The 53,451-nt window shown below is 67.4% G+C and carries 61 protein-coding genes and 1 pseudogene (2 of these 62 only partly in view); 20 read left to right on the top strand and 42 right to left on the bottom strand.

What is annotated here, in order from left to right:
• From BLR24_RS06340 to BLR24_RS30615, 24 genes are all read right to left on the bottom strand, one after another.
• A protein-coding gene (locus BLR24_RS06340) for a PAS domain-containing sensor histidine kinase (RefSeq protein ID WP_093014273.1) crosses the window boundary here: on the bottom strand, nt 1-586 show its 5' portion. Its footprint begins 755 nt before the window's first position; only the first 586 of its 1,341 coding nucleotides appear in the window; the start codon lies at nt 584-586; its stop codon lies off the left edge, out of view.
• Entirely contained in the window at nt 586-2,043 is a 1,458-nt protein-coding gene (locus BLR24_RS06335; RefSeq protein WP_093014270.1) for a nickel-dependent hydrogenase large subunit, read from the bottom strand. Before BLR24_RS06335 ends, BLR24_RS06340 begins: the two co-directional genes overlap by 1 nt.
• A 9-nt stretch (nt 2,044-2,052) precedes the next feature.
• Nucleotides 2,053-3,057 (bottom strand): NADH-quinone oxidoreductase subunit B family protein, encoded by a 1,005-nt coding sequence (locus BLR24_RS06330; RefSeq protein ID WP_093014781.1) that lies wholly within the window; start codon nt 3,055-3,057, stop codon nt 2,053-2,055.
• 16 nt (nt 3,058-3,073) lie between these two features.
• Nucleotides 3,074-4,522 (bottom strand): sigma-54-dependent transcriptional regulator, encoded by a 1,449-nt coding sequence (locus tag BLR24_RS06325; RefSeq protein WP_093014267.1) that lies wholly within the window; start codon nt 4,520-4,522, stop codon nt 3,074-3,076.
• Entirely contained in the window at nt 4,519-6,279 is a 1,761-nt protein-coding gene (locus tag BLR24_RS06320) for an enoyl-CoA hydratase-related protein (protein ID WP_093014264.1), read from the bottom strand. Before BLR24_RS06320 ends, BLR24_RS06325 begins: the two co-directional genes overlap by 4 nt.
• A gap of 1 nt (nt 6,280) precedes the next feature.
• Nucleotides 6,281-6,760 (bottom strand): hypothetical protein, encoded by a 480-nt coding sequence (locus BLR24_RS06315; protein WP_093014261.1) that lies wholly within the window; start codon nt 6,758-6,760, stop codon nt 6,281-6,283.
• 25 nt (nt 6,761-6,785) lie between these two features.
• Nucleotides 6,786-7,829 carry a hydrogenase expression/formation protein HypE gene (gene hypE / locus BLR24_RS06310; RefSeq protein WP_175543194.1) on the bottom strand — a complete coding sequence of 348 codons (1,044 nt, stop codon included), beginning with the start codon at nt 7,827-7,829 and terminating at the stop codon, nt 6,786-6,788.
• Nucleotides 7,826-8,974, bottom strand: coding sequence for a hydrogenase formation protein HypD (gene hypD / locus BLR24_RS06305; protein WP_093014255.1), 1,149 nt, complete (start codon nt 8,972-8,974; stop codon nt 7,826-7,828). The genes hypE and hypD overlap by 4 nt, the downstream gene beginning before the upstream one ends.
• The gene (locus BLR24_RS06300) at nt 8,971-9,216 is read right to left on the bottom strand and encodes a HypC/HybG/HupF family hydrogenase formation chaperone (RefSeq protein ID WP_093014252.1); all 246 of its coding nucleotides are present in this window, start codon (nt 9,214-9,216) and stop codon (nt 8,971-8,973) included. The genes hypD and BLR24_RS06300 overlap by 4 nt, the downstream gene beginning before the upstream one ends.
• Nucleotides 9,207-10,355 carry a Kae1-like domain-containing protein gene (locus BLR24_RS06295; protein ID WP_093014249.1) on the bottom strand — a complete coding sequence of 383 codons (1,149 nt, stop codon included), beginning with the start codon at nt 10,353-10,355 and terminating at the stop codon, nt 9,207-9,209. The genes BLR24_RS06300 and BLR24_RS06295 overlap by 10 nt, the downstream gene beginning before the upstream one ends.
• Before the next feature lie 5 nt (nt 10,356-10,360).
• On the bottom strand, nt 10,361-11,230 hold the full coding sequence (gene hypB, locus BLR24_RS06290) for a hydrogenase nickel incorporation protein HypB (protein ID WP_093014246.1): 870 nt from the start codon (nt 11,228-11,230) through the stop codon (nt 10,361-10,363).
• Between the two features lie 12 nt (nt 11,231-11,242).
• Nucleotides 11,243-11,590: a hydrogenase maturation nickel metallochaperone HypA gene (hypA, locus tag BLR24_RS06285; RefSeq protein WP_093014243.1), complete on the bottom strand. Its 348-nt coding sequence runs from the start codon at nt 11,588-11,590 to the stop codon at nt 11,243-11,245.
• On the bottom strand, nt 11,583-12,716 hold the full coding sequence (locus BLR24_RS06280) for a hypothetical protein (RefSeq protein ID WP_093014240.1): 1,134 nt from the start codon (nt 12,714-12,716) through the stop codon (nt 11,583-11,585). The genes hypA and BLR24_RS06280 overlap by 8 nt, the downstream gene beginning before the upstream one ends.
• Complete coding sequence (hybE, locus tag BLR24_RS06275) at nt 12,713-13,252, bottom strand: [NiFe]-hydrogenase assembly chaperone HybE (protein WP_093014237.1); 540 nt, start codon at nt 13,250-13,252, stop codon at nt 12,713-12,715. Before hybE ends, BLR24_RS06280 begins: the two co-directional genes overlap by 4 nt.
• Nucleotides 13,249-13,491 carry a rubredoxin gene (locus BLR24_RS06270; RefSeq protein ID WP_093014234.1) on the bottom strand — a complete coding sequence of 81 codons (243 nt, stop codon included), beginning with the start codon at nt 13,489-13,491 and terminating at the stop codon, nt 13,249-13,251. Before BLR24_RS06270 ends, hybE begins: the two co-directional genes overlap by 4 nt.
• The gene (locus tag BLR24_RS06265; protein ID WP_093014231.1) at nt 13,488-14,354 is read right to left on the bottom strand and encodes a hydrogenase expression/formation protein; all 867 of its coding nucleotides are present in this window, start codon (nt 14,352-14,354) and stop codon (nt 13,488-13,490) included. The genes BLR24_RS06270 and BLR24_RS06265 overlap by 4 nt, the downstream gene beginning before the upstream one ends.
• A 10-nt stretch (nt 14,355-14,364) precedes the next feature.
• Nucleotides 14,365-14,868, bottom strand: coding sequence for a thioredoxin domain-containing protein (locus tag BLR24_RS06260; RefSeq protein ID WP_093014228.1), 504 nt, complete (start codon nt 14,866-14,868; stop codon nt 14,365-14,367).
• Nucleotides 14,865-15,209 (bottom strand): HypC/HybG/HupF family hydrogenase formation chaperone, encoded by a 345-nt coding sequence (locus tag BLR24_RS06255; RefSeq protein WP_093014225.1) that lies wholly within the window; start codon nt 15,207-15,209, stop codon nt 14,865-14,867. The genes BLR24_RS06260 and BLR24_RS06255 overlap by 4 nt, the downstream gene beginning before the upstream one ends.
• Nucleotides 15,210-15,216: 7 nt before the next feature.
• Entirely contained in the window at nt 15,217-15,852 is a 636-nt protein-coding gene (locus tag BLR24_RS06250; protein ID WP_093014222.1) for a HyaD/HybD family hydrogenase maturation endopeptidase, read from the bottom strand.
• Between the two features lie 4 nt (nt 15,853-15,856).
• Nucleotides 15,857-16,585 (bottom strand): Ni/Fe-hydrogenase, b-type cytochrome subunit, encoded by a 729-nt coding sequence (gene cybH, locus BLR24_RS06245; protein WP_093014219.1) that lies wholly within the window; start codon nt 16,583-16,585, stop codon nt 15,857-15,859.
• A gap of 30 nt (nt 16,586-16,615) precedes the next feature.
• Nucleotides 16,616-17,236 (bottom strand): HupE/UreJ family protein, encoded by a 621-nt coding sequence (locus BLR24_RS06240; RefSeq protein ID WP_093014216.1) that lies wholly within the window; start codon nt 17,234-17,236, stop codon nt 16,616-16,618.
• Between the two features lie 32 nt (nt 17,237-17,268).
• Nucleotides 17,269-19,125: a nickel-dependent hydrogenase large subunit gene (locus BLR24_RS06235; protein ID WP_093014213.1), complete on the bottom strand. Its 1,857-nt coding sequence runs from the start codon at nt 19,123-19,125 to the stop codon at nt 17,269-17,271.
• A gap of 33 nt (nt 19,126-19,158) precedes the next feature.
• A complete protein-coding gene (locus BLR24_RS06230; protein WP_018904263.1) occupies nt 19,159-20,250 on the bottom strand; it encodes a hydrogenase small subunit in 1,092 nt (363 codons plus the stop codon).
• Nucleotides 20,251-20,560: 310 nt separating this feature from the next.
• A complete protein-coding gene (locus BLR24_RS30615) occupies nt 20,561-20,737 on the bottom strand; it encodes a hypothetical protein (protein ID WP_175543193.1) in 177 nt (58 codons plus the stop codon).
• A gap of 156 nt (nt 20,738-20,893) precedes the next feature.
• Between BLR24_RS30615 and BLR24_RS06220 the strand changes: the two genes are divergently transcribed.
• A complete protein-coding gene (locus BLR24_RS06220; protein ID WP_093014208.1) occupies nt 20,894-21,598 on the top strand; it encodes an HAD family hydrolase in 705 nt (234 codons plus the stop codon).
• Nucleotides 21,599-22,401: 803 nt separating this feature from the next.
• Here BLR24_RS06220 and BLR24_RS06215 read toward each other — a convergent pair.
• From BLR24_RS06215 to hmpA, 7 genes are all read right to left on the bottom strand, one after another.
• Nucleotides 22,402-22,695 carry a type II toxin-antitoxin system RelE/ParE family toxin gene (locus tag BLR24_RS06215; RefSeq protein WP_093014205.1) on the bottom strand — a complete coding sequence of 98 codons (294 nt, stop codon included), beginning with the start codon at nt 22,693-22,695 and terminating at the stop codon, nt 22,402-22,404.
• Nucleotides 22,696-22,702: 7 nt separating this feature from the next.
• Nucleotides 22,703-23,107, bottom strand: coding sequence for a ribbon-helix-helix protein, CopG family (locus BLR24_RS06210; RefSeq protein WP_254787184.1), 405 nt, complete (start codon nt 23,105-23,107; stop codon nt 22,703-22,705).
• Between the two features lie 839 nt (nt 23,108-23,946).
• Nucleotides 23,947-24,276, bottom strand: a complete 330-nt coding sequence (locus BLR24_RS06205) for a CcdB family protein (RefSeq protein WP_093014201.1) — start codon at nt 24,274-24,276, stop codon at nt 23,947-23,949.
• A gap of 3 nt (nt 24,277-24,279) precedes the next feature.
• Nucleotides 24,280-24,549, bottom strand: coding sequence for a type II toxin-antitoxin system Phd/YefM family antitoxin (locus BLR24_RS06200; RefSeq protein WP_093014198.1), 270 nt, complete (start codon nt 24,547-24,549; stop codon nt 24,280-24,282).
• 421 nt (nt 24,550-24,970) lie between these two features.
• The gene (locus tag BLR24_RS06195; RefSeq protein ID WP_093014195.1) at nt 24,971-25,234 is read right to left on the bottom strand and encodes a hypothetical protein; all 264 of its coding nucleotides are present in this window, start codon (nt 25,232-25,234) and stop codon (nt 24,971-24,973) included.
• Between the two features lie 85 nt (nt 25,235-25,319).
• Entirely contained in the window at nt 25,320-25,730 is a 411-nt protein-coding gene (locus BLR24_RS06190) for a hypothetical protein (protein WP_093014775.1), read from the bottom strand.
• Nucleotides 25,731-26,127: 397 nt separating this feature from the next.
• Nucleotides 26,128-27,312: an NO-inducible flavohemoprotein gene (hmpA, locus tag BLR24_RS06185; RefSeq protein ID WP_093014192.1), complete on the bottom strand. Its 1,185-nt coding sequence runs from the start codon at nt 27,310-27,312 to the stop codon at nt 26,128-26,130.
• A gap of 138 nt (nt 27,313-27,450) precedes the next feature.
• On the opposite strand from hmpA, the gene norR reads away from it, so the two are divergent.
• A complete protein-coding gene (gene norR / locus BLR24_RS06180) occupies nt 27,451-29,058 on the top strand; it encodes a nitric oxide reductase transcriptional regulator NorR (protein ID WP_093014189.1) in 1,608 nt (535 codons plus the stop codon).
• Here the strand turns inward: norR and BLR24_RS06175 are convergent.
• Nucleotides 29,047-30,171, bottom strand: a complete 1,125-nt coding sequence (locus BLR24_RS06175; protein WP_093014186.1) for a substrate-binding domain-containing protein — start codon at nt 30,169-30,171, stop codon at nt 29,047-29,049. The two genes, norR and BLR24_RS06175, sit on opposite strands and share 12 nt — an antisense overlap.
• Before the next feature lie 121 nt (nt 30,172-30,292).
• Between BLR24_RS06175 and BLR24_RS06170 the strand changes: the two genes are divergently transcribed.
• Genes BLR24_RS06170 through BLR24_RS06130 form a run of 9 tightly spaced genes read left to right on the top strand, consistent with a single transcriptional unit; the run spans nt 30,293 to nt 39,711 of the window.
• A complete protein-coding gene (locus tag BLR24_RS06170) occupies nt 30,293-30,757 on the top strand; it encodes a formate dehydrogenase subunit gamma (protein ID WP_093014183.1) in 465 nt (154 codons plus the stop codon).
• Nucleotides 30,754-32,310 (top strand): formate dehydrogenase beta subunit, encoded by a 1,557-nt coding sequence (locus BLR24_RS06165; RefSeq protein WP_093014180.1) that lies wholly within the window; start codon nt 30,754-30,756, stop codon nt 32,308-32,310. Before BLR24_RS06170 ends, BLR24_RS06165 begins: the two co-directional genes overlap by 4 nt.
• Nucleotides 32,311-32,338: 28 nt before the next feature.
• Entirely contained in the window at nt 32,339-35,221 is a 2,883-nt protein-coding gene (gene fdhF / locus BLR24_RS06160; protein ID WP_093014177.1) for a formate dehydrogenase subunit alpha, read from the top strand.
• Entirely contained in the window at nt 35,218-36,054 is an 837-nt protein-coding gene (fdhD, locus tag BLR24_RS06155) for a formate dehydrogenase accessory sulfurtransferase FdhD (protein WP_093014174.1), read from the top strand. Before fdhF ends, fdhD begins: the two co-directional genes overlap by 4 nt.
• Nucleotides 36,055-36,066: 12 nt before the next feature.
• The gene (locus BLR24_RS06150) at nt 36,067-36,291 is read left to right on the top strand and encodes a formate dehydrogenase subunit delta (RefSeq protein ID WP_093014171.1); all 225 of its coding nucleotides are present in this window, start codon (nt 36,067-36,069) and stop codon (nt 36,289-36,291) included.
• 45 nt (nt 36,292-36,336) lie between these two features.
• A complete protein-coding gene (locus BLR24_RS06145; RefSeq protein WP_093014168.1) occupies nt 36,337-37,557 on the top strand; it encodes a helix-turn-helix domain-containing protein in 1,221 nt (406 codons plus the stop codon).
• A 51-nt stretch (nt 37,558-37,608) separates the two neighbouring features.
• Complete coding sequence (locus BLR24_RS06140) at nt 37,609-38,292, top strand: Vgb family protein (protein WP_093014165.1); 684 nt, start codon at nt 37,609-37,611, stop codon at nt 38,290-38,292.
• Between the two features lie 18 nt (nt 38,293-38,310).
• Nucleotides 38,311-39,093, top strand: a complete 783-nt coding sequence (locus BLR24_RS06135) for a DUF899 domain-containing protein (protein ID WP_093014162.1) — start codon at nt 38,311-38,313, stop codon at nt 39,091-39,093.
• 21 nt (nt 39,094-39,114) lie between these two features.
• Nucleotides 39,115-39,711 carry a hypothetical protein gene (locus BLR24_RS06130; protein WP_093014160.1) on the top strand — a complete coding sequence of 199 codons (597 nt, stop codon included), beginning with the start codon at nt 39,115-39,117 and terminating at the stop codon, nt 39,709-39,711.
• 24 nt (nt 39,712-39,735) lie between these two features.
• Here the strand turns inward: BLR24_RS06130 and BLR24_RS06125 are convergent, their stop codons facing one another.
• The 4 genes and pseudogenes from BLR24_RS06125 to BLR24_RS06110 form a co-directional block, all read right to left on the bottom strand.
• Nucleotides 39,736-40,002, bottom strand: a complete 267-nt coding sequence (locus BLR24_RS06125) for a hypothetical protein (protein ID WP_093014157.1) — start codon at nt 40,000-40,002, stop codon at nt 39,736-39,738.
• Between the two features lie 35 nt (nt 40,003-40,037).
• A pseudogene (locus BLR24_RS06120) lies at nt 40,038-40,532 on the bottom strand (SDR family NAD(P)-dependent oxidoreductase); the annotation flags it as partial.
• Nucleotides 40,533-40,615: 83 nt separating this feature from the next.
• Nucleotides 40,616-41,215: a TetR/AcrR family transcriptional regulator gene (locus BLR24_RS06115; RefSeq protein ID WP_093014155.1), complete on the bottom strand. Its 600-nt coding sequence runs from the start codon at nt 41,213-41,215 to the stop codon at nt 40,616-40,618.
• An 88-nt stretch (nt 41,216-41,303) separates the two neighbouring features.
• Nucleotides 41,304-42,368, bottom strand: a complete 1,065-nt coding sequence (locus BLR24_RS06110; protein WP_217636291.1) for an AraC family transcriptional regulator — start codon at nt 42,366-42,368, stop codon at nt 41,304-41,306.
• A gap of 153 nt (nt 42,369-42,521) precedes the next feature.
• Here BLR24_RS06110 and BLR24_RS06105 point away from each other — a divergent pair, with 153 nt between their 5' ends.
• The 3 genes from BLR24_RS06105 to BLR24_RS06095 all read left to right on the top strand — a co-directional run bounded on the left by BLR24_RS06105 (nt 42,522) and on the right by BLR24_RS06095 (nt 45,179).
• Entirely contained in the window at nt 42,522-43,403 is an 882-nt protein-coding gene (locus BLR24_RS06105) for a TauD/TfdA dioxygenase family protein (protein ID WP_093014149.1), read from the top strand.
• 191 nt (nt 43,404-43,594) lie between these two features.
• The gene (locus BLR24_RS06100; protein ID WP_093014146.1) at nt 43,595-43,837 is read left to right on the top strand and encodes a helix-turn-helix domain-containing protein; all 243 of its coding nucleotides are present in this window, start codon (nt 43,595-43,597) and stop codon (nt 43,835-43,837) included.
• A gap of 1 nt (nt 43,838) precedes the next feature.
• The gene (locus BLR24_RS06095; RefSeq protein ID WP_093014143.1) at nt 43,839-45,179 is read left to right on the top strand and encodes a type II toxin-antitoxin system HipA family toxin; all 1,341 of its coding nucleotides are present in this window, start codon (nt 43,839-43,841) and stop codon (nt 45,177-45,179) included.
• A 22-nt stretch (nt 45,180-45,201) separates the two neighbouring features.
• Here BLR24_RS06095 and BLR24_RS06090 read toward each other — a convergent pair whose 3' ends face one another.
• The 5 genes from BLR24_RS06090 to BLR24_RS06070 all read right to left on the bottom strand — a co-directional run bounded on the left by BLR24_RS06090 (nt 45,202) and on the right by BLR24_RS06070 (nt 48,715).
• The gene (locus BLR24_RS06090; RefSeq protein WP_093014140.1) at nt 45,202-45,687 is read right to left on the bottom strand and encodes a DoxX family protein; all 486 of its coding nucleotides are present in this window, start codon (nt 45,685-45,687) and stop codon (nt 45,202-45,204) included.
• On the bottom strand, nt 45,684-46,472 hold the full coding sequence (locus BLR24_RS06085) for an HvfC/BufC N-terminal domain-containing protein (protein ID WP_093014136.1): 789 nt from the start codon (nt 46,470-46,472) through the stop codon (nt 45,684-45,686). The genes BLR24_RS06090 and BLR24_RS06085 overlap by 4 nt, the downstream gene beginning before the upstream one ends.
• On the bottom strand, nt 46,469-47,311 hold the full coding sequence (locus BLR24_RS06080) for an MNIO family bufferin maturase (protein ID WP_093014133.1): 843 nt from the start codon (nt 47,309-47,311) through the stop codon (nt 46,469-46,471). Before BLR24_RS06080 ends, BLR24_RS06085 begins: the two co-directional genes overlap by 4 nt.
• A 22-nt stretch (nt 47,312-47,333) precedes the next feature.
• Nucleotides 47,334-47,621, bottom strand: coding sequence for a BufA1 family periplasmic bufferin-type metallophore (locus BLR24_RS06075; protein ID WP_093014130.1), 288 nt, complete (start codon nt 47,619-47,621; stop codon nt 47,334-47,336).
• Nucleotides 47,622-47,824: 203 nt separating this feature from the next.
• Nucleotides 47,825-48,715, bottom strand: coding sequence for an MBL fold metallo-hydrolase (locus BLR24_RS06070; protein ID WP_093014126.1), 891 nt, complete (start codon nt 48,713-48,715; stop codon nt 47,825-47,827).
• 110 nt (nt 48,716-48,825) lie between these two features.
• Here BLR24_RS06070 and BLR24_RS06065 point away from each other — a divergent pair, with 110 nt between their 5' ends.
• The 4 genes from BLR24_RS06065 to BLR24_RS06050 all read left to right on the top strand — a co-directional run bounded on the left by BLR24_RS06065 (nt 48,826) and on the right by BLR24_RS06050 (nt 50,837).
• Entirely contained in the window at nt 48,826-49,152 is a 327-nt protein-coding gene (locus tag BLR24_RS06065; protein ID WP_093014772.1) for an ArsR/SmtB family transcription factor, read from the top strand.
• Nucleotides 49,149-49,583, top strand: coding sequence for a YeeE/YedE family protein (locus tag BLR24_RS06060; protein WP_093014123.1), 435 nt, complete (start codon nt 49,149-49,151; stop codon nt 49,581-49,583). Before BLR24_RS06065 ends, BLR24_RS06060 begins: the two co-directional genes overlap by 4 nt.
• A gap of 11 nt (nt 49,584-49,594) precedes the next feature.
• Nucleotides 49,595-50,095 carry a YeeE/YedE family protein gene (locus BLR24_RS06055; protein ID WP_139188727.1) on the top strand — a complete coding sequence of 167 codons (501 nt, stop codon included), beginning with the start codon at nt 49,595-49,597 and terminating at the stop codon, nt 50,093-50,095.
• 127 nt (nt 50,096-50,222) lie between these two features.
• Complete coding sequence (locus tag BLR24_RS06050; RefSeq protein ID WP_093014120.1) at nt 50,223-50,837, top strand: hypothetical protein; 615 nt, start codon at nt 50,223-50,225, stop codon at nt 50,835-50,837.
• 6 nt (nt 50,838-50,843) lie between these two features.
• On the opposite strand, the gene BLR24_RS06045 is transcribed toward BLR24_RS06050, so the two are convergent.
• Nucleotides 50,844-51,632, bottom strand: a complete 789-nt coding sequence (locus tag BLR24_RS06045) for a Crp/Fnr family transcriptional regulator (protein ID WP_093014117.1) — start codon at nt 51,630-51,632, stop codon at nt 50,844-50,846.
• Between the two features lie 214 nt (nt 51,633-51,846).
• Between BLR24_RS06045 and BLR24_RS06040 the strand changes: the two genes are divergently transcribed.
• Together BLR24_RS06040 and BLR24_RS06035 are read left to right on the top strand one after the other, a co-directional pair.
• Complete coding sequence (locus BLR24_RS06040) at nt 51,847-52,356, top strand: Rossmann-fold NAD(P)-binding domain-containing protein (protein WP_093014114.1); 510 nt, start codon at nt 51,847-51,849, stop codon at nt 52,354-52,356.
• 152 nt (nt 52,357-52,508) lie between these two features.
• On the top strand, nt 52,509-53,451 hold the 5' portion of the coding sequence (locus BLR24_RS06035) for a tyrosine-type recombinase/integrase (protein WP_093014112.1). It continues 71 nt past the right edge of the window; only the first 943 of its 1,014 coding nucleotides appear in the window; its start codon is at nt 52,509-52,511; the stop codon falls past the right edge of the window.

Raw genomic sequence — 53,451 nt, 5'->3', positions numbered from 1 at the left:
TCTTTTCCGAATGCAGGAGCTGCTGCTGGGTCTGCTTGAGCGCGTCGTGCGCAGAGCGCAGCTCCTGGTAGGCGCGGCGCAGCTCGGCCGTCGGGCGGGCGACGAACACCGTGCCGACACGGCGGCCCGAAGGCGTGGCGCGCGGCGTGCAGTTGGCGTCGACCGGCACGCTGCTTCCATCGGCGGCCAGGAGGTTCAACTCGATCGTCTCGCCGCGCCGGGTGGGGCTGGCATTCATCAGCACCGCATGCGCCCGCGCGATGCTGCCGGCGTCCGCCAGCAGGGCGAGGAGGGAGGTACCGCGCAGGTCGGCATCGCTGCGGCCGACCAGTTCGCACAAGGCCGCGTTCGTCTCCTCGATCTCGCCCTTTTCGGTGCAGACCAGCAGCACGTCCGACATGGCGGACAGCACGCTGAAGATGAACTGCTGCGATTGCTCGAGTTCCTCGTTCTTCTTCTCGAGTTCGGTCTCGTCGTGCACCAGCTGCGAGTAGACCTCGTCCATCTTCTGGATCACGTCCAGCCAGGTGGCGTCGTCCACGCCGTGCGGCGCCGCCTTGGGGCGTTCGGTGCGGCGCGGCGGCATCAGTGGACGGTGCAGACCATGCACGGATCGAAGGAACGCACGATGTGCTGCACCGAGACGGGCGTCGTCTCGCCCTCGCGCACCGGCGCGCCTTCGAGTGCACTCTCCAGTGCACCTGGCGTGCCGGCAGCGTCTCGTGGCGAGAAGTTCCAGGTGGTCGGCGCAACGATCTGGTAATTCTCGATATGGCCGCGCCGCACCGAGATCCAGTGCCCGAGGCTGCCGCGTGCCGCTTCGCTCAAGCCGACGCCAGTGCCCTCGTCGGGCACCGCGCCGCTGGCGCAGTACGGCTCGCCGGGCTCCAGTGCGAGCATCCACTGCTCCATCAGCGGCACCACCCGCGCAAGCTCCAGCAGGCGTGCCAGCACGCGCGTGAAGACGGTGCCGCCATGGCGTCCCACCATGTCGCGCACGAGGGGATGGCCGGCGGCGAGCTGCCGCGCGATCGCGCCGGTTTCGACCACCTCGCCGGCGAGCCGGGGTGCCTTGTTCCAGGTGTAGGCGCCCGGCTTGTCGCCGGCGGGCACCGTCAGGCCTTCGCGGGGGTGACGCGGACCGCCGTCGTCGGCAAGCCATGCATGCGTTGCGTCCTCGCGGATGCCGCTCTCGTCGAGGGGGCCGAGGCCGCTGCCGTCGGCGCGCCAGACGCCGCGCGGGAACACGAACGCGGCGTCGGGTTGGGGGTAGGCGCCGTAGCTCAGGTAGCGGCCCGGCCCGCTGCCCAGACCCATCAGGCCGGTGTCTCGCGCAATGGCCAGGAACATCCTTAAATCGCCTCGCAGCGGCGCCCGGGCATCCCAGTCCCACAGCTCGTCGGAGCTCGCGAGCGAGAGCACCTGCTCCAGTGGCGCGGCAAACAGCTGTTGCTCCAGAAAGCGCCGGAACTCGCGCATGCGTGCCAGCAGCCGCGTGCGCTCGGCGCCATCGACGGCCCGCGTGGAACCGCCGGGCTCGATGCTCTGCGTGTGCGGCCACTTGCCGGCCAGGAGGCCGAGCATCGTGAACCAGCGCTGCCGCGCCGCGATGGCCTGGCGCGCCTGCTCGCCGGTGGTGGGGTCGAAGCGGCGCAGGGCTTCGGCGTGCCATGGCTGTCCGGCGTACACGGCCCGCGTGAAGTCGGGCATGAAGAATAGGTAGAAATGCGTCAGGTGGTCGGCCATGTTCTCGGTGGCCAGAATCACGTTGGTCACATGCTGCCCGTTGGGCGGCATGCACAGGCCGCCCATGTCGGCGAGCGCGCGGGCCGAGGCGACCGACTGCGACACCGAGCAGATGCCGCAGATGCGCGGCACGTAGACCAGCGCATCGTGCGGCCGCTTGCCCTGCAGGATCTGCTCGAAGCCGCGGTACATCGGCGAGTTCACGCGGGCGGACGACACGCGTCCATCCTCGATGTCGAGCGTGACCTCCAGGTCTCCCTCGACGCGGTTGAAAGGACCGACCAGCAGGCGTGTCATGGCGGCAGGCTAGCGCAGGCGGGTCTTGCGCACCGCAGGCGCCACCTGGAGGTGGTCCGCCGTGGCGTTGGCTTTCACGCGCTTGGGCGTGGCCGACTTCGACAGCGACGCCAGCGCGACGAACCAGGCCTTGGGCATGTCGGTCGGCAGGCCGATCGGAATGCCGGCGATCTTGGGCGTCTCGTGGAACGGGTGCCCGGGCTCCTGGAAGCCCGGCTCGGTGCAGGCGATGCAGGCGTAGCCGCCGCGCGTGCAGGAGCCTTCTCCGTTCCACAGCCGCGTGTTGCAGTCGGCATGCACCTGCGTGCCCTTGCAGCCCATGTGCTCCATCATGCAGCCCAGGTCCGAGGGCTTTTCGGCGCTGGCCTTGAACTCGTAGTACTCGTTGCGGGTGCAGCCGTGGTGCACCAGCTGGTCGGCATAGAACCGCGGCCGGTTCAGCGGGTCGAGGTCGGCGGCGGAGAACTGGCCGGCGGCCAATGCCATGAGACTGTCGATCACCCATCCGGGATGGGTCGGGCAGCCCGCCACGTTGATGACCGGCAGGCCGCTGCCGCAGCGGAATTCCGCGCCGAGCAGGCCGCCAGGGCGGTCGTCGTCGTACTGGAGGCCGCAGGCATCGGTCGGGTTGCTCCCTCCAGCGGTGATGCCGCCCCATGCCGCGCAGCTGCCGATGGCCACCACCTGCCGCGCCGTCGCCGCCAGCCGGCGGACCCAGTCGATCATCGGGATGCCGGTGCCCGCCAGGACATGGAAGCGGCCGGTGTTGTTCGGCCCGCGCAGCAGCGAGCCTTCGATGCACAGCGCATCGACGCGCAGGCGGCCATCGGCGGCGCGCTCGAGCAGTTCGATGAGTTCGCTGCCGCTTTCGAGCGACAGCGACGGGTGCCACAGCAGGTTGATGCCGGCATCGCGCAGCTGGCCGTGGAAGTCCGCCGTGTCGGCGCAAAGAAGCGACATGCTGCAGCCGCCGCAGCCGCCCGACTGCAGCCACAGGACGTTGAAGTTCGGCATCGTGTTGTCCATCGAATCAGCCTTCCAGCCCGAACCGGGCCATCTTGCCGCGCAGGCCGACCCGGGACAGTCCCAGTTCCTTGGCCACGCGGGTCTTGTTCCAGCGGTTGCGCAGCAGCGTCTCGCGCAGCAGCATGGCCTCGATCGCATCGAGCCGCTCGGCCAGCGTGCCGCTGGCCGGCAGGGACGGCGATTGCGCGGTGGCGGTGCGCCCCGCCTGGCCCTGCAGGACGCGCGTCGAGAAGGCGGTGCCGTCGATCAGGTCGTCGGCGCTCAGCGCCACCGCGCGCGAGATCTCGTTGCGCAGCTCGCGTATGTTGCCGGGCCAGGGGTAGGTCATGAGGCAGGCCATCGCCTCGTCCGAGAGCGCCGCGCCGGGCCGCCCCAGCGCCACGCCCACCTCGCTCACCAGCCGCCGCGCGATCGGCCCGATGTCTCCGCCGCGCTCGCGCAGCGGCGGCACCGTGAGCGTTACGCAGGCGACGCGGTAGAACAAATCTTCGCGGAAATGTCCCTCGTGCACCCGTTGTTCGAGGTTGCGATGCGTTGCCGCGATGACCCGCACGTCGACCGGCACGGTGCGCGGCGAACCCACGGGCCGCACCTCGCCCTCCTGGAGCACGCGCAGCAGGCGCAGCTGGAATGCGGCCGAGGTCTCGCCGATCTCGTCGAGGAAGACGGTGCCGCCGTTGGCGCGCTGGAACAGTCCGACGTGGTCTTCGAACGCACCGGTGAATGCACCGCGCTTGTGGCCGAAAAGCTCCGACTCGAGCAGCGTGTCCGGAATGGCGGCGCAGTTCTCGACCACGAAAGGACCACCGGCGCGCGGGCTGGCGTAATGCACCGCGCGTGCCAGAAGCTCCTTGCCGGAGCCCGACTCTCCCAGCACCAGCAGGCTGAGATCGTAGCGCGCGACGCGTGCCGCCAGCTCGCACACCGCGTCGAGCGGGCTGCCGTCCGCGCGCTCGATGCGATCGAAGTCGAAGGCGCTGCGCGCCCGCTCCAGCTTGGTGGCGGCGCGGCGCCGCAGCACCGGCGTGCTGGTGCGCAGCTCGAGGTCGAGCCGGTTCATGTCGCGCTGGAGCATCTGGGCTTCGGCCGCATCGCGCACCGTGCTCAGTAAGTGGTCGGGAATCCACGGCTTGAGCAGGTACTGGTAGATGCCGGCGTCGTTGATGCCCGCGATGATGTCCTCGGAGTCGGTATAGCCCGAGATCACGATGCGCACCGTGTCGGGCCAGCGCTCGCGCACCTCCTTCAGGAAGGTGACGCCGGTCTCGCCGGGCATGCGCTGGTCGCACAAGATCACGCTGACCGGCTGGCGCTCGAGCTGACGGCGGGCCTCGTCCGCATCGCTGGCTGTCAGCACGGTGAACTCCTCGTCGAGCGTGCGGCGGATCGCGTCCTGCGATCGCACCTCGTCGTCGACGACGAGGACGGTCGGCACCGGCGTGGCCGGCATCATCGGGCGCTCGCGGCGTTCATGCCGTCACGGTGCAGGGCCAGGTGCCTAGGCGTCCACGCCATCGGCAGCCTGTGGACGAAGTGATACCGCGCGATATGAAAGCTCGGGTCGAATCCGTAGAAGTTGCGATGCATGCGTGAAAGCTCATGAAGGCGGTAGTCGGCGAGAGGGCGCGCGCTCTCGTCGGCGCTGCGCCGCCGCGCCTTTGCGGCAATTCTTTGCTCGACATTGTGCGCCGCGGCCAGCGCCGTCGCATGGGTGATTGCCAGTGTCTCGAACTCCGTTGCCGCCACGTCCATGCACCGGTCGATGAGCCCGATCGAAAGGGCTTGCGGCGCGCCCAGCGGAAGGCGGCCCTTCATCAGCGCGGCTGCACCCTCTTCGCCGAGGCGGCGCGGCAGGAGGTAGGTCCAGTACTCCGAGCCGTAGAGGTTGCCCATGTTCTTGTAGTGAGGGTTCAGCACCACGCCGCGGTGCGCCCAGACTTCGTCGGCGGCAAGCGCGAGAAAGGCCCCGCCGGCGCCGGCATTGCCGCGTAGCAGCGCAATCGTCAGCCGATCGGTGGTGCGGATGACCGCCTCGGCCAGGTCGTCCATCGCCTCGATGTTGCGCATCGACTCGTCGGCGGCGCTGTCGTCCTCGCGGTACGAGGCCGCCTCGATGCAGTTCAGGTGAATGCCGTTGCTGAAGAAGTCGGCGCCGCCGGCGAGCAGCAGCACGCGCGTGTCGCGCTTCGCAGCCTCGCGCCACGCGGCCAGAAGGCGACGGCATTGCGCGGTCGACATCGCGCCGTTGTAGAACTCGAACGACAGGCAGCCGACGCGGGCGCCCGGGGCGCCGAACTCCTGGTAGCGGATCTCCCCCCATTCGTCGCTCGCGCGCTCCAGAGGAACGTTCAAAGCGGGCAGCGCCTCGAAGGCTGCGCCGAAGGCAAGATCGCAGGGCAGCTTGAAAGCCTTGCCGCCACAGGCGCTTGCAAGGCTGGCCTGGCCGATCCACACCGCGCCGTCGGTCGTGCGGCGCAGCACGGCCCCGTCGCGCCGGCCGATCAACGCGCCGGGCGTCGAGATGCCGAGTGCGTTCGAGCCGGCTGCGTGCGCATCGAACACACGGCATGGCTGACCGAAGAGCTCGTCTTGCACGCCGGGGTGGCCGTCGGCGCTGCGGATCTTCGCGAGCACGGTGGCCGTTTTGTCCTTCGACCAGTCGATACAGCGCTCGGCTTGGGGCAGCGGGCCGCGCCAGGTGGAAGCCGTGGGCCGGGCCGGGCTCTCGCCGCCGGGGCCCCCGGTCGCGCACATCGCCACGGCGCGCAGCACCGCATCAACGGCCGCCTCGGTCACTTCGCGCCGGTACAGGCTGCCTTTGGCGGCCGCCCGCATCGCGAAGCCTGCGTGCGCCCACACCGGGCCCGCGTCGAAAGCCTCGTTCGCCTGCAGCACGGTCACGCCCCAGGCGGGCTGGCTTTCGCACACCGCCCAATCGAGCGCCGCGGGCCCCCGGTCGCCGACCGGCCCGGGGTGCACGATCAAGCACGGCTGGCGCTGCCACACCGAGGGCTGGATCAGCCGTTTCAGGAACGGCGCGATCACCAGTGCGGGGCGGAACAGCTCGATCGCCTCTTCGGTGACGCGGTCGGCAATGTCGAGCTCGACCGAGACCTCGTGGCCCAGCGCGCGCAACGCGCAGAACAGACGCTGGCTCAGGCTGTTGAAGCTGTGGCACAACAGCAGGATGCGCAGCGGGGCGGGCGTCATCTCAGCCACGCAGTCCGGCCAGCACCTGCGCGGCGCCGGCCTTGCCCAGGTACAGCGCCAGCCGTGCCTCGATCGTGCCGAGCGCGGCGTTGTAGGCGGCGACTTGAGTGGCTGCCATGAGGGCTTCGGCGACGATCGGGGCATCGGGGCCGAAGTGCGGCCCCAGCCGGGCGATCGCCTCGCGCTTCAACGGTTCGAGCCGATCGGACTCGTCGATCGGCGGGAAGGACGGCGCCTGCATGGGCCGAGGAGCCGGGGCTTGAATCGCCGGCCGCAGGAGTTCGACCAGGCCGCGCTGGTGCAGTTCGCGGATCAGGACGTCGGCGTCCGGCCCGAGCTTCGCGCGCAACGCCTGCACGCTGTCCTGGCCGTTGACGAGGATCAGCGCCGTTCGCGCCGGACCGCCCGACGAACGTTCGGCCAGCGCCGCACGGCCAGCCTCTGTCTTGGCGAAGATGCGCTTGGAGGCTTGGTCGTCCATCGTCGGTAAGCGCCAAGTCAGCCTTTCAGCAGATGCGCGGCAACTGCTCGCCGCTCAGCCAATCGACCACGCGCCGGCCGCCGAAGCTGGTTTCCATCTGCACGAAGCGGTGAGGATCCTCGGTGACGCTGCCGATGCGCACGGCGTTCGCGCCGAGCGGATGCGCGCGCATGGCCGCCAGCACGGCGTCCGCGGCATCGGGCGCGCAGATCGCGACCAGCTTGCCTTCGTTGGCGACATAGAGCGGATCGAGCCCGAGCAGCTCGCAAGCCGCCTCGACCTGCGGCAGCACCGGGATCGCCGCCTCGTCGAGCAGCATGCCCACGCCGGACTGGCGCGCGATCTCGTTCAGCGTGGTCGCGAGGCCGCCGCGCGTCGGGTCGCGCAGCACGCGCACGCCGTCCGAAGCCGCGAGCATTGCCGCCACCAGGCCATGCAGCGCGGCACTGTCGGACACGACCGTGGTTTCGAAATCCAGCGACTCGCGCTTCGACAGCACCGCCACGCCATGCTCGCCGATCGAGCCCGAGAGCAGCACCGCATCGCCCGGGCGCGCGTTCGCGCCCGAAATGTGGACGCCGGTGGCGACGACGCCGACGCCGGTGGTGCTGATGAACACGCCGTCGCCCTTGCCCTTCTCGACGACCTTGGTGTCGCCGGTGACCACCGGCACACCGGCCGCGCGCGAGGCCGCGGCCATCGAATCGACGATGCGCTTCAGGTCGGCGAGCGGAAAGCCTTCTTCGAGAATGAAGCTTGCGGCGAGGTAGAGCGGCGTGGCGCCGCACATCGCGACGTCATTGATCGTGCCATGCACCGAGAGCGAGCCGACGTCGCCTCCGGAAAAGAACAAGGGCGAGACGACGTGGCCGTCGGTGGCCATCACGAGCCTGGCACCCACGGGCATCGCCAGCGCCGCGCCGTCGTCGCCCTGGCGAAGGTACTCGTTGTCGAACGCGGCAAGAAACAGCTCCTCGATCAGCTGCGCCGCGGCCCGCCCGCCGGCCCCGTGGCCCATGTCGACGCGTCCGTTGCGGATGTCGAGCGGGCGGATGTAGTCCTTCTTCATGCGGCCACCTCGACCCTGACCGCGATGTCCTTGAAGCGCCCGTAAGAGTAGTGCGCGGCGCATGCGCCCTCCGACGACACCATGCAGGAGCCGACCGGATTCTCCGGCGTGCAGACCGTACCGAAGATCTTGCAATCGGTCGGCTTCTTGACGCCGCGCAGGATCGCGCCGCACTCGCAGGCCTTGTTGTCCGGCACCGCCTGATAGCCCAGGCCGAAGCGGCGCTCGGCGTCGAATTCCGCGAACGCCGAGCGGATCTTCAGCGCGCTGTACGGCACTTCGCCCAGGCCGCGCCACTCGAAGCTGCTGCGCAGCTCGAACACCTGCGAGACCAGTGCCTGCGCGTGCAGGTTGCCGTCGCGATTCACCGCACGGGTGAATTCGTTCTCGACCTCGGCACGGCCTTCGTTGACCTGCCGCACGAGCATGAGCACCGCCTGCATCACGTCGAGCGGCTCGAAGCCGGCAATCACGACCGGCTTGCGATATTCCTCGGCGAAATGCTCGTAAGGCGCCGAACCGATCACGATGCTGACGTGTGCCGGCCCGACAAAGCCGTCGATCGGCACGGTGCCGAATTGGCGGACCTCGGGCGATTCGAGAATGTGCGTGATCGCCGAAGGCGTCAGCACATGGCAGCACAGCACGCTGAAGTTCTTCAGTCCTTCTTGCTGCGCGGTGCGTATCGTCAGCGCGGTCGGCGGCGTGGTGGTCTCGAAGCCGATGGCGAAGAACACCACTTCGCGGCCGGGCTCGCGGCGCGCGATCTCGAGCGCGTCGGCGCCGGAATACACCATGCGGATGTCGCCTCCGCGGGCCTTCGCGCGCACCAGCGAGAGGCCGCCGGAGGCCGGAACACGCATCGTGTCGCCGTAGGTGCAGACGATGGCGCCACGCTCGAGCGCGAGCCTGATCGCCAGGTCGATGCGCCCGATCGGCAGCACGCACACCGGGCATCCCGGACCATGGATCATGCGCACGTTGTGCGGCAGCAGCTCGCCGATGCCGTAGCGCGAGATCGCGTGCGTGTGGCCGCCGCAGAACTCCATGAAGCTGTACTGCCGGCCGGGCTGCGCCTCTGCGTGCAGACGGGCCTGGATCTTCTTCGCGATGGCGCCATCGCGGAATTCGTCGATGTATTTCATGGCAGGGCCGCCTCATTGGTTGCGGCGAGCTGGGCCAGGCTGCCGAACATGGCCAGCGTGCGCTGGGCCTCCTCGGGATCGATCCGGCCGATGGCGTGGCCGACGTGCACAATCACGTAGTCGCCGACCACCGCGTCGGGCACCAGTGCGACCGAGATTTCCTTGCGGATGCCGCCGAGTTCGACCAGCCCCAGCGCGCCTGGACGCAGTTCGATCAATTGGGTGGGAATGGCTAGGCACATGGCATGGCTTCTCGTGAGGTGGGGGAGGGTGCGTTGCACAGGCCATGGGCGGCGACCCAGGCCTGGCCCAGCGCCAGGGCCGCGTCGCCGCAACCGATGGCTTCGGCCGACACTGCGCGAAGGCCGTGTGCCTGGAGCGCCTGCGTCACGCGGCTGCGCAAGATCGCATTGAAGAAGCAGCCGCCGCCCAGGCAGACGGTGCGGCATCCGGTCTGGCGCGCCGCGGCGGCGGCCCAGCCGGCCAGGCCCTGCGCCAGCAGGATGTGGAACCAGGCGGCCGCTTCGTCGGCATTGCGCTGCGGCTCGGGCCAGGCGAACAATTGCGCCAGCAGCGGCCGAAGATCGAGATGCCGCAGGTCGTGGGTCTCGGGCCAGATGGCGGTTTCCATGATGTCGTGCCGGGCGAGCCAGCGTGCGGCCGCCGCTTCAAGGGCCATCGCGGCCTCGGCTTCGTGCGCCTGCCGAATGCTCAAGCCCAGGGCACCGGCGGCCGCATCGAACCAGCGTCCCGCGCTGCTTGTGGTCGGGCAATTCAATCCGGTCGCGAGCATGCGCTGCACGCCGGCGGCCAGGCCAGGCCCGACGCTCGGCGCAAAGCGCGCGGCAATCCGGTCACCGGCACCGAGCGCGTGCAGGGCGGACGCCGCCATGCGCCAAGGCTCGCGTGCCGCGGCATCGCCGCCGGGTAGCCCCAGCGGCCACAGGCTTCCCAGGCGCTCCCAGCCGTGGCCGCTGACGCGTAGCAGTTCGCCGCCCCAGGCGGTGCCGTCGGTGCCGAGTCCGACGCCGTCGAGCGCAAGGCCGATGACGGGTTCGTCCAGGCCGTGTTCGGCCATCACCGCCGCGATGTGCGCATGGTGGTGTTGCACCGCAATGGCCGGCACGCCCCATTCGTCCGCCAGGGCGACGGCGATGCGCGTGCTGTAGAAGTCGGGATGCAGGTCATGCGCCACGGCCACCACCGGCGCCCGCGCCTCGCCTGCGAGTGTCCGAAGCGAGGCCTCGAGTTGGCGGCAGGCCGCGGGATCCTGCAGGTCGCCATGCAATGAAGACCAGCGCACCTGCCCATGATCGAGCAGACATGCGGTGTTCTTGAGCCAGGCCCCGGTGGCCAGCACGGCGGGAAGCGGCTGGTTCATCGGCTTCAGTGCTCGAGGTGGCGGGTGTCACTACCCGCATCGGCGAGCCAATCGAGCCAGGCACCCATGCCTTCACCGCTGGTCGCCGACAACTGGATGACCTCGATGGCCGGGTTCACGTGGCGCGCGCCTTCGATGCAGCGGGCGACATCGAAGCGCAGGTGCGGCAGCAGGTCGGTCTTTGTGAGCACCATCAGCTGGGCGGCCGCGAACATGTCCGGGTATTTGAGCGGCTTGTCCTCGCCCTCGGTGACCGACAGCAGCACCACTTTGGCGGCCTCGCCGAGGTCCCAGAGGGCCGGACAGACCAGATTGCCGACGTTCTCGATGAACAGCAGGCTGCGCTCGTCCACATGTGAAGAACCATGTGCATGGTGGTGCAGCTGCGCGAAGGCCTGTTCGATCATCGGGGCGTCCAGATGGCAGCCCTTGCCGGTGTTCACCTGGATGGCCGGGACGCCGGTCGCGCGGATGCGCTCGGCGTCGAAGTTCGTCTGCTGGTCGCCTTCGATGACCGAAATGGCCATGGCAGGATGGCGCGCCCGCAGCGCGTCGATGGTGGCGCACAGCAGGGTGGTCTTGCCCGATCCGGGGCTGGACAGCAGGTTGAGCGCATTCACGCGGTGCGCGGCGAAGTGGCTGCGGTTGCGCGCGGCAATGCGGTTGTTCTCGCCCAGGATGTCGGCTTCCAGCCGAATCGTGCGCTCCTGGCTCAGGCCCGGCACCGACACGCGCGCGGCGCCGGCACCGAAGTGCAGGTCGCCCCGGGGCGCATGAACGTGCCCATGAACGTGCCCATGAACGTGCCCATGATCATGGCCGTGATCGTGATCGTGATCGTGATCGATCTCGGCGCATCCGCAAACGACACACATGGTGGAGTCTCCTTATGAATCTTCGACTTGCAATTCGAGCACGCGCAGCTCGGTGCCGCCCGTGGCCTGAAGCTGATGGCTGCGGCAGCGGGGACAGGCGTCGCCGCGCCGCATGATCTCGACGGTGGCGCCGCAGGGCATGCACCATGCGGTTCCGGGGGGTTCGAGGATGTCGATCGAGGCGCCCTCCAGGCAGGTACGAGGTGCGATTGCTTCCAGCGCGAAGCGCAGGGCGCGCGTCTCCACGCCAGAGAGCTGGCCGGCCTCCAGCCGCAGTGCGGTCACGCGACGGAATCCCTCGCGGCGTGCCGCGTCTTCGACGAGCTTCAGGATTCCGCCGGCCAGGCTGGCTTCATGCATGGGGCAACTCCGCGTTGACTGTGCGCGACTCGACCGCGAAGCGCACGCACGGATCGTACGCGGCCATCAGGATGCGCAGCAATGCCCCGGCTTCGCGGCCCTCCGCCGGCACGCGCTCGAGTGCATGTGCCACGACACCGAGGCGGTGAAAGTTCCAGTCGGTCGGGGCCACGACGTCGTAGCCGGCCACGCGCCGATCAGCGGGCCGCCCGTCGATGCGCGCGCGATGGATCAGCAGGCCGCGTGCCGTTTCGACCCATGCCAGCCCTTCACCGATGCCGGTCTGCAGTGCGCCCGCGGCGAGCCACCCGGCGCCGCCGCGCCCAGATGCATCCGGCAGTGAAAGGCGCACCAGGTCGGCAATGCGGGCGCCGAACCGCTCCCATGCGCTCGCGGGCAACTCGGCGCGCGACTCGTGCAGGCGGGTCCAGGTTCCGGTCTCGGCGCATTGGCCGCGCCAGGTGGGCGCAGTGGCTTCGAAGGCGGTGCCCAGGCCGGCTGCGAACGCGCACAGGTCGGACGGGCTGCCGTGCACCCGCAGCGGCGGCGCTGGCTGCAGGACGCGGTTCGCGAGGGGCGCGCAGGCGTGCAGCAGCGCAGGGAGCCAGCCGCGCTCGCGCTCGCACCATTGCGCGAGCCATTCCGCAGGCTCGCGTTCCCACAGCGCCAGCCAGGCGAGCGGCGAGGTGCCCAGCAGATCCGCAAGCCAGGCGGTGCCGTCGCCTTCCGGGCGCGGCGCTTCGGCCAGCCAGGGACAGCCCCGCAAGGACCTGTGGCTGCTGTCGGCCCAGGCCGGCAGCGCCCCCGGTACGTACAGCTCGACCGGCCAGTCCAGGCCGATGCGCAAGGCGTGATCGCGCGCCGTCTCCCGGCGCAGCGCGCGCCGCTGCGCAGTCGATGCGGATGTGTCCTGCCCTTGCGCCGCGGCCAGCGCCAGCGTGGCGCACAGGAGATGCGCATGGCCGCACAGGGTGAACAAGCTGGCCAGAAGGTGCGGCGCCTCGGCCGGGGACCGGCCCGCGAGCAGCACGCCGGCGAGCGCACGGCGGTCGCTGGCCAGGTTGTGCGGGCGCTGCAGGCCCGGCCGCACCTGCAGCGTGCCGGCAAGGGACTGGATTGTGGTCACGGGGTTTGCCTCTGCATGCCACCGCGGCCGAGCAGGAAGCTGCGCCGCGCCGGCGCCCCGGGCTCCGCCCGGGCAACGACGCGCTGGTGCAGCTGCGCCAGCAGCGCCGAGGCGGTGGCGATCGCATCGGCCTGCGCTGCGAACTCGAACACGGGCGAGAACAGCGAGCAGGCCTCGAACGTTCCGAAGGCGTCTTCGTGCGCGCCGGTGAAGGCGAACTGCTCCTGTCCGACCTTGCGCAGCCGGCTCGTCCCTACCTGTGCCGGCGTGTCGCGGCGCACGAGCGGGAACCGCACGAGGTTCATGAACCAGGGCGTCACCAGCACGCCGGCCGCATGGCCGGATTCCGCAGTGTCCTGCAACTCATCGCTTCCGCGCGATGGTTCGAGGGCGAAGTCGACAGCCTCCACGCGCAGTGCGCTGTTCATGAAGGGCAGGCCGGCCATGCGGGAGCGCGCGATGCCGTCGAACAATGCTTCGAGCGCGCGCGTGCGCAGCGTCAGCTCTGCGTGTCCGGCGCCGTGGGTGAGGGTCATGGGCCGCCCACGTTGTCGAGCACCATGAACTGGTCGGCGTCGCCATCGCATTGAGGGCAGCGCCAGTGGGCCGGCAGGGCGGTGAAAGCCGTGCCGGGGGCGATCTGCCAGGTCTCGTCGCCCTCTGCCGGGTCGTACACCCACCAGCAGATCTTGCATTCGAGCCGCGCAGACGCGCCCAGCTTCGCGCGGTCGCCAAGATAGCTGCCCTCGAAGCGCGCGGGGCCGGCGGTGGTCACGTGCTCTCGATCCACTGGAGCACCTCGGCCAGTCGCTCGTGGGAGTCCTCCAGGTCTTCGCGCGCGGCCTGCGCGACTTCCGGCAGGTCGCCCACCTCGACCGTGTTCAGGATCACCACGTCCTGCGAGTTGTAGTAGACGACCCGCCAGCAGTTCGGCATGCGGGTGTTCGAGATGCGGCAGTTGCCATAGCCGCGCGACAGGATGAGCACGCGGCCGGTGCCCAGGTGATGGTCGAGAAAGCCGATGTCCTCCACCGACATCGGCAGCAGCGTGAGGTTGATGACCTGCGCGGGGCAGCCCGGCGCCCAGGCGCGCCAATGGTCCTCGATCTCGGCCAGCAGGGCGGGCGCGTTCTGCACGTTGGGCGGCAGCGGGCCGGACCACCTCGGCACCTCTGGCGCGACGTCCTCGCGCGCGACGGCTTTCAGGGCATCGGGGATGGCGCCGAGCTCGATGCTGTCGCTCGCGACGACGCCGTCGAGCGATCCGATGACGCGCCAGACGCCCGCGAAGACGGACTCCTGCACACGCAGCTCGCGAGGCGGCGTGCCCTCGTGTCGCACCAAGGCGCTGACTTCGCCCTCGCCGAGGACCTGGTTGACGAGGGCGAGGTCGCCCGGCTCGAGGCCGTCCAGCGCGGTGCGGCGGTTGCCGCCTTCGCGGCAGACGGCTTCAAGTTGCGAAAGCGCGTCCCGCAGCGCTGCACGCGCCAAATGGTGGGCCGCGAGTTCCTCAGGCTCCGGCAGCGCGGGCGCGCGGAAGGTTTCCATGCCCTGCGGCATGGCCATGTAGGCAAGCTCTTCTTCCTCGGGCTGCGAGCCGGGGCCGATGGTGAGCACGGGAATCGGGAAGTCTTTCATCGTGCGTTCCTCAGTGGCAGGCGTCGGCGGCGCCCGTGGCGCTCACCACCGGAATACCGATTGTCGGCGCGCGGCCCACCGGGCTCGCCAGGGCGGCTTCGACCCGCTGCACGAACACGTCCCAGTCGTGCATGCCCGGCACGGTGCCGACATAGCCGCCGTCGCGCAGGAACAGCAGCGTGGGCCAGCGCTGTGAACCGAAGCGGCGCGCAACCTTGTCCTCGAGGTCGCGCGGCACGACGGCCACTTCAAAGCGACCCGGGAAGCTGCGCATCAGCTCGGGCAGCACCGCGGCCACGTCCTGGCCTTCGGGGAAGCGCACCGGGTCGCCGGCGAACAGCACGACGCGGTCGCCTCCCAATGCGGACCACGCGTCGATGCTCTGGTCGTCGACCCAGGTCGCGCCGAAGCTCTCGACCAGGCGCGCGATGATCGCGGAGCCCTCGCGGCGGGGTTCCGGCTGCTGGACCGGAAGACGCACGAGCGTCTCGGTGCCGGTGGTTTCGAGTGTCATGAAGTACTTTCGGTGGGTTCGTGGGCAAGGCGCGCCGGCGGCTGGCCGCACAGCGCGAGAAGTTCCTGCGTGCTCGCGGCGGAGGGGAGGGCGAACGCGGCCGCGGTGCTTCCCTCGGCGCCGGCCTGCGCCGCCGCGAGCAGGTCGAGGGTGGCGTCGATCTCGGCAGCGCGCCGCGCGTCGATGCGCTCGCGGACGCTGTCGATGAACACCAGCACCCAGTCGCCGACTGAGGGTTCGGCCACCAGCAAGGTCCGGACGCGGCGTTGCTCGCCCCGCCCCCTGCAGATGGCATGCCCCGGCTCGATAGAGACGATCTGCATGGGAATGCCGATGCACATGATTCGCTCAGCCCGGCTGCCCGGCCGGGGCCGGCAGAAAGCGTTCGTCGCCGTGCCGACAGGCGGCGTCCTCGGCCGGCCGTTCGGCTTCGTAGCGGTCGAGGTCGAGCTGGCGGAAGGTCACCACGTCGGAGCCAGCCAGCGGAAGGCGGCGCGGACGCGGCACAGCGCCCCAGCGGCGCAGTTCGTCGACACCGAGCGCGAGCGCGTCCTCCATCGCAAGCTTCACGGCCGGGCGCAGGCTGCCGCCGTAGTCGTCCAGTTCTTCCGGCTGGCAACCGACCAGCAGCACGCGCTGCGGATAGCGCTCGGTGAGCTGCGCCAACATGAGAACCTCCTGGAAGCCGGTCTGGTGCAGGCTCATCTTCTTGGCCCCCATGAAGCGCGGCACCTCGTCGTCCTCGATCAGCTTGATCGTGCCGGCTGGCAGGCCGTAGTCGATCGCATCGAAGATCAGCAGGCGGCTCGCTTGCTGCACATGCTGGATCAGGTAGAGCCCCTGCGTGCCGCCATCGATCAGCGCCACATGCGGCGCGAACTCGTAGCGCCGCTGCAGCGCCTCGACGCAGCGCACGCCGAAGCCCTCGTCGGCCCACAGCACGTTGCCGATGCCGAGCACGCAGATCGATTCATCCCGCGTCATGCGCTCAGTCCTTGAACGTGCGGTGGCCGGAAATCATCGTGCTGACCACGCTGGAGCGGCCCATGATGTCTTCGCGGATGGCGGCATACACATGCACGATCACGAAGACGATCAGTCCCCACATGCCCAGGTGGTGCCAGGTGTGCACGTCCTGCGACTGTCCGAACAGCGGGATGACCCAGCCGAACAACCGGTCTTGCCAGGAGCCACGCTGGGCGCCTTCCGCGTAAAGGGCGAAGCCGGTGACGATCATGAAAATGCACAGCAGCAGGAACCCGAAGAACATCGCGAAGCGCGCCAACGGGTTGTGGCCCACATAGCGTCCGGGTCGCGCGCTGACGAACGCATACCACTTCGCCATGCCCCAGATCTCCTGCCAGTAGATGCGCTGGAAAATCGGAACCCAGAACAGCTCGCGTGCATGGTGGTTGCCGACGACGGCCCAGTAGATGCGCCCGAGCAGGCCGACCGCAAGCACGTAGCCGGCCGCGAAATGCGCGAAGCGGATGTAGCCCATCAGGAAGTTCGCGCTGGCCTCGCCGGGCTGGGTCGGCAGCGGGGAGCCGATGAAATAGCCAGTGACGGCCAGCACGGTGATCGCGAGCGCATTGATCCAGTGCCAGATCCTTACCGGCGCCTCGTACACATAGACCGATTTGATCGACTGGCCGTGCGCCACGCTGCTGTCGTCGGCGCTGCGCGCCGGGACCGGCGGGGATGAAGTGGTGTTCATGGCGTGTTCCTGCGGTGGTGCGCACCGGCCTCAGACGCGCGCCGCGAGCATGACGAGCCCGCTGCCGCCGATCAGCGCGGTCGCCGTGCGCCAGGCCCAGCCCGGCAGCCGCTGAAGCAACGCGCCGGCCCACAGGCCCACGGCGTGCAGCAGCGTCGAGGCGGCCATGAAGCCGGCCGCATAGGCCATGAACGAGTGGCCCCCGGCCAGTTCGGCGCCATGGGCTTGCCCGTGGAGCACACCGGCCATCGCGACGAGCGCGAATCCGGTGGCGGGCGCGATGCGCCTGGCGTTCAGCATCAGGACGGCGAGCGCGACCACGCTCAGGGCGATGCCGGCCTCGACCCACGGCAGTCCGATGCCGCCCGCGGCCAATGCGGCGCCAGGCAGCAGCGCCGCCAGGAAAACCGCCGGGCCGGCGGTGCGCCACGCCTCCGGCAGTGCGACCACCGACCACATGCCTACCGCGACCATGGCAAGCAGGTGGTCGAGACCCCCGAAGGGGTGGGCGAGTCCGGCCGCGAAGCTTTCGGTGCCGTGGCCGGGGTGCGCCTGCGCCGCCGAGGCCATCACGAGCGCGGTCGCGGCGGCCAGGCCTTTGGCGGCCGAAGACACCCGAACGCGGGCGCTGCGTGTTGTCTGGATCTGCATGTGCTTGTCTCCGTTCCTTGGGGTCGTTTTGTTCAGCGCACCGTGACGCTGGTGAGTTCCTGGCCGTCCGGGCTCATCACGTGGGTCGAGCACGCAAGGCAGGGGTCGAATGAATGCAGCGTGCGGAGAATCTCGACCGGCTGTTCCGGATCGGCCATGGGCGTGTTCATCAGGCTGGCCTCGAACGCACCGATCTGCCCCTTGGTGTCGCGCGGGCTGCCGTTCCATGTCGTCGGCACCACGCACTGGTAGTTCTCGATGCGGCCATCCTTGATGCGGATCCAGTGGCCGAGCGCGCCGCGCGGCGCGGCGACCGTGCCGACGCCCTTGGCTTCCTTGGGCCAGGTGGCCGGGTCCCACTTCTCGACGTTGGCGGTGCTGGTATCGCCGGCCTTGATGTTGGCAACGAGTTCTTTAAAGTCGTCCAGCATCATCTCCGCGCAGTACTGCGCTTCGAGGGCGCGCGCGAGCGTCCGGCCGATGGTCGTGGGCAGCAGCTGCTTCACCGTGTACTGGGTCTCGGGCATGCCCAGCGCCTTCGGGAACACCTTGTTGATGATCGCGGCGGAGAGGTCAACCTGCTCCTTCACGCGCTGGCAGTGCGGATTGCCTTTCGCCGCGTGCGCGTAGCCGAGGATGTAGCGTGCCAGCGGCCCCACTTCCATCGCATGGCCGCGCCAGCGCGGGGACTTGATCCACGAGTACTTGGCGCTTTCGTCCAGCCGCTCGATGTTGGTTCGCGTGCCCTTGGTTTTCGCGCCGAGCTCGTAGTTGGGCTCGGTCACGCCGTCCCACGGATGCAGGCCCTTCGATTCGTCGGCGTACTTGTACCAGCTGTGGTTGACGAACTCCTGCACCTGCTCGGGGTCGCGCGGGTCGACCGGCAGGATCTCGTTCCAGTTGCCGCCCAGGATCGCGCCGCCGGGCAACTGCTGGGTCCTGCGGTCGCCCATCACCTTCTCGTAGGTGCCGTAGTCCATCACGTTGGTGGCGGCGAGGCCGCCGCCGTAGAGCCATCCGGCCTGCTTGTAGATGGTGCCGATCGCGAGAACGTCGGGGATGTAGACGTTGTTGTTGAACTCGATCATTTCGCGGATGCGCGCCTCGATGAAGTTCAGCCGCTCCATGTTGACCGGCGCACCCGCCGCGCCGTCCTTGTCGATGTTGATGGCGCACGGCACGCCGCCGACCAGGTAGTTCGGATGCGGGTTCTTTCCGCCGAAGATGGTGTGGACCTTGACCCACTCCTTCTGCAGGTCGAGGGCTTCCAGGTAGTGCGTCACCGCCATGAGGTTGGCCTCCGGCGGCAGCACGTAGGCCTTGTTGCCCCAGTAGCCGTTCATGAAGGGTCCGAGCTGCCCGCTCTCGACGAACTTCTTGAGCCGGTTCTGGATATCGCGGAAGTAGCCCGGCGACGACATGGGATGCGAAGGCGACACCGTTTGCTGCAGCTCCGACGTCTTCTTCGGATCGGCCTTGAGCGCGGACACCACGTCGACCCAGTCGAGCGCATGCAGGTGGTAGAAGTGCACGGCATGGTCGTGCTCCTGCAACGTCTTGGCCATGATCTCGCGGATCAGGTAGGCGTTCTTCGGAATGGCGATGCCGAGTGCATCCTCCACCGCGCGCACCGAGGCCAGCGCATGGCAGCCTGTGCACACGCCGCAGATGCGCTCGACAAACGCCCAGGCGTCGCGCGGGTCGCGGCCCTTGAGGATCACTTCCAGGCCGCGCCACATCGTGCCGGTGGATACCGCGTTGCGGATCACGTTGTTGCTGTCGACGTTGACCTCGCAGCGCATGTGGCCCTCGATGCGCGTCACCGGGTCCACCACGATGCGGCGGCCCGTGTCGTCCATCTTGAAGCCTTGTGTCTCGTATGCACTCATTTGTTTTTTTCCTTGCCGTGGGAAGCGTGAAGGTCAGCGCCCGGCGCTGGCCGGTGCCTGGGTGTCGGCCTTTGTCTGCGCGGCGCGCTTGATCGCCGATGCGGCGGCATGCGCGACGGCGGCCGCGCCGACCACGCCGGCGGCGGTCGCGCCGACCCGGTCCGCGTTGGCCTCGACGCCGAACTGGTGGATGTCGGTCAAGCGGTTGTAGAACGAGCCCTTGTCCCAAAAGCCGTCTTCCGAGCAGCCGATGCAGCCGTGGCCCGCCTTGATGGGAAAGCTGGTGCCTTCGTTCCACTGCACGGTCGAGCAGGCGTTGTAGGTGGTCGGGCCCTTGCAGCCGACCTTGTAGAGGCAATAGCCCTTGCGTGCGGATTCGTCGTCCCAGGCCTCGACGAACTGCCCGGCGTCGAAGTGGGGCCGGCGGTAGCACTTGTCGTGGATGCGCTGGCTGTAGAACATCTTCGGGCGGCCCTGGCGGTCGAGCTCGGGAATCCGGTCGAAGGTCAGCATGTAGGTGATGACGCCGGTCATGACCTCGGCGATCGGCGGGCAGCCCGGCACCTTGATGATCGGCTTGTCGAAGATCACCTTGTGGATGGGCGTGGCCTGCGTCGGGTTCGGCTTGGCGGCCTGCACGCAGCCCCAGGAGGCGCACGAGCCCCACGAGATGATGGCCTTCGCGTCCTTCGCGACGTGCTTGAGCTGGTCGATGAAAGGCTTGCCGCCGATGATGCAGCTCATGCCGTCCTGATTGAGCGGCGGGTTGCCCTCCACGGCCAGGATGTAGTTGCCCTTGTACTTCTTCATGATCTCTTCGAGGATCGCCTCGGCCTGGTGGCCGGCGGCGGCCATCAGCGTGTCGTCGTAGTCCAGCGAGATCATCGACAGCACCACGTCCTTGGCCAGCGGATGCGCCGATCGGATGAACGACTCCGAGCAGCAGGTGCATTCGAGGCCGTGGAGCCAGAGCACCGGCGTGCGCGGCTTGGTTTCCATGGCATGGGCGATCTGCGGCACGAAGGCCGGCCCAAGCCCAAGGGATGTGGCGGTCAGCGAGCAGTACTTGAGCAGGCTGCGGCGCGAGATGCCCTGGCGGCGCATCACCTCGTAGAACGTTTCCATCGTGTGCTGTCTCCTTGCCTTTGCGGCGATGTCGTGGACAGCGGGCTTGCGAAAGGCCGGCGGCCCCAGGTGCTGCCTGCTGCTCCCTTTTCATCGCAACTTGCGGACCCGTTTGCAGGCCCCCGGGGGAATACCCTGAAGAGACGCGACAAGTGTTTGATTTGATTGGGTAAAAACGACTCGCCCGGCGAGGGCGAGGTGGGGGCCGGGCGGAATGCCGCTGCATCTCTTCCAATCCGGTCGCCGGAGTGCAAGCGCTGCTTCCACCAGCGGCTGCGATCCTGATGGCCGCTCAGACAGATGGTGTTGCTCACCTATCCGCCGACTGGGTCATGGCGATCACCGACAGGCCATCGACCAAGCGCATCGTTTCCCTCGATGCGTCCGAGATCGCGCCCAAATGCGTGGGAACCGATTTGGCGACATGGACCAGGAATTGCATAAAGGCGGCACTGGGCGCAGGGTGCCAGCTCGAGAAAGTGATCATGAACAAGACGATGTGGCCAAGTGGAGGAGATAACTACCAGATGAAGAAACCTTCGTGCATTGCTGCCGCCAATGTCTCCAGCCTGTCCTTGCGAACAAGGGGAGTGCCCGTGGCCGCCGTCGCGCCATTGCGACCCGCGCGACCCGCGAGGCCGACATGATTGCTTTCCAGGCGATCGCCTTCGACCTGGATGGGACGCTGGTGGACAGCGTTGGAGGCGTTGCGTTGGCACTCAACACGGCGCTGTACGAAGCCGATCTGCCTTGCTTCGATCTAAGGCGCGTGCGTGGCTGGATCGGCGACGGGCCTGACATTCTGATCGAGCGAGCGCTGCGCGCCATCGATCTGCAGGACGTCGACACTGCCTGGCTGTCGGCGCGCCTGCGCCGCAATTTCGACGCAATGACTCTGGGCCTGCCTTTCGCCGAATGCTCGATCTATGCAGGTGTCGAAAAGCTGCTGGAGCAACTCGGGCAAAGGAACGTGCCCTTGGCGGTGGTAACCAACACGCCGACCGTGCTGGCACGGGCGGTGCTGGAGGAGGCCGGGCTGCTCGGCCATTTCACGACCGTGCGCGGTGCCGACACGACGGCTCTTCGCATGCCATCGCCGCTGTCGATCGAGCAGGCCGCGAGGGAGCTCGGAACGCGTCCGGAGCATATGCTGATGATCGGGGACTCGGCCAGTGCCTGCCAAGCGGCTTGCACTGCCGGGTGCCGTGCTGCCTGGGCCGGTTGGGGCTACGGCCTGCTCGGCAGCGAACAGCGCGACTCCGTCTGGCGCCTCGACACGCCCGCAGACCTGCTGGTTCGCATGGCGCTGCCGCGACCTCATCCCCATAGCCGACGACCGGCGGCCTGACGTACGGGTGGCGGACGAGCCGCTGCCTCCGCCGTTGCACTCATTACCTCCAGCGTCATCACATTCGCCGGCGTCGCTGTGCTCGCGCCCACCATGGCCTCTGCCGCGCCATACCGCGGCCACGAGGCGCACCGTGCGCACAAGGTGTGCCAACTCGGACGCGCACCACCATCATCGCGTCTGCCACTGGATGCGCTGCGAGGGGTTCAGGCACAGCATGGTGGAGTGCTCGGTTCAGTGGGAACGCTTCAGCGAGGCCTCAAGTGTGCGCATGCCGCGCATCAGGGCGTAGTTGATGGCGAGATAGACGAGGCCCGCCGCGAAGAAGATCTCCTAAAGATCCAGAGGCACGACGACAGTGCCAGGTAGAAGGACCAGCCATGAAAGCCTGGAAGCGAAGAGAGAAAGCGCATGGACGTTGTCTCCGAGACGAATTGTTGTGAGGGCGGAATCGTCAGGGAGCTTCGGGGTGTGCGCTCCCGGCGCCCAACACAACCGTGGCGCTGTGATGCTTTCACAAGATCTTGCGATCGATGAACTCGCCTGGCGCTGCACGCGGACAACGTCGTAGGAGATCGCATGACCGGACGGCGCTGCAGTACGAGTAGCCCCGCTGCGTTCAACAGGATCTTGCAGCGTATTCTGCGCAACACTGTGTCGATGGCTTGAGACGCATGCTCAGGTGGCAACGCAGCTTGCGGAGCGCGCCGTGGCGTTGTACTTCCACGGCATGGTTGCTTCGGCGAGAAAGGCCCAATGCCTCTTCAGGCTGTGCTAGGCTGAAGACGTGGGCAGGCGGTCCTTCAGTGCTTGAACCCGGACTCGCGCTGGGCTCGCAGTGCCAGGATGAAGACGGTCTCGATCCCGGCCAGGTAACGGTACAGCGTCACATAGCCGCGGTTGCCCTTGCCGATGATGAGCTCGCGCTTTCCGCCTGCGACGGGGCGGCCGATCAGCGGGCTGCGCGAAAGGATCTGAATGGCCTCGAGAATCTCCCCGACCCGGCTCGCCACATCGGTGACCTGGTGTTGTTCCAGATGGTCTATGAAGCGGTCGATGTCATCCAGAACCTCCGGTGCCAGCTCGATGCGGACCATGGTCCGGTCAGGGCGTCGGCCTGCGCGCCGTAGGCCGACGCGGTTTCTGGCCGGCCGCGCGTGCCTTCAAGTAAGCCGCAGCGTCCTCCCAGGCGACCGATTCGCCGGTGCGCTGCAGCGCCGCCCAGCGCTTGTCTGCGATCCGATGCAGTTCCTCGTCCAATTCGCTGCGCTCGACCATGTCGGACAGCGCGTCCAGAATGAACGCGTGCGAAGACCTGCCCGACCTCGCAGCCGCAGCCGCGATGCGGGCCCTGAGCTCATCTTCAAGACGGATGGTCGTTGTCGGCATGTTGATGGACCTCATGACGTTGACGGTGGTGCAACTGTAGCACACTTGTAGCACATCGAATCTTGCGCGGCAATTGAGCGTTGCCCGAACGATGATGTGCTCCAGGTCTTCGCGGTTCATCGAGCTGCCTCCGGGGCGGCCGCGCCGCGCGGCTTCGACCCGAGCAGTACTCCCTTTTTCAGGGCGCTCACTTGCTCGAGGACGGCCGCCCGTTTGGAAGCCGGCAATACGCTCGGCAGAGGGGACGTCTGCCGCAGCACTCTGCCACGACGCGACGTGCTCGGGGCCCGGCGCCAATCGCGCCGGTGCAGGATGACCGACCATTCGTCCCACAGGAATTGGGAATGACTGTTGCCAGGGCGTCGCCACTGATCCAATGTTGCGAGCGTCTGATCGACCAGTGCAGATAGTTCCCCACGCCGAGCGTGGCTTCGACGGTCCGACTGCTTTCAGTTTGAGGTCAGTCTAGACGGTCAAATCTGCCGAGGATATATTTAACATAACATACATTGTATAAGTTTCTACTGTGGAAGCAAAGTTGTAATGTCGCATTCCAGCAAAGTTCAAATGTCGCAAAGTTGGCCGCCTCGAGTTCGAAGGCATGGCCATGGCGACATCTGCAGCGACGATCACGATGACGATGCGCGAAGCCGATCGGCTCAAGACCATCCAGGCCATGGCGGCGGCGATGGCGCCTTGGAGACCATGAATCAAAACACGCATCTGCATTTGCATCGGGAACCTCAGCTAGTCGAGTTGCCGCCGGTTGCCTTACAGCGAATGCTCCAGCAACTGCTAGCGAAAGACCGAAACAGCACCGATGCAATCGACGACCACGCCATGCCTGCGACCACGTGGCAGAAGTCCGGTCGTGGAAGTTCTTCGCAAAGATGACTCGTGCACTGATCCATGAAGCCATCAGCGCGACGGACTTTAGCCCCCCACAAGCGAGCTTCCGGTCAGCCCCAGGAACGCGTCAGCAGTTCATCCATCGCGTCCGCAATCTGTTGGCCGTGCTCCGCTAGCGAGCCGACTCGTTCGCCCAATTGGTCGGTAGCGACCGACACCGTGTCCAACGGGTGCAGGACAACATCCTCCCCTTCAATCCTGAACACGGGATTCATGCGTGTCCCGGCAAGAGGTGCACCACCAGGCAATGCACTGCGCTGTACCAGGGGGACGACGACTCTACGGCGATAGCGATCGAACTGCGCCGACTGGACGATCACGACGTACGGGATCACATGTCTTTGTGCACCCCTGTTTTTGTGCAAATCAAATTGGGCCATCGGTCAGAGCGTGGAATGCTCGTCTGCGAAAGAGCCCCACTGGGTCTGGACGGCATTCCAGCCGTCGGCACAGGCATCGGCCCACTGACGATGCTGCCGCGCCTGATGCTGCCCGCGCGCGCGCCGCGCTTCCAGCAGTTCATCCATCTCTTGCGAGGAGATGATGTATGCCGCTGGGCGCCCGCGACGGGTGATGGCGACAGGTTCGCGCTGGGCCGAATCGAGCAACTGCCCGAAACGATTTTGCGCTTCGACGGAAGTGAGGGTCAGCATTTGACCTCCGAAATAGCTAGTCTGTACATTATAGCCATCTACCGAAGCCACGGCACGCCACCCGCCGCGATCGAGACGCAGGAGTCGATGCCGAGCCATGCCGGACGCCGATGCGGCGCCGTCGTGCGAGGATCCTTGAGTCCCGGCAGCTGCAGCAGGGGCTTGCGTGTTACTCCGTCCCTGGCAAGCGGCGATGGCCCGCCGCGAGGTGCGGTCGACCGTGTGGCGCGATCGCATGTCTTCCTTCTCAGGGGCTAGCGGCTCTCTGCAACAGCCGTTGTCGGTCCAACGCCCAACCGGTCTTCGGTGCGCCGCTCGCAGCGGGTCAGACCATGCAACGGCGATGATGTTCATCGCGCGGCCGGGCACGCTCCGCATTCGTGGATCGACCTCATGACGGCATGCGCATTCGGGCGCCTGCTCAGAAGCTCGGCGCATCCTTGTCCGGTGGCTTGGCGCCGAGCACCCTTTGCTGCTCCGCGAATATCTCGCCGATGTAGCTCAGGAGGCTCGCACCCGCGATCTTCGGATCCGTTGCGCGCGCATCTCCCGGTGCGGCTTTGGCTTCGTCGACGGGGTCTGCAGCTGCCGCAAGTTCAAGCTGCGGGCCGCTTTGCTGGCACGCAGCGGCAGCGAGGCCGAGGCCAGTGAGCGCCGCTGCATGAAGTGTTCTGGTGAAGTCCATGTCGACTCCTCGGTGATTGGGTAGTGAAAACTTTGGAGTGCCGCTCGTGGCGGCCGGGCCGTTCGCACCGAAGCGCGCGCCTTTGTCATTCCCCCCCGATGCAGAGCCAGTGCCATCGCACCACGCGCTGGCCGCAGTAGCGCCCGACCACGCGTGCAACAAGGTCCGTGTTGTCAGACGCCTCCCGCCGCCTGTCGATCCAGACCACGGCCTCGTAGAGATCGTCGGAGTCGCCCGTCGAGTCGTGGCGGTCCAGCAGCGCGACGGAGAGTTCCCGATTTGAAAGTTCGTCCCCGCTCCCGGCTTCGTTGCGAAGCAGGTCGAACCTGGAAGGGGCCGGGAGATTGACGCGCGGGGCTTTGCGGGGCGCGGCAACCGCCGCTGCGGGACTGTGCATCGTGGACGCCATGAGGGCGCCGGAGAGCAGCGCTCCGCTCGCGAAGGCGCCGATGAGCTGGATTCGCTTCGACACGTGCCGAACAGTGCGGTGGAACATGAGGAACTTTCTCGGGCCCGCTTTGGTGCTGCGCAAGAGTAGGCGATCGACGAGGCGAAAGCGTCATCGGAATCGATGATGCGGCGCTGCTGTTGCTGTCGTTGTGGCGCCTTGGAAGCGCTGCCTTTTGCGCGAACCGGCACGCAATGTCCGCGCCATGCCATCCCGGTTTCTACCGTCCGGTAGAAATCCAGATACGACCTATGCAAGGTCTCAGGTCACAAGGAGAAGCCGCCCGTTCGCGGGCACTTGTCAGTGCAACCGAAAGACAGCGTACTACCGGCGTGCGACGCCCACAATGGAACTAAAGGCATAGGGCGACCCAGAATCTTGCTGACGGCGGGGCGTCTATCGCCGCTGCGCAATCAGGTAGGCGGTCACGGCGGTCTGTTCGCTCTCAGGCCTTCAACGCCTCCAGTGGCCCGAAGAACTCGTAGCGCAGCTGCTGCTTCGGCACGCCGAGGGCCACACCATTGGCGTACACCGACTTCATGAAAGGCTTGGGGCCGAGGAAGTAGAGGTCGACGTCGCGGTCGGCCGGCAGCTGCTGCGCCAGCAACTCGCGGGTGACGAAACCGGTGGCGTGCGGCCGGTCGGCATCGCGCGGCGTGTCGTAGACATAGAGCGGCTTCACGTTGGCGTGCTTGGCCGCCAGCGCATCGACGCGCGCGCGGAACGCGTGGGCACCGCCATGCCGCGCCGCGTGAATGAAATGCACCGGTCGGCCGGTGTGCGCCATGGACTCGAGCATGCTCATGGCCGGCGTGATGCCGACGCCGCCCGTCACCAGCACGAGCGGACGCGCGTGTTCGTCCGCGGGCTGCAGCACAAAATCGCCGCAAGGCGCCTGCACCTTCAGGAGCGTGCCGATGGCCGCGGTCTCGTGCAGCCAGTTCGATGCCTTGCCGCCCTCCTCCTTCTTGACGCTGATGCGGTACCAGGGCTTGCCCGGTGCATCGGACAGCGAGTAGTTGCGCCGCAAGGGTTCACCGTCGATGTTCAGCACCAGCGTGAGGTACTGCCCCGGCGAAAACGCCAGCAGCGGGCCGCCGTCGGTCGGCTCCAGGTAGAACGAGGTGATGACTTCGCTCTCGTCCTCGCGCCGGGCCACGCGAAACTCGCGCTCGCCGCGCCAGCCGCCCGTCTGCGCGGCATTGGCGCGGTAGACCTCTTCCTCCGCGGCAATCAGGAGTGCCGCCAGTGATTGGTAGGCCTCGCCCCATGCCGCGATGATCTCGTCGGTTGCAGCATCGCCGAGCACGTCCTTGATGGCGCGCAACAGGCAGGCGCCGACGACCGGGTAGTGCTCGGGCAGCACGCCCAGCGCGGCATGCTTCTCGATGATGCGCGGCAGCGCACCGGCAATTTCATCGAGGCGGTCGATGTACGTGGCATAGGCCAGCACCGCGCCCGCGAGTGCGCGCGCCTGGCTGCCGGCGGCCTGGTGCGCCTCGTTGAAGAACGCCTTCACCTCCGGATGCCGCTCGAACATGATCCTGTAGAAGTGGCTGGTGATGGCCTCTCCGTGCGCCTGGAGCGCGGGCACGGTGGCTTTGACGATGGCGATGGTCTGCGGGTTCATGGTGGGGCTCGAATCGGAAGTGAAAGACGCTGTTCTCTCTCACGATCCGTGCCACGCGGACGACACCCGCCAAGTGCCCGTGGGCACTGGGGATTTTTCTTTTGTGGTCAAATTCGCAACAGCATTCATGTTGTATTTATGACCACCAACAGTGTCAGTCAGACCACCGATGCGGTTGCCGATCCAGCCGCCTCCGCGAGCGAAGGCAGCCGCTACCGCTCTCTTCTGGCCGCGGCGCGCAGCCTGGTGCAATGCGATGCCGCCGCGCTGCTGCGGCTGGACGGCGATGTCCTCCGGCCGGTGGCCGCGGACGGCCTGAGCGACGAGACCCTGGGCCGGCAGTTTCCGATCGCGTCGCACCCGCGCTTTGCGCGCCTGCTGGAGAGCGGCCGCGGCCTGCGCTTCGCCCACGACTGCGGCCTGCCCGATCCGTACGACGGCCTCGTGGCCGGCCAGCCGGGCATCCTGCCGGTGCATGACTGCATGGGCGCGCCGGTTCGCCTGCGCGGCGCCATCTGGGGCCTGCTGACGCTGGACGCGCTCGAGCCCGGCGCGTTCGAGACCGTGAGCCCGGCGCAGCTCGATGCGCTGGTGGCGCTGTTCGAGACCGGCATCGAGGCCGCCGACACCATCAAGGACATGGAGGCGCGCGCCATGCGCGAGCAGGCCGTCGTCCAGGCCCTGCGATCGGGCCACGGATCCACGCGCGAGCTGCTGGGCAGCAGCGCCGCGATGAAGCAGCTGTGCAGCGAGATCGACACGGTCGCGGTGTCCGATCTCACGGTGTTGCTGCTCGGTGAGACCGGCGTGGGCAAGGACCTGGTGGCGCAGCGGCTTCACGCGCATTCGCGCCGCCGCGACCAGCCGCTGGTGCAGGTGAACTGCGCGGCGCTGCCCGAGACGCTGGCCGACAGCGAGCTCTTCGGCCACAAGCGCGGCGCGTTCACCGGCGCGGTGCAGGACCGCAGCGGTAAGTTCGAGATCGCCGACGGCGGCACGCTCTTTCTCGATGAGGTTGGTGAGCTGCCGCTGACGGTGCAGGCCAAGCTGCTGCGCGTGTTGCAAAGCGGCGAGGTGCAGCGCCCCGGCAGCGACCGGACGCTGAAGGTCGACGTGCGCGTGATCGCGGCCACCAACCGCGACCTGCCCGCCGCGATTGCGCAGGGCCGCTTCCGCGCCGATCTCTATCACCGGCTCTCGGTCTATCCACTGGTGGTGCCGCCGCTGCGCGAACGCGGGCGCGACGTGGTGACGCTGGCCGGCGGGTTCCTGGAAGAAAACCAGCATCGCCTGGGCGCGCGCAATCTGCGCTTGTCGCCGGCTTCGAAGGCGGCCCTTGTTGCGCACGGTTGGCCCGGCAACGTGCGCGAGCTCGAGCACGTGATCAGCCGCGCATCGCTTCGGGCCTTCACGGAACAGCGCCGCGGCGCGCGCTGGACGGCGATCGAGCCGCATCACCTGGCGCTCGACGCTGCGGCCGTCGGCATTTCGGAGGCGCTGTCTGCGCCACCCCTGCCCTCCCCCGCGCCCACGGCGGTTCCAGCAGGCGACCAGGCGAGCCTTGCCGCCGCGGGCGGCACGCTGCGCGAAGCCACGGAAGCCTTCCAGCGGGCGTGGCTTGCGGACGCGCTGGCGCGGCACCACGGACACGTGGCCAACGCCGCGCGCGAGGCCGGCATCGACCGCAGCAACTTTCATCGGATGCTGCGCAAGCTCGGCATGAAGCCGTCCGCGTCAGGCGCCTGAACGCGCGCCGCGCTTCGGGGCCGGCGTCGGCGCTGGCGCCGGGCGAAGCGATTCGAAGGCCTCCGACAGCGACAGCACGCGGCCGCAGTTCACCGCCTGGTAGCCCGGCAGCCGGTTCACCGCCTCCTGATAGGCATCGCTGCGCAGGATGGCCAGCATCCGCTGCACGATGGGTGCGGTGAGCGAGCGCTCGTCGCACAGCAGGAAGTAGCGCTCCACCTGGTTGGAGATGAAGTCCAGCTTGAACTGGCGCGCCGGTGTCTCCACGCCATAGCCCGCATCGGCCATGCCGCTGGCCACGAAGGCCGCCACGGCCGCATGCGTGAACTCGCATTGCTCGTAGCCCTTGATCGACTCGGGCGCGAGGCCCTGCTCGCGCAATTGCAGGTCGAACAGGTAGCGCGTGCCCGAGCCCGCCTGCCGGTTGATGAAGCGGACACCGGGACGCGCCAGGTCGGCCAGCGTGTAGATCTTCTTCGGGTTGCCCGGCGCCACCATCAAGCCCTGGTGCCGCGTGGCCATGCCGATGACTTTCTGCGTGTCGGGGTTGAGCCAGGCGCCGTAGTGGGTGATGGCTTCGGCCTCGAACGCCCCCAGCGGCACGTGAAAGCCCGCCACGTCGCAGCTGCCATGGTGCAGCGAGGCCACGGCTTCTTCGCTGCCGCAGTAGCGCAGGTCGCCCGGCACCTGCGCCGCGGCCAGGAAGCCGTGCAGCGCCTCGATCGCGAAGCCGTGGCTCGCGTGGATGCGCAGGAGCGTGGGCGCGGTGGGAATCAGCTTCTCGATCTCGGCGCCGAGTTCGGACGCCAGCGAATCGAGCAGCGGCGACAGGCGCGCCGTGATGCGGCGGTCGGCCCACACCAGCTTTTCGCCCAGCGGGGTGAGGCTGGAGCCCTTGCCGCGCTGCATGGCCACCAGCGGCTGCCCGAACATGGTTTCGCCCTGGCGAATGAGCTCCCAGGCATGGCGGTAGGACACGCCGCTGGCGGTGCAGGCGCTCGACAGGCTGCCGTGCTCCAGCACCTTCACCAGCAGTTCGATCACCCGCGGCGGCAGTGCCGCGCCGTCGGGCTGGCGAATGGTCCATTGCGGCTTGATGTGCACTTCATGCATGAGTTTCGGCTTTGCAAAGCATATTTATTGGGCTGAACGCCTCATATTGTGGCGCCTTCTTTCGCTCCATACACTCGCCCAACCACGAATATCGCAACTCCAATTAGGAGATCTAAAGCATATGCAAGACCTGGGCATCGCGACCACCATCGCCGCCGCGCACAAGGATGTTCCCGGCGGGCTGCTGCCCGCGCTGCACGGCATCCAGGATGCGCTGGGGCACATCCCGCCCGAGGCCGTGCCCCTTGTCGCGGAGCAGTTCAACCTGTCGCGCGCCGAGGTTCATGGCGTGGTCAGCTACTACCACCACTTCCGTTCCGCGCCGGCCGGCCGCGTGCTGGTGCAGGTCTGCCGGGCCGAAGCTTGCAAGTCCATGGGGGCGGATGCGCTGCTCTCGCATGCGGCGGATCGGCTGGGCTGCGACGTGCACGGCACCTCGGCGGACGGCCAGTGCTCGCTGGAGCCGGTGTTCTGCCTCGGCTTGTGCGCCTCGTCGCCGGCCATCGCGGTGAACGACCAGGTGCATGCGCGCATCACGCCGGCGCTGTTCGACGCCATCGTCGAAGAAGCACGGAGCGCCTCATGACCGTCATCCTCTATGTTCCACGCGACTCCGCGGCACTGGCCGTCGGCGCCGAGCGGGTCGCCCGACGGATCGCGGCGGAAGCCCGTGCGCGCCATGCGGATGTGCGCATCGTGCGCAACGGCTCGCGCGGCCTGTTCTGGCTGGAGACGCTGGTCGAAGTGGCCACGCCGGCGGGGCGCGTGGCCTACGGCCCGGTCTCGCCGGCCGATGTCGCCGGCCTGTTCGATGCCGGTTTTCTTGCCGGCGGCGCCCATGCGCTGAACCTAGGCCTGACCGAAGAGATTCCCTACCTGAAGAAGCAGGAGCGCCTGACCTTCGCCCGCATGGGCGTGACCGATCCGGTTTCGGTGGCCGACTATGAGGCGCATGAAGGCTTTGCGGGACTGCGCCGCGCGCTCACGCTCGCGCCTACGCAAATCGTGCAGCAGGTGCTCGATTCCGGACTGCGTGGCCGCGGCGGCGCCGCCTTCCCGGCCGGGATCAAGTGGAAGACCGTGCTGGCCGCGGAGGCGCCGCAAAAATACATCGTCTGCAATGCGGACGAAGGCGACTCGGGCACCTTCTCGGACCGCATGACGATGGAAGGCGATCCGCTGATGCTGGTCGAAGGCATGGTCATCGCCGGCCTTGCGACCGGCGCGACCGAAGGCTACATCTACGTGCGTTCGGAATACCCGCATTCCATCGCCACGCTGAACGAGGCCATCCGCAACGCGGAGCAGGCGGGCTTTCTCGGCGACGACATCCTGGGGTCGGGCCGCCGCTTCCGCCTCATCGTGCGCAAGGCGGCCGGCGCGTACGTGTGCGGCGAGGAGACTGCGCTGCTCGAAAGCCTGGAAGGCCGCCGCGGCATCGTGCGCGCCAAGCCGCCGCTGCCGGCGCTGCAGGGGCTGTTCGGCCAGCCGACCGTGATCAACAACGTGATCACGCTGGCCTCGGTGCCCCTCATCCTGGCGTGTGGCGCGGACTTCTACAAACACTTCGGCATGGGCCGCTCGCGCGGCACGCTGCCGTTTCAGCTGGCCGGCAACATCCGGCATGGCGGCCTGGTCGAAAAGGCATTCGGCCTGAGCTTGCGCGAACTGCTCTACGACTTCGGCGGCGGCAGCGCGAGCGGCCGGCCAATCAAGGCGGTGCAGGTGGGCGGTCCGCTGGGTGCCTACGTGCCCGAATCGCAATGGGATCTGCCGCTCGACTACGAGGCCTATGCGGCCGTCGGCGCAGTGGTCGGGCACGGCGGCATCGTGGTGCACGACGACACGGCCGACATGTCGCAGCTGGCCCGTTACGCGATGGAGTTCTGCGCGATCGAGTCCTGCGGCAAGTGCACCCCCTGCCGCATCGGCTCCACGCGCGGCGTGGAAGTGATCGACAAGATCACCAGCAACCAGAACCGGCCGCAGCAGGTCATTCTCTTGCGCGACCTGTGCGACACCATGCTGCACGGTTCGCTCTGCGCCATGGGCGGCATGGCGCCCTACCCCGTGCTGTCGGCCATCAATCACTACCCGGAGGACTTCGGCATCGAAGCCCCCGACCGCGCTGCGGCATGACCGGCAAGACGAACAGGAGACACATTCCATGCTGAACCCATCGCAAGAGATCGACTACGGCACGCCCAGGCGCGAGTCCACCGAGGAAGTCACACTCGAGATCGACGGCACGCCGGTGACGGTGGCCAAAGGCACCTCGCTGATGCGTGCGGCCGTCGATGCCGGCGTGCAAGTGCCCAAGCTGTGCGCGACCGACAGCCTGGAGCCCTTCGGCTCTTGCCGGCTTTGCCTGGTGGAGATCGACGGGCGCAAGGGCTACCCGGCGTCGTGCACCACGCCGGCCGAGGCCGGCATGAAGGTGCGCACGCAAAGCCCCAGGCTGCAAGAACTGCGCAAGGGCGTGATGGAGCTCTACATCTCCGACCATCCGCTCGACTGCCTCACCTGCGCCGCCAACGGCGACTGCGAGCTGCAGGACATGGCCGGCGTGACCGGGCTGCGCAACGTACGCTACGGCGACGGGGGCGCCAACCACTTGAACAGTGCCAAGGACGAATCCAACCCCTACTTTACCTACGACCCGTCCAAGTGCATCGTCTGCAACCGCTGCGTGCGTGCGTGCGAAGAGACGCAAGGCACCTTCGCGCTCACCATCAGCGGCCGCGGCTTTGAATCGCGCGTGTCGGCGGGCCAGGACCAGCCCTTCATGGAATCCGATTGCGTGAGCTGTGGCGCCTGCGTGCAGGCTTGCCCCACCGCCACGCTGCAGGAAAAATCGGTGATCTGGCTGGGCCAGCCCGAGCACAGCGCCATCACCACCTGCGCCTACTGCGGCGTGGGTTGCGGCTTCAAGGCCGAGATGAAGGGCAATGAAGTGGTGCGCATGGTGCCCTGGAAGGACGGCAAGGCCAACGAAGGCCATTCGTGCGTGAAGGGCCGCTTCGCTTGGGGCTACGCCACCCACAAGGACCGGGTGCTCAAGCCCATGATCCGCAGCAAGATCACCGACCCGTGGCAGGAGGTGAGCTGGGACGAAGCGGTCAATTACGCCGCCAGCGAGTTCCGCCGCATCCAGGCCAAATACGGCACCGATTCCATCGGCGGCCTGGTGTCCTCGCGCTGCACCAACGAAGAGGGCTACCTGGTGCAGAAGCTGGTGCGCGCGGCGTTCGGCAACAACAACGTTGACACCTGCGCGCGCGTGTGTCACTCGCCCACCGGCTACGGGCTGAAGCAGACCATGGGCGAGTCAGCCGGCACGCAGACCTTCAAGTCGGTGGAAAAGTCGGACGTGATCATGGTGATCGGCGCCAACCCGTCCGACGGCCACCCGGTGTTCGCGTCGCGCATGAAGCGGCGCCTGCGCGCCGGCGCCCGGCTGATCGTGATCGACCCGCGCACTATCGACCTGGTGAAGTCGCCGCACGTCAAGGCCGACCATCACCTCAAGCTCAAGCCAGGCACCAACGTGGCGGTGATCAGCGCGATGGCGCATGTGATCGTGACCGAAGGCCTGGTCGACGAAGCCTTCGTGGCCGAGCGCTGCGAGGCCAAGTCGTTCAACGAGTGGCGCGAATTCGTCGCGCGTCCGGCCAACTCGCCCGAGGCGATGGAAGCGGTGACCGGCGTGCCGGCCGCCGACCTGCGCGCCGCCGCGCGGCTGTTCGCACAGGGCCATGACGGCAAGCGGAATGCCGCCATCTACTACGGCCTGGGCGTCACGGAGCACAGCCAGGGCTCGACCATGGTGATGGGCATCGCCAACCTGGCCATGGCCACCGGCAACGTGGGCCGCGAAGGCGTGGGCGTGAATCCGCTGCGCGGCCAGAACAACGTGCAGGGTTCCTGCGACATGGGATCGTTCCCGCACGAGCTGCCGGGCTACCGCCACGTGTCGGACAGCACCGCGCGCGGCAGTTTCGAATCCGCCTGGGGCGTGGAGCTGCGGCCCGAACCGGGCCTGCGCATTCCCAACATGTTCGATGCCGCCATCACCGGCAGCTTCAAGGGACTGTATTGCGAAGGCGAGGACGTGGTCCAGTCGGACCCGAACACGCAGCACGTGGCCGAGGCCATGATGGCGATGGAATGCATCGTAGTGCAGGACCTGTTCCTGAACGAAACCGCCAAGTACGCCCACGTGTTCCTGCCGGGCGCGTCGTTCCTGGAGAAGGACGGCACCTTCACCAACGCCGAGCGCCGCATCTCGCGCGTCACCAAGGTCATGCCGCCCAAGGCCGGCTATGCCGACTGGGAGGTGACGCAGCTGCTCTCCAACGCGCTGGGCTACCCGATGAACTACGCGAGCGCCGAAGAGATCATGAATGAGATCGCCGCGCTGACGCCGACCTTCACCGGCGTGAGCTACGCCAAGCTGGCAAAGCTGGGCAGCGTGCAATGGCCGTGCAACGAGGACGCGCCGGAGGGCACGCCGACCATGCACATCGGCGAATTCGTGCGCGGCAAGGGCAAGTTCATCATCACGCAGTACGTGCCGACCGACGAGAAGATCACGCGCATGTACCCGCTGATCCTGACCACCGGGCGCATCCTCTCGCAGTACAACGTGGGCGCGCAGACCCGCCGCACCGAGAACAACCAGTGGCACAGCGAGGACCGGCTGGAAATCCACCCGAACGACGCCGAGGACCGCGGCATCGCCGAGGGCGACTGGGTCGGCATCAAGAGCCGGGCCGGTGAAACCGTGCTGCGGGCCACGATCACCGAACGCGTGCAACCGGGCGTGGTGTACACCACCTTCCACTTCCCCGAATCGGGCGCCAACGTGATCACCACCGACAACTCCGACTGGGCCACCAACTGCCCCGAGTTCAAGGTGACCGCGGTGCAGGTGATGCCGGTGATGCAGCCTTCCGAATGGCAGCAGGAGTACAGCCGGTTCAACGCCCTGCAGGAAGAACTTCTGAGCAAGCGGCTCGAACAAGCGGCAGAAACGGTGGCAACCAAATGAACCTGGCCGACGTACCGCTGCGGCCAGGAGGCGCGGAGCTATTGCCCGTGCGCGGCGTGCGCGCACGCCAGGCTTTCGACAACCGCGACTGGGTGGCCGTGGAGGTGCCGGTCGCGCTGGAGTTCAACGGCATCGCGCACGCCGTGATGCTTGCAACGCCGACCGACCTGGCGGACTTCGCGCTGGGCTTCGCGCTCAGCGAGGGCATTCTGCTCTCGCGCGGCGAGCTCTACGGCATCGAGGAAGAGTTCGCGCCCGAAGGCATCACGCTCAAGCTCGACGTTGCGAGCGCGGCCTTCGCGCGGCTGAAGGAACGCCGCCGCTCGATGGCCGGACGCACGGGCTGCGGACTGTGCGGCACCGAAAGCTTGGCGCATGTCGCACGCGCGCTGCCTCCCCTGCCGCACGGCCCGGCGCTGTCGAAGAACGCCGTCGCCCGCGGCATGCGGGAGCTCGCATCGCTGCAGGTGCTGCAGAAGGTCACCGGCGCCGTGCACGCCGCGGCCTGGTGCACCGCGAATGGCGAAGCCCTGCTGGTGCGCGAAGACGTCGGGCGTCACAACGCGCTCGACAAGCTGGTGGGTGCGCTCGCAAAAAGCACGGTGGATGCCGCCACGGGTTTCATCGCCGTGACCAGCCGCGCGAGCTTCGAGATGGTGCAAAAGACCGTCGCGGCCGGCGTGCCGCTGCTGGCGGCGGTGTCGGCCTCGACCTCGCTGGCCACGACGGTCGCGCAAGACGCCGGCTTGACGCTGGCGGGCTTCGTGCGCGGCGACGACCTGGTCATCTACACCCACCCGTGGCGGCTGAACGGCCTGCCCGCCAACGCCTGAGGCTTTTCTGCAATGCACGTCGACCAGCTGATTCGCATGGTGAACCAGATGGGCAGCTTCTTCGAAGCCATGCCCGACCGCAGCGAGGCCCTGCATGACCTGGCGCAGCATCTGAAGCGCTTCTGGGAACCGCGCATGCGCAGGGAGCTGCTCGCGCACCTGGACGCCGATGGATCCGGGGAACTGAACCCGGTCTCGGCCGAAGCGATCCGGGTGCACCGGGCGCTGCTCGAATAGCGCGTCCGCCCGTATCCCATGCTGCGCCCGGGGTAACCTCGCGGCATGGATTCCCTGATTGCCGCCTCCGCGCGCGCACTCGCCGCCGGCGACGCACTCGGCGCCCTCAAGCGGGTCGCCCTGCGCGAAGACCCGCCCGCACTGGCCTTGCGCGGGATCGCGATGGCCCAGCTGGGCGAGCATCCGCGCGCGCGCGAACTGCTGCGGCGCGCCAGCCGCGGCTTCGGGGCCCATGAAGAATTGGCGCGCGCGCGTTGCGTCGTGGCCGAGGCCGAGGTGGCCATGGCCATGCGCGATTTTGGCGGCTCGCCGCGCGCGCTGGCGGCGGCGGCGGCCACGCTCGATGCGCACGCCGACCGCGCCAACGCGATGCAGGCGCGGCTCATCGCGGCGCGCCGGCTGCTGCTGCTCGGCCGACTGGAAGCGGCTGCGGCTGCACTGGCGCCGCTGGACGCACGCGACCTGCCGCCATCGCTGGCGGCGGTGGCCGAACTCACCGCGGCGGAACTGGCGCTGCGCTCGCTGCAGATCGGTCAGGCATGCGCTGCGCTCGCCCGTGCGCACGAGGCGGCCGGCCGCGCACGCGTGCCGGCGCTGCTGGCCGAGGTTGCGGAGACGCAGGCCGCGCTCGAGCGCCTCGCCGCCCGGCGCCTCTTTCCCGGTGGCGAGCAGGCGCTGCGCCTGGGCGAAGTCGCGGCGCTGCTGGCATCGAATGCGCTGGTGGTCGACGCCTGCCGCCGCGGCGTGGGTGCCGGCGATTCTTGGCGGTCGCTGGCGCGCCGGCCGGTGCTCTTTGCACTGGCGCGTGCATTGGCCGGGGCGTGGCCCGGGGACGTGGATCGCGAAGCCTTGATCGCTTACGCGTTCAACACCCGCCGCCCGGACGAGACGCATCGCGCGCGCCTGCGGGTCGAGATCGGCCGCCTGCGCGCGCTGATCGCCCCGCAAGCTGGCATCGAGGCCACGGCACGCGGCTTTGCGCTCAAGCCGCGCGACACACGCGAAGTGGTCGTGCTGGCGCCGCCCGTCGACGGCGAGCAGGCCTCTCTGGTGGCGCTGCTGTCCGATGGCGCGGCCTGGTCGACCTCGGCGCTCGCGCTGGCATTGGATGCGAGCCAGCGCACAGTCCAGCGCGCGCTCGTCGAACTCGAAGCCGAAGGCCGGGTGCGCTCGATCGGCCGGGCGCGGGCGCAGCGCTGGCTGGCACCGCCGCTCGCGGGATTCACGACGATCTTGTTACTCCCCGCCGCGCTGCCGATTGAATAGAGTTGTCTCCACGGCACCGATCCCGGCGCCCGCCCACACAAGGAGCAACTGATGAACAGCACCACAGCCAGCAAGAAAGACAAGCCGCAGGCCCAGCCGCGTGCGGCGGAGATCGTGCGCGAGTACGGCCCCTTTGGCGGCAACGGCAGCGTGGCCGGCGTCACCCACGACGGCCAGCGCGTCTGGGCGGCCGCGGGGACGAAGCTGGTCGCCTTCGATCCGGCGAGCGGCGAGACCACGCGCACCCTCGATTGCGTCTGCGATGCAGGCACCGCCTTCGACGGCACCTATCTCTACCAAATTGCCGAGGCGCGCATCGACAAGATCGATCCGGCCAGCGGCAAGGTGCTGTCATCGATCCCCGCGCCCGGCCACGGCGGCGACTCGGGCCTGACCTGGGCCGAGGGCAGCCTGTGGGTCGGGCAGCATCGCGATCGCAAGATCCACCAGATCGATCCGGTGAGCGGCGCAGTGTTGCGCACCATTGAATCGAACCGCTTCGTCACCGGCGTGACCTGGGTCGATGGTGAGCTGTGGCACGGCACCTGGGAGAACGACGAGAGCGAACTGCGCCGCATCGACCCCGCCGACGGCGCGGTGCTCGAGCGCCTGGAGATGCCGCGCGGCGCCAACGTGAGCGGGCTCGAGTCTGACGGGGCCGACCTCTTCTATTGCGGTGGCGGCGGCAGTGGCAAGGTCCGCGCCGTGCGTCGGCCGAGAGCCGTCAAGGCCTGAGCGGCCAAGGAGAAACGCATGAACACCGCCATCGCCGAAACCAGTACCACCAACCATCCTGTCGTGTCCAAGGACCGATGGCTCGCCCAGCGCAAGGCGCTGCTGGCCCGCGAAAAGGAACTGACTCACCTGCGCGACCAGATCGCCCGCGAGCGCCGCGCGCTGCCTTGGACCCGCGTCGACAAGAGCTACGTCTTCGACACACCCGAAGGCCCGCGCGCACTCGCGGACCTGTTCGAAGGCCGCCGGCAGTTGCTGGTGCAGCACTTCATGCTCGGCCCCGATTGGGAGCAGGGCTGCCCGAGCTGCTCCTACATGTCCGATCACCTCGACGGAATGAAGGTGCACCTGGAGAACCGCGACGTCACGCTGTTGGTCGTCTCGCGCGCGCCGTTGGCCGAGATCGAGCGTTTTCGCCAGCGCATGGGCTGGCAGTTCAGGTGGGTGTCGTCGCACGGCAGCGACTTCAACTACGACTTCAACGTCAGCTTCAAGCCGCAGGAGTGGGCCGAGGGCAAGGGCGAGGTCTACTACAACTACAGCGTGCGGCCGTTTCCGGCGCAAGAGGCACCCGGCATCAGCGTGTTCTTCAGGAACGATGCGGGCGAGGTCTTCCACACCTACTCGACCTACGAGCGCGGCGTGGAAGCCATGATGGGCACCTACAGCCTGCTCGACCTCACGCCCAAGGGAAGGGACGAACCCAACCCGGTCCATGCGATGGACTGGGTGCGGCACCACGACCGCTACGAGACCTCGGCGCCGGCCGCTCCGGGCTCATGCTGCTACGGGTCCGACTGAACCTGTCCTCGAAAGCGTCTCATGGCAAACCTTTGGCCATGGCTCGTGGTGGCAGGCGTCGGTGCCCTTCATGGCCTGAACCCCGCCACTGGCTGGATGTGGGCTGCGGCCTGGGGTGTGCGCTCGCGCGACCGCACGCAAGCCTTGCGGGCGCTGGTGCCGATCGCCATCGGGCACGCCGCCTCCGTGGCGCTCGTGGCCGCGGCGGTGGCCTTCGGGCTGTCGATGGACCGCGTCGTGCTTCAGATTTCGGCCGGCGTGCTGATTGTCGTCTTTGCGGCGCTTCACTTGTCGAGCCGCACACCGGGGGCGGCGCGCGGGCCGGCCGGTCATGCCGGGATGGCGCTCTGGTCCTTCATGATGTCCACCGCGCACGGCGCCGGCCTGATGCTGGTGCCGGCGCTGATCCCGCTGTGCATGGGTGACGCTTCGGCCCGCGAGGTCAGCGCATCGGGCTCGGTGCTGCTGGCGTTCGCGGCGGTCGGCGTCCACACCGCGGCCATGCTGGCCGTGACCGGTGCGATCGCGGTCGGTGCCTGCCGTGGCTTTGATGCCGGCGCTCGCTGGCTGTCGAGGTTCAAGCGGAAGGTGCCAGCTGCGGCCGCGCATCTCTCTTGAAACGCTGGCGACTCGCCATCGCCGTCAGCTGCAGCTGAGACGGGCGAGCGCCTTGCCCGCGCCAGCCACCGCAGGCAGCTTCTGCTTCACGCAGGCCGGGTCCTGCGCCGTGTACGCGTAGGGGATGCCCACCGGGAAGACGGCAGTCGTGATCCAGTCGGTCGCGTCGCGCGTCGGAGAGGACGAGCTGGCCACCCAGATGATCCCGAAGGTGCTGAAGTCGGCCGGTGTCTTGATGTTGTTGTTGCGCAGTTCCCAGAAGCCGATGGCCGAGCTGTCGCGCGAGGTCACGGGGTTCTGCGCGTTCTCGAAGTAGTTGCCTTCGCGCGCAGTTCATGGTCGAGCGATTCCGAATAGCCGGCGACCGCGTGCTTGGTGGCGGAGTACAGCGCCATATAGGGTGAGGGCAGGAACCCGACCACGGAGCCGATGTTGATGATGCGACCACTCCCCTGGCGACGCATATGAGGCGCGACGGACCGGATCATCCGCACCATGCCGAAGAAGTTGGTGTCGAAGATGGCCTGGGCCTGCGCAATCGAACTCTCTTCCGCGCCGGCCGGAGCGACTCCGAAGCCGGCGTTGTTGACCAGAAGGTCGATGCGGCCCTCCAACTGGATCAGTTGCTGGACCACTGCATCGACTGACGCGTCCTGGGTCACATCGAGTGGCAGCATCTCGAACGCTTGCTGGCCCACCTGGCCGCTGCACCGGCTGGTGCCGTAAACCTAGTACCCAGCCTTTGACAGCTGCAGCGCAATGGCTTCACCGATGCCCGACGAGGCCCCTGTCACGAGGGCCACTTTGATCTTGGCGTTCAACCTGTTCTTCCTTCAGTATTTGATGTATCGCATGATGATCGTCATAATTGCGAGAGAGCGAAAAATCGATGGTTTCAGTGGGGTCAGGCAATCGGCAGGTGCTTCAGGGCAGCCTCGCGCAGGCTGTCGGATAGCGCGGGCTCGTCGACGACGCGGGCCAACAGCAAGGTGCCGACCATGGTGGCGACGGTCACGAGGGCGCGTTCGTGGACACCGGCCTGCCCCCAATCTGGCGACTGGCGGGCCACAAGATCGACCATTTCCTTGATGTACCGGGTGGTCACGCGCCGGACTTCGGGCGTTTGGCGCACGGTTTCCGATCCCAGCGCGACCAGGGGGCATCCCCGCTCCACCTGTGCCAGGTTTTCTCGCGAGAGATAGGCGTGGAGCATGTAGGTCAAAGCCTGTTCCGGGGGCACGCTGGCAACCGCGTCTGCCGCAATGGAGGCCGAATCCGTACAGGCGCGCGCCGCTGCTTCCGCCAGCATGGCCTCGCGCGAGGCGAAGTGGGCGTAGAAGGCGCCATGGGTCAGGCCGGCCTCCTTCATGATGTCGGCGACTCCCGTTCCCTCGTAGCCGCTGCGGCGGATTGCCCGCGCCGCAACGGACACGATGCGCTCGTGGGAGGCTTCCTTGGCTGCTGTTCTGACGGTGTGTTTCGCATGTCGCATGATGTGCATCATACACATTCTCAAAAAAATGTGCTGCGATTTTTTGGGCGGCACCCCGGACCTATCTCACCTTTGACAACACGCGGCTACAGCGCGCCACTCAGGAGGACCATGCCGCGGCCGTCGAGGGCTTTGGGCGGCGCCGCACGTCGGCGCCGGCCTCATGCAGGTCCCTGGAGTTGTTTCTCAACGCGCGAGGTGTTGCGCCCCAGCAAGACTTCACCGCATGCCAGAAAGAACTGGGCTCCGCGTAGCCCAGCCGCTCGGCGATTTCCGGAAGAGGCATGCTTCCCTGCGTCAGCAGAAAAAGCGCTTCATCCATGCGTGCGGCCTCGAGCACCCGGCGAAAGGGCATGCCGGTTTCGCTGAGCCTGCGCTGCAGCGTGCGCGGCGCAACGCCCAGGCTTTTTGCCACGTCGCCGCATGACACGCGGTGGAAGTCGAGGTTGCCCACGGCGGCCCTGACGGCCGCCTCGAGCGACTCGGATGAAGTCTGCGCGCGGAGCATGCCGTCGGCCTGCGCACGAAGCACGGACAGCAGTGCGGGATCGGCACCCTGGAACGGGGCATACAGCGTGGCGTCGTCGTAGCAGACGCGCACCTGCGCTGCGCCCAAGGTGACGGCGCAGCCGAGCAGATCGGCATAGCGCGGCGTGAGCTGGGCGTCCGATCCCGTAAGTTCGATGAGGCGCGGTGCCACGCTCCGCGTGCTGCAGCGCTTCAAGAATGCCAGCAGCCCACCGAACAGCGAATCGATCTGCATCGAGTGCATGGCGACATGGCAAGGCGTCACGGCATAGCGCAGCTCCAGTCCTCCTTTCACCTTGTGGACGCCGATGCGCCCGCTGTTGCTCACCAGTTGCTGGTAGCGCTCCATGTGCCACACCGCATCCCGCAGCGACGCGCTGTGCATCATGAGGAGCCCGGCCACGTTCATTGCCTGTAGCGGGAGGCTCGTGCCGACCTTCACGCCCAGCAACGGATCCGTTGTCAGCCGGGCCGCGCGTTGCCAGAGCCGCCGCGCAAGCACCAGGCCCACCTGGCGTGTCGGCGCCATGCGCGCCGCACCGGGGCCCCACAGCCCCGCGGTGAGGCGCGACGGATCCAGGTCCTGAAGCTCCAGCTGATCGACCACGGCGTCGAGCCACGTCGAGAGGATCGTCATGTGCGCGGCCATGGCGGGCAAGGCTAGAGGGGCGCGTGTCCTGCGTCAATGAGGGTTGGTATCTCAAAACAATTTTCTGTCGCGCCGAAGCAATGACAGTCCTGCGCGCGCCCCTGAAACTGATGCCGCGCAGACAACAACGAAGGAGACGACATGGCAGTGGAAAACCACTACGAGCACATCCGCGTGCAGCCGCAGCTGCACGGCTTCGGCGCCGCCATCACTGGCCTATCGATCGCCAAGCCTCTGCCGGCGCCGATGCTGGGCGAAGTGAAGAAGGCCTGGGCCGCGCATTCGGTCATCTGCTTTCCGGACCAGCCGCTGACGCACTCGCAATTGGAGGCGTTCACGCGCCAGTTCGGCGAGTTCGGCGTCGACCCTTACATCGTCCCGATGGAAGGACATCCGCACATCCTCGAACTGCGGCGCGAGCCCGACGAGAAAGCCGTCAACTTCGGCGCGCAATGGCATTCCGACTGGAGCTTTCAGGAAGAGCCGCCCGCCGGCACCATCCTGCACGCCAAGGTGACACCGCCGGTGGGCGGCGACACGCTCTATGCCGACTGCTACCGTGCCTACGAAGATCTGTCGGACACGATGAAGCGGCTGCTCAATGGCCTGGTCGCGATCCACTCCGCCAGCTTGCCTTACGGCAAGGAGGGCCTGTTCGCCAAGGAAACCGAGGCGCGCACGATGAAGATCGTGGTGAGCGAAGAGGCCGACAAGACCTGGCCGCATCCGCTGGTGCGCGTTCACCCCGTCACGCGGCGCAGGGCGCTGTATGTGAGCCCCGTCTACACGCTGGGTATCGAGGGCATGACGCGCGGCGAATCGGCTGCCTTGCTGGCCTACCTCTACCAGCACATGGTCCAGGGCGAATACGTGTATCGGCATCGCTGGTCGCTCGACATGCTCACCCTCTGGGACAACCGCTGCACCGTGCACAACGCCGACGGCGGCTATGACGGGCACTTGCGTGTCATGCACCGGACCACCATTGCCGGCGAGCGCCCCATCGCCGTTTCGGCGGCCTGAGTGCAGCCTTGACCTGTGGCCGCGAGTGCGGTGCTCGGGCGCGATCTGTTTCGCGAACTCAGAGGCTGAAGCCCGGCCGCCAGACGTGTTCGGCGGCAGTTCCGGCATTCGCTGTTTATTCGTCAAGGAGATATTTGACAATTATTCGCTAGAGAGATAAAATGCACTTATTCGCATCACGAATAATTTGCATGCAATACCCCTTGTCGAATCCGGTGCAGCTGGCTCACCTTCTCATGTCCGCCCGCAAGGCCAAAGGCTTGACGCAGGCTGCGGCGGCGGCGCGCGTGGGCATCAGCCAGAGCCGCCTGTCGGTGCTCGAAACCGATCCCTCTTCGCTGACGTTCGAACAGCTGCTTGCCTTGATGAGCCTGTACGAACTGCGCGTGACGGCGCAGGACAAGCGCGCGGCCAGCGCACCGGGGAGCTGGTGACATGGGCAGGAAATCCCACGCCCAGACGCTTTCGATCTGGGCCAACGGTTTGCGGGTCGGCACCTGGCGCATTCCGGCGCGCGGCGCGGTCGAGCTCCAGTACGACCGGTCCTGGAAGGATTCGCCGGCTGGCCGACCGCTGTCGCTCTCGCTGCCCTTCGGCGTCGACGACGCGCCGCTCAGGGGTGAGCGGGTGCAGAACTATTTCGACAACCTGCTGCCCGACAGCGACGCCATCCGCAAGCGCATTGCGAGCCGGTTCGGCACCAGCTCGGTCGATCCCTTCGACTTGCTGAGGGCCATCGGACGTGACTGCGTCGGTGCCGTCCAATTGCTCGAAGAAGACGAGACACCGGGCAACGTGCAAGGCATCGACGCCACAACGCTCCGCGACAAGGACATCGAACAGCTCCTCGAGCAGACGGTTTCCTCCGCAGCCTTCGGCGCGAATGTCGACGAAGACGACTTCCGCATCTCGCTGGCAGGTGCGCAAGAAAAAACGGCGCTGCTGCGGCACAAGGGAAAGTGGCTGCGCCCGCATGGCGCGACGCCCACCACGCACATCCTCAAACTACCGCTGGGCCTGGTGGGCAACAGGAAAATCGATCTCGGCACTTCGGTCGAGAACGAGTGGCTGTGCCTTCGCATCCTGCGGGAGTTCGGGCTGCCGGTCGCGCAGACCGACATCCACACCTTCGGCCGGCAGAAGGTCCTGAGCGTCACGCGCTTCGACCGCCAGCTGCATCCAGACGGCAGCTGGTATCTGCGGCTTCCGCAGGAGGATTTCTGCCAAGCCCTGGGCGTGCCGCCGCACGCCAAGTACGAAGCCGACGGTGGCCCCGGCGTCGAAGACCTCGCGCGCATCCTGCGGCAGTCGGAGAATGCCGAGGCCGACTTGCGCACGCTGCTCTCCACCCAGATCCTGTTCTGGATGCTGGCCGCACCCGACGGCCATGCCAAGAACTTCAGCCTGCACCTGCTCGCGGGCGGCCTGTTCAGGATGACGCCGCTCTACGACGTGATGTCGATCTGGCCCGCGGCCGGCACCGGCCCCAACCAGTTCAACTGGCACCGCGCCAAGCTGGCCATGGCGGTCTCGGGCAAGAACCGGCACTACGTGATGAAGGACATCCACCGCCGGCACTTCAATGCCATGGCGGCCAAGTGCTTCTTCGCGCCTTCGGCGGAGCCGATCATCGAGCGCATCCTGGAGCAGACGCCCGCCGTCATCGACAAGGTGGCGGCCGCCCTGCCCACGGGATTTCCGGGCCACGTCAGCGACGGCATTCTGAACGGGCTGCGCGCGTCTGCGAGGCAACTCGCCGGCATGGCGCCGGGCTGAAAGGCCCAAAGGCCCAAAGGCCTCAGCGAACACCCATCGCGTGGTCGAGCGACAGACGTCCACCGCCGCGGCCCAGCAGGTACAGCAGCAGCGCAGCCCACGAGAGGTGCGTTGGCCATGCGTCGGGGTAGACGAACACCTGGATCACCAGCGTCATGCCCAGCAAGGCGAGCGCCGAGAGGCGCGTGAAGAGGCCCAGCACCAGCAACAGCGGGAACAGATGCTCCGAGTAGGCGGCGAGGTGCGCTGCAATTTCGGGCGGCACGAGCGGCAACTTGTATTCGGTGCGAAACAGCTCGTAGGCGCTGTCGGTCAGGGTGAGAAAGCCCTCGACCTTGGTGCGGCCGGAGTAGAAGAAGATCGCCGCCACGGCCACGCGCGTGGCCAGTGCCAGCGCATCGTGGCTCACGATGCGCGTGAGCCGTTCGGCCGCCGAGTTCCAATGCGCGCGAAGACCGCGGTGGTTGCTGCTATCGATCGACGCGGAAGCCTGAAGGTGGGTGCTCATGGTGTTCTTTCGTTGAATGCGGGCGATGCAGAAGTGCCGATAAACGCGCCGGCGCGCAGCAGGGTTGCGAAGACGGCGGAGATGTCTGCCTCCGGGTCGGCAGCCAGCGCGCGCTCCGCCGCATCGGCAAGGCTTGCGCCATCCGCGCAGGCGTCGAGGAAGGCGCAGCTTGCCTTGGTGATCTCGTGCCAGTTCACCGTGTCGCCGGGCCGCGTCAGCAATGCCCCCTCGCCTCGCCATGCCAGTTCGTCGCCGACGGCACTCTGCTGGCGATTGCGCTCCCAGATGCTGTAGACCGGCTGCGCGTCGAACCAGGCCCAGCGTGCGGCTGGATGCGGTGCGAGCACGAGGCCCGCAATCCGTTCGGGCGCGTGGCGTGCGATCCATGCGGCGTCGGCGGCGGGTGCGTCTTGCGCGGCATGGGCTTCGCGCCAAAGGATGTCGAGTTGCGCGACTCCGGGCAGGTAGACGAGTTCCGCGGCCGGTTCGAAGCCGCGCAGGAAATCGGGAAAGCCGCCGCCGTAATGCAGCAGGCGTCCGTCACGCGGCACGTCGGCAGCCACGTAGAGTGCGGCGGCAGCGCGAAACCACTGCTCGCCCACCAGCTGCGCAACGGTCGGGAAGTTGGCCTGCAGCGCATCGATGCAGGCCTTCATCACGGTGTTGCGGTACACCGCAAAAGCAGGCTGCATGGCGAGTGCCCGCACCACCGGATGCACCGCTTGCGATGGATCGAAGAGAGCCTCTGCAAAGGCCTGCTGGAAGTGACCGTGCGGCGTGTTCATGCCGTGGCTTCCTGCGCCGTGCGGTGCAGTTCAATGGCTGCTTGTTCCTGCTCGGCCATGAGTTCTTCGAAGGCCGGCACATTGCCGTCGCGTTCGACCAGCGTGGGCCGCGCGCCCGCGCGTTCGATGAAGCGCCGATACAGCCGCCAGACTTCTGGCGCGATGGGCGCATCGTGCGAATCGATCAGCAGGGCGTCACCCAGCGTGGGATCGGCGGAGTGCCCCGCAAGGTGAATCTCGCCGACCAGTGCCTGCGGGAACCGGTCGATCCAGTCCGCAGCGGAAAATCCGAGATTGCGTGCGGACACATACACGTTGTTGATGTCGAGCAGCAGCTTGCAGCCGCTGCGCCGCGACAGCTCGGCAAGAAAATCGATTTCGTCCCATTCGTGCCCGTCGATGTGCAGGTAGTGCGATGGGTTCTCGATGGCAATCACAGTGCTCAGCGCGTCCTGCGTGCGCGCGACGTTGGAAGCGATGCGATGCAGCGCGGCAGTGGTGCGCTGAAAAGGCAGGAGATCGGGAAAGTATTGGCCGTTCCACGTCGACCACGCCAGGTGCTCCGAGACCAAGGCGGGCTGGATGCGCCGGACAAGTTCTGCCAGCCGCTCGAGATGCGCGGCGTCGGGTTCCGCTTCGCCCGCGAGCGATAGCGAGACACCATGCAGCGACACCGGATGGCGCGAGCGGATCGCTTCGAGCCATCCGATGCGCGGCCCGCCCGCCACCATGTAGTTCTCGGGGTGCACCTCGAACCACAGGCCCTCGGCACGCGCGCCGAGCGCATCGTCGTAGTGCTCCGGCTTGAGGCCGAGACCGGCCGCGAGGGTGTCGGGCATGGCGGTGTGCGCAGCGCTTCGATCAGGACTTGATCGGTGCCAGCGAGCCCATGCCCTTGGGCGTCTTGATCGTGGTGCAGGTGCCGGCCGCCACGTTCTTCCAGGCGTTGCCCTGGTAGTCGACCTTGGAGGTGCCCGCACAGGTGGTGCCGGGGCCGGCGGCGCAATCGTTCTTGCCGGCCATCGAGACGCCGTAGCACTTTTCCATCGTGGCCATCTTGTCGGCCATTGGTTTGTCTTGCGCCATGGCGGAGCCGGCGGCAAGGGCACCGAGTGCAAGAGCGGTGATAGCGAAAGAACGGTTGATCATGGATGAACTCCGAAGATTGATTGAGGTTTGCAACCACGCCCGAATGCGCGGTCACTTGCTAGTTCGCAAGTTGCGCGGCAAGGGTTACAGGGACAAGCTCGATCGGCAGATTTTTTTGCAGCCCGCCAGCGCCAATTCGTCCACCGGCCATCCATCGTTGAAGTAGCGGTGTCGAAGAGAGCGATGCCGTCGCGCCCTTGGGCTCACCCGCCGTCAGTGCGGCGAACCGGCAGCGCATTCAGCGGAATGCGCAGGTAGCACACGCCGTTGTCATCCGGGGGAGGCAGCCGGCCGGCGCGCACGTTGACCTGGATCGACGGCAGGATGAGCGTCGGTACATCCAGTGTGGCGTCGCGCGCGCGGCGCATGGCGACGAACTCATCCTCGGCGATGCCGTCGCGCACGTGGATGTTGCGCGCGCGCTGCTCCGCGACCGTGGTCTGCCACTGCGCCATCCGCGATGCGGGCGGGTAGTCGTGGCAGACATACATCGGCGTCTCGGGTGGCAGCTCGAGCAGCCGCCGCATCGATGCATACAGCTGGTGCGCGTCGCCCCCGGGGAAGTCGGCCCGCGCGCTGCCGAGGTCCGGCATGAAGAGCGTGTCGCCGACGAAGGCCGCGCTGCCGATCAGATAGGCCATGTCGGCGGGCGTGTGCCCCGGCACGAGGATGGCGGTGGCCTCGATCTCGCCGATGCGGAAGGTCTCGCCATCCTTGAAGAGATGGTCGAACTGGCTGCCGTCGGGCAGGAAGCTGCGCTCCAGGTTGTAGAGCTTCTTGAAGGTGGCCTGCACCGTGCGGATGTTCTCGCCGATGGCAATGCGCCCACCGACCTGCGCCTGAAGGTAGCCGGCCGCCGAAAGGTGATCGGCATGCGCATGGGTCTCCAGGATCCAGTCGACCTGCAGCCCGTGTTCGGCGACGCACGCCAGTACCCGGTCGGCGCAGGCGCTACCGGTGTGGCCCGACTTGAAGTCGTAGTCGAGCACCGGATCGATGACGGCAGCCCGCAACGTGGCCGGGTCCCATGCGAGGTAGGAGACCGTTCCGGTCCTGGGGTCGAAGAAAGCCTGGACGTTGGCGGGTGTGTTCATGGCTGCCTCGCGGGTCTATCAATTGATCTATCGATAAATATTCTATATATTGGTATATTGTTGTCAACGCCGATGAAATGGACGACCGACTCATGCCTGCTGTGCGAACCATGAAATCCCCGCACCCCGTGTTCGATGCCGAGGTGCTGCGCGGCGCCGCCTCGCGTGCGGTCGGCGTGATGAAGGTCCTGGCCAACGAGGATCGCATGCTGCTGCTGTGCCAGCTTTCGCAGGGAGAGATGTGCGTGAGCGAACTCGAAGCGCAACTCGACATTCGCCAGCCGACGCTGTCGCAACAGCTGGGCGTGCTGCGCAATGAGGGCGTGGTCACCACACGCCGACAAGGCAAGAACATCTTCTACGCCGTGGCCGATCCGGCGCTGCTCGAGATCCTGGCCCTGCTCTACCGCATCTACTGCCCGAAGGAAGAACGATGACCATCGACTGGATTGCATTCACCCCATGGACGGCGCTGGCGGGCGGCGTGCTCGTCGGCGCGGCCACTGCGATGTTTCTGCTGCTCAACGGCCGCATCGCCGGCATCAGCGGCATCGTCGGCGGACTGCTTCGGCTCGTCAGCGGCGACGTGGCGTGGCGCGTGGCGTTCATTGCCGGCCTTGTCGGCGCGCCGATGGTCTACACGCTTTTTACGGACTGGCCGAAGCCGCAGATCGAGGCCGGCTATGGCACGCTCGTCGTGGCTGGTCTTCTGGTCGGCGTGGGTACGCGCTACGCGGCGGGATGCACGAGCGGCCACGGCGTCTGCGGCCTGTCGCGCCTGTCGCCGCGCTCCGTGGCGGCAACCGCGGTCTTCATGGGGGCCGGGTTCCTGACCGTGTTCCTGATGCGCCATCTGCTGCGCCTCTGAGGAACACCGCCATGGCCTTCTTCACTTCATTTCTCGCGGGCCTGGTGTTCGGCCTGGGCCTGATCGTTTCCGGCATGGCCAATCCCGCCAAGGTGCTGGGCTTCCTGGATGTTGGTGGGCGATGGGATCCATCGCTTGCTTTCGTGATGGCCGGTGCGATCGCCGTCGGAGCCGTTGCGTTCGCAGTGGCAAGGAGGCGTACGCGCTCCTTGCTTGGCGCGGCCATGCGGCTGCCCAGCCTGCGGTCGATCGATAGGCGCCTCATCGTTGGCAGCATCGTGTTCGGCATCGGCTGGGGCATCGCGGGCTTCTGTCCGGGGCCGGCATTGGTGGCAGTGGGCATGGGGCAAGCCAAGGCGCTGGTCTTCGTCATCGCGATGCTGGCCGGCATGGGCGTTTTCGAATGGCTCGAGGGGCACAAGGAAACGAAACACCAGCGAGGGAACCGTCCGAAGGCGAATGGACGCGGGGGATCTGCCCATCGCAGCGACCCTTCCCGCCGCACGAATTGATTCCGTGCAATGCTGCGCGCGCCGCGTTCCTGCAGTGAATCCATGGCCGCTTTTGGGCGGGGTCCGTGAACGGGTGCCGTGTGTGTTGCGTTGATTGATTCCATCCCATCTTCAACTGGAGGATTCCATGCGCTCCACAACATTTCGCGACCTGCTCGTTCCACTCGCACTTGTCGTTGGCGCTACCGCGTTTGCCGCCGACAGCAACATGGTGCCTGGGCAGCTGAGCCCGCCCTCGCAAGCGGCCCGCAGCACGGTGAAGGCGGCTGGAAAGGCTTCGCAGGACGCAGCCAACGCCGGGAAGAAAGCGGTCGATGCCGCCGAAGCAGCGGCAGAGAAAGGCAAGGCGGACGCCGGCAAGATCTCGCAAGCCCTGGCGGAAGGTATTCGCCGCGCCGCGCGCAAAGCGGCCGAGGCCGCCAACCGTTTCCAGGAGAAGGCGAGTGCCTCGTCCACGAGGGCCATCGACAGCACCCGGGAAGCTGCGCGTGCCGTCGAGGAAGAAAGCAGGAGGGCCTCTGTCGCCGCAAGGGAGGCGCTCGATCGGGCCGATGAGTCGGTCAAGCGCTCCGCGCAGGCCAGCAAGGAAGAAGCGGAAAAAGCAGCCCATGCCACGCGCGAAGCGCTGGACAAGGCCGCCGAGGCCATGCGCAATGCGGCGCGCGCGGCGGCGGATGCGGCTGACCAATCAGCCCAGGCCATCAAGCGCGCGGCACGCGCCCCTGGCGCGGAAAAGCCGTAGCGGCGGTCACTGCAGCATCGCGGGCGCCGGCGCCAGGCAGCGCTGCACGAAGGCCGACAAGGCGCCCACGTCGGGAATCTGCACGTCGCGTCGGCCCTTCTCCACAAATTCGATGACCTTGTCGCGTGCGAGCCGCGACAGCGCCCGGCTCACGCTTTCCAGCGTCATGCCCAGGTAGTTGCCGATCTCGGCGCGCGTCATGCGCAGCGTGATCTGGTCGGTGCGCATGCCGCGCTCGGCGAGCGACTCGGCCCAGTAACGCAGGAAGTCCGCCACCCGCGCATCGGCCGGCAGTGTGCACACCGACATCAGCGAATCGCGGTCATGGGCGATCTCGCGGCTCATTGCGGTGTGGAACACCTGCAGCAACGTGGGCTCGACCAGGCAGGCGGCAAGCAGCGATTCGTACGAGACCACCCAGACCTCGCCCGTGTCCATGGCCACGGCGTCGCACGAGTAGTGCCCGCCGGCGATGCCGTCGAAGCCGAGCCAGTCGCCGCGGAATTTGAGGCCCACCACCTGCTCGCGGCCGTCCGCGGACAGGTTCACGATCTTGAACAAACCCGAGTTCAGGATGTACAGGTTGCCGAAGCGCTCGCCGGACTGGTAGATCACGTCGCCGGCATGCACCACGCGGCGTTGGGGGGCCAGGCGCTCCTGCAGGAGCTTCTGCGTTTCCACCAGCTTCTGGCAGGCCCGCTCATGAACCGCCATGCCTTCCGGCGGCAACGCACGCGCTGCGAGAAAGCCGGTCATCGCCGGTGCGGCGGTTTCGGTAAGGGCGGGGTTGTACATGTGAAGAGCTCCTGAGGATGTGTATGTCGCGGGTCGATGGAGGGATGCTAGGAAGCGCGCGGCAACACAGTGACAACACTCGGAGTCAGTCGGTAACGCTGGGTGAATGGCTTGTGTCCGGTGGGTAACAGCGTCCGCCCGCGCGCCGCCTTGATCTGCATCAAGAGCGGCCGGCCTGCCGGGGCTAGCCTTCCAGGGTCACACAAGGGAGTTCATGCGCTTTCCCTTCGAAATCCATAATTCGTCGGCCTTCCAGACCTTGTTGCCCGAGGACGAGGTGGCCCTGCTCGGGCGTGCCCGTCTCCTCCAGGCGGCGTGGTTGCGCGCCGCCTTTCCGCTGCAGCTCAAGGGGAGGAATCTCGGGATCTTTTGTGACGAAGGAAGCGAAGGCAGCGAAAGCCGGGCGCTGTTCCAACGCGCGGCGCACGAACTGGGTGCGCATGTCGCAACCATTCGCCCCGCCCTCTCCAGCCTGGGCAGCCCCGGTGAGGTCCGGCACACGGCGCGGATCCTGAGCCGTTTCTACGACGCGGTGGAGTGCCAGGGGATGGCGCCGGAACTCGTGCGGCAGATCGGTCGGGAGGCTGCCATTCCCGTCTATGACGGCATCGCCTGCGGGGCCCATCCCACGGCGACGCTTGCCGATCGGCTCGACGAGCGGACATCGCCTGCGGACAACAGGCGATTCGTGTTGCAGGCGTTGCTGCTGGGCAGCATTGGCTGAAGAGGGGCGCGGGGCGCCTTTGTTCGGCATGATGCCCTTGCCCCTCGAAGTAAATACACTAACGGCAAGGATATTAGCGACGACCACAAATGTCCGAAGCTCCGCCTCATCCCCTGTCCTCAAACATCAAGCCCCGCCGTTAGCGTATTTTTATGTCGTCACTTCCCCTCTTCCCCGAGCCCTCCGGCGAATCGCATCAGGCCGCTTTCGACCGCTGGCTCGCGGCGCAGCAGGAAAACGGGGCCTTGCGGCAGCCCTCTTCGATCGCGGTCTACCGGGACATGTGGGGCAGTTTCACGGCCTGGTGCCTTGGCCAGTCGCCCGCCGTGACGCTGGCGTCGCTGGACATGGGCGACCTGTCGGCGTTCCAGCAGGCGCGTTTCGGCATGAAAAGCGACGACCTGTCGCTGTCTCCTCGTTATGCGCTGCGCTTGCTTCGGCTCATCGACCGGGTGCTGCGCCACCACGCAGAGGCCCACGGCACGCCCGCCAACGCCGCGGCCTCGGAATGGATCGCGACCCAGCCGGAGGTTCGCTATGCGGATTCGGCGCGAGCGGATCCTCTGCCGGAATTTCTGTCAGTCTCCGAGGCCCGGCATCTCATCACCTTTCTTTCCAGCGCCCGGCCCCGGCCCGGCGACCGGCACGGCCAGGCCGCGCTCAGCTGGCAGGCACTGCGCAATCGGGTGGCTGTCGCCTTGCAGCTGGGCGCAGGGCTCACGCCCGGCGACGTCCGCGTGCTGCGGCTCGACGCGCCGACATCGCAGATCGCCGGCCGGCGCGAACGTCCGTGGAAAGTTGCGGTTCCGGGCAACGGCAACTCGCCGGCGCGCGAGGCACCCATCGCTCCTTGGGCAGGCGAGCTGCTCCAGCATTGGCTGAAAGTGCGCGCCGAGACGACGATCGCGGGCGACTTCCTGTTCCCGGCCACGCGCACCGGCAAGCCCTGGAGCAAGGAAGCGCAGTATGTGGCCGCCAAACAGGTGCTCGAAGACGCGGGCATCGACGCCGCCGGTGGCGGGTCGTTCCTGCTGCGCCACACCTTCGCGCTGCGCCAGCTGCGCCGGGGCGCCAAGCTCGACCAGGTGGCGCGCT

Source organism: Variovorax sp. OV700, from assembly GCF_900099805.1.
Classification (GTDB): domain Bacteria; phylum Pseudomonadota; class Gammaproteobacteria; order Burkholderiales; family Burkholderiaceae_C; genus Variovorax.
Note: the sequence above shows the minus strand (reverse complement) of the source record. Positions and strands in the feature narration are given on the sequence as shown.

Coding starts and splice junctions, on each gene's coding strand:
- BLR24_RS06295 (WP_093014249.1), bottom strand. CDS start 10,355: ATGAACCAGCCGCTTCCCGCCGTGCTGGCCACCGGGGCCTGGCTCAAG.
- BLR24_RS06320 (WP_093014264.1), bottom strand. CDS start 6,279: ATGACGCCCGCCCCGCTGCGCATCCTGCTGTTGTGCCACAGCTTCAAC.
- BLR24_RS06110 (WP_217636291.1), bottom strand. CDS start 42,368: ATGACGATCCTCTCGACGTGGCTCGACGCCGTGGTCGATCAGCTGGAG.
- BLR24_RS06040 (WP_093014114.1), top strand. CDS start 51,847: ATGCGCTTTCCCTTCGAAATCCATAATTCGTCGGCCTTCCAGACCTTG.
- BLR24_RS06075 (WP_093014130.1), bottom strand. CDS start 47,621: ATGATCAACCGTTCTTTCGCTATCACCGCTCTTGCACTCGGTGCCCTT.
- BLR24_RS06095 (WP_093014143.1), top strand. CDS start 43,839: ATGGGCAGGAAATCCCACGCCCAGACGCTTTCGATCTGGGCCAACGGT.
- cybH (WP_093014219.1), bottom strand. CDS start 16,585: ATGAACACCACTTCATCCCCGCCGGTCCCGGCGCGCAGCGCCGACGAC.
- BLR24_RS06135 (WP_093014162.1), top strand. CDS start 38,311: ATGAACACCGCCATCGCCGAAACCAGTACCACCAACCATCCTGTCGTG.
- BLR24_RS06070 (WP_093014126.1), bottom strand. CDS start 48,715: ATGAACACACCCGCCAACGTCCAGGCTTTCTTCGACCCCAGGACCGGA.
- BLR24_RS06195 (WP_093014195.1), bottom strand. CDS start 25,234: ATGGACTTCACCAGAACACTTCATGCAGCGGCGCTCACTGGCCTCGGC.
- BLR24_RS06145 (WP_093014168.1), top strand. CDS start 36,337: ATGGATTCCCTGATTGCCGCCTCCGCGCGCGCACTCGCCGCCGGCGAC.
- BLR24_RS06335 (WP_093014270.1), bottom strand. CDS start 2,043: ATGACACGCCTGCTGGTCGGTCCTTTCAACCGCGTCGAGGGAGACCTG.
- BLR24_RS06175 (WP_093014186.1), bottom strand. CDS start 30,171: ATGCATGAAGTGCACATCAAGCCGCAATGGACCATTCGCCAGCCCGAC.
- BLR24_RS06170 (WP_093014183.1), top strand. CDS start 30,293: ATGCAAGACCTGGGCATCGCGACCACCATCGCCGCCGCGCACAAGGAT.
- BLR24_RS06140 (WP_093014165.1), top strand. CDS start 37,609: ATGAACAGCACCACAGCCAGCAAGAAAGACAAGCCGCAGGCCCAGCCG.
- BLR24_RS06240 (WP_093014216.1), bottom strand. CDS start 17,236: ATGCAGATCCAGACAACACGCAGCGCCCGCGTTCGGGTGTCTTCGGCC.
- BLR24_RS06045 (WP_093014117.1), bottom strand. CDS start 51,632: ATGTACAACCCCGCCCTTACCGAAACCGCCGCACCGGCGATGACCGGC.
- hmpA (WP_093014192.1), bottom strand. CDS start 27,312: ATGAACCCGCAGACCATCGCCATCGTCAAAGCCACCGTGCCCGCGCTC.
- BLR24_RS06065 (WP_093014772.1), top strand. CDS start 48,826: ATGAAATCCCCGCACCCCGTGTTCGATGCCGAGGTGCTGCGCGGCGCC.
- BLR24_RS06265 (WP_093014231.1), bottom strand. CDS start 14,354: ATGAAAGACTTCCCGATTCCCGTGCTCACCATCGGCCCCGGCTCGCAG.
- BLR24_RS06260 (WP_093014228.1), bottom strand. CDS start 14,868: ATGACACTCGAAACCACCGGCACCGAGACGCTCGTGCGTCTTCCGGTC.
- BLR24_RS06165 (WP_093014180.1), top strand. CDS start 30,754: ATGACCGTCATCCTCTATGTTCCACGCGACTCCGCGGCACTGGCCGTC.
- BLR24_RS06215 (WP_093014205.1), bottom strand. CDS start 22,695: ATGGTCCGCATCGAGCTGGCACCGGAGGTTCTGGATGACATCGACCGC.
- BLR24_RS06300 (WP_093014252.1), bottom strand. CDS start 9,216: ATGTGCCTAGCCATTCCCACCCAATTGATCGAACTGCGTCCAGGCGCG.
- BLR24_RS06255 (WP_093014225.1), bottom strand. CDS start 15,209: ATGTGCATCGGCATTCCCATGCAGATCGTCTCTATCGAGCCGGGGCAT.
- BLR24_RS06325 (WP_093014267.1), bottom strand. CDS start 4,522: ATGATGCCGGCCACGCCGGTGCCGACCGTCCTCGTCGTCGACGACGAG.
- BLR24_RS06130 (WP_093014160.1), top strand. CDS start 39,115: ATGGCAAACCTTTGGCCATGGCTCGTGGTGGCAGGCGTCGGTGCCCTT.
- hypE (WP_175543194.1), bottom strand. CDS start 7,829: ATGAAGAAGGACTACATCCGCCCGCTCGACATCCGCAACGGACGCGTC.
- BLR24_RS06100 (WP_093014146.1), top strand. CDS start 43,595: ATGCAATACCCCTTGTCGAATCCGGTGCAGCTGGCTCACCTTCTCATG.
- BLR24_RS06230 (WP_018904263.1), bottom strand. CDS start 20,250: ATGGAAACGTTCTACGAGGTGATGCGCCGCCAGGGCATCTCGCGCCGC.
- BLR24_RS06315 (WP_093014261.1), bottom strand. CDS start 6,760: ATGGACGACCAAGCCTCCAAGCGCATCTTCGCCAAGACAGAGGCTGGC.
- hypB (WP_093014246.1), bottom strand. CDS start 11,230: ATGTGTGTCGTTTGCGGATGCGCCGAGATCGATCACGATCACGATCAC.
- BLR24_RS06090 (WP_093014140.1), bottom strand. CDS start 45,687: ATGAGCACCCACCTTCAGGCTTCCGCGTCGATCGATAGCAGCAACCAC.
- BLR24_RS06250 (WP_093014222.1), bottom strand. CDS start 15,852: ATGACGCGGGATGAATCGATCTGCGTGCTCGGCATCGGCAACGTGCTG.
- BLR24_RS06115 (WP_093014155.1), bottom strand. CDS start 41,215: ATGATGCACATCATGCGACATGCGAAACACACCGTCAGAACAGCAGCC.
- BLR24_RS06220 (WP_093014208.1), top strand. CDS start 20,894: ATGATTGCTTTCCAGGCGATCGCCTTCGACCTGGATGGGACGCTGGTG.
- BLR24_RS30615 (WP_175543193.1), bottom strand. CDS start 20,737: ATGATCACTTTCTCGAGCTGGCACCCTGCGCCCAGTGCCGCCTTTATG.
- fdhD (WP_093014174.1), top strand. CDS start 35,218: ATGAACCTGGCCGACGTACCGCTGCGGCCAGGAGGCGCGGAGCTATTG.
- BLR24_RS06205 (WP_093014201.1), bottom strand. CDS start 24,276: ATGGCCCAATTTGATTTGCACAAAAACAGGGGTGCACAAAGACATGTG.
- fdhF (WP_093014177.1), top strand. CDS start 32,339: ATGCTGAACCCATCGCAAGAGATCGACTACGGCACGCCCAGGCGCGAG.
- norR (WP_093014189.1), top strand. CDS start 27,451: ATGACCACCAACAGTGTCAGTCAGACCACCGATGCGGTTGCCGATCCA.
- BLR24_RS06105 (WP_093014149.1), top strand. CDS start 42,522: ATGGCAGTGGAAAACCACTACGAGCACATCCGCGTGCAGCCGCAGCTG.
- BLR24_RS06210 (WP_254787184.1), bottom strand. CDS start 23,107: ATGAACCGCGAAGACCTGGAGCACATCATCGTTCGGGCAACGCTCAAT.
- BLR24_RS06050 (WP_093014120.1), top strand. CDS start 50,223: ATGCGCTCCACAACATTTCGCGACCTGCTCGTTCCACTCGCACTTGTC.
- BLR24_RS06060 (WP_093014123.1), top strand. CDS start 49,149: ATGACCATCGACTGGATTGCATTCACCCCATGGACGGCGCTGGCGGGC.
- BLR24_RS06085 (WP_093014136.1), bottom strand. CDS start 46,472: ATGAACACGCCGCACGGTCACTTCCAGCAGGCCTTTGCAGAGGCTCTC.
- hypA (WP_093014243.1), bottom strand. CDS start 11,590: ATGCATGAAGCCAGCCTGGCCGGCGGAATCCTGAAGCTCGTCGAAGAC.
- BLR24_RS06055 (WP_139188727.1), top strand. CDS start 49,595: ATGGCCTTCTTCACTTCATTTCTCGCGGGCCTGGTGTTCGGCCTGGGC.
- BLR24_RS06150 (WP_093014171.1), top strand. CDS start 36,067: ATGCACGTCGACCAGCTGATTCGCATGGTGAACCAGATGGGCAGCTTC.
- BLR24_RS06190 (WP_093014775.1), bottom strand. CDS start 25,730: ATGTTCCACCGCACTGTTCGGCACGTGTCGAAGCGAATCCAGCTCATC.
- BLR24_RS06080 (WP_093014133.1), bottom strand. CDS start 47,311: ATGCCCGACACCCTCGCGGCCGGTCTCGGCCTCAAGCCGGAGCACTAC.
- hybE (WP_093014237.1), bottom strand. CDS start 13,252: ATGACCCTCACCCACGGCGCCGGACACGCAGAGCTGACGCTGCGCACG.
- BLR24_RS06235 (WP_093014213.1), bottom strand. CDS start 19,125: ATGAGTGCATACGAGACACAAGGCTTCAAGATGGACGACACGGGCCGC.
- BLR24_RS06200 (WP_093014198.1), bottom strand. CDS start 24,549: ATGCTGACCCTCACTTCCGTCGAAGCGCAAAATCGTTTCGGGCAGTTG.
- hypD (WP_093014255.1), bottom strand. CDS start 8,974: ATGAAATACATCGACGAATTCCGCGATGGCGCCATCGCGAAGAAGATC.
- BLR24_RS06330 (WP_093014781.1), bottom strand. CDS start 3,057: ATGCCGAACTTCAACGTCCTGTGGCTGCAGTCGGGCGGCTGCGGCGGC.